Genomic DNA, 57,671 nt, shown 5'->3' with positions numbered 1-57,671 from the left:
GAAGAACGCCAGGGCTTTGCCCTGATCCGCTACCCACCGTCAACCATTTCATCAATTCACCCGCCGACGTAGCCCCGCAGTTTTTCACGACACTCTGCTGGGCCACTGAGCAAAGCAGTTCAATAGGTTCAGGTGCACCTGCGGCGGCAAAGACATCAATGACAGGAGGGACGTGCAGTTGCGCGCCCCTCCTGAACTGATTTTGCCCGGTAAAGCATGGCCCGGTCTGATACGCCCAGCACTTCAGCACTCTACGCCTCACAGCCCATGCCCCAGGAACTTCACCATCTGTGGGAACCACACCGCGCCGTGGTGCGGTGGAGCAAGAGCTGTCTGCCTGTCCTTATTCCACCGGTCAAACAGAGGGGCCCTCAGCGCGTTTTGTTGGAATGGTTGGGGTAGCCCGAACCACCTCAAAATGCCGGTACCCTCCTTGAAGCGTGCCTATTGACAAAAGAAGCCCCTGAATCTGAACTTCTAGGACAGGAGCGTCCGGCCAAGCTGGACACCACCGCTCAAACCCATGGCCTGATCGATCCTTAAGGCTGTCCAATCACTGTCAACGAGGTTAGGCATCCAGGGACATCCTCTACGATGGCCTGTATCCCTACCGCCTCTCTCGCCAACCCGCCATAGGGAAACATGTCCGGCACAGACAGTGGATTCGCTAACGCCAAACTGCTGCGCCAGGTCACGGTTGATGGGGCTGAACTGCAGCCTGGCTGTTCTCTCAGGCGAAGAGAGCATTACCCATCTCCTTCCTTACATAGGGATCAAAAAGGTGATTTTACAGTTCAATTGCTTGACTTCTTCTGGACCGCCATTTTAGATATCCATTCCGAATCTGAATGAACCTCGGTCATTTAATATAGTGTTCAGAAGATTACTTTATAAAATTCAGTGCCGATTCATGGAAGGCAAGCTTTTTAAAGCACCTGACGGCATAGGGTAAGCGGCACCTTCGGTAGGCTCTGCAGTCGAGAGCCCACCGCTTCCTTTTGCCCTGTCGAGGGGCCGCCCACTTCGGAACCGTTGCCTTGCCTGTTTCAACCGCCAGGAGCCTGCCTGTGTCCCTTTCCTTCAATGCGCTGTCGTCCCTGCGCCACGTGCCCGGCTTCCCCCAATTCTCCGCCTCCGCTCTGTTGCTGGGAACAGGAGCTTCCTTTGCCGTGCCTTACATGCCGCTGTTCGCCAGAAATGAAGCCCACATGTCCCCGCTGCTGCTGGGGATTTTCATGACCCTGATGTCCCTTAGTGGCGTTCTGATCAGTACTCAGCTTGCCCGCTGGTCAGACGGCCGTATAGGGAGCAAACCGATCGTGCTGACGGCACTTCTCGGCGCCGCCATCGGCTATGTCCTTCTCTGCACGACCCACAGCTTTGTTCCCCTGGTCCTGATCGCCTGCGTCTTCCTGGGGACAGGTGCAGCGGCCTTCCCCCAGCTATTCGCCTTTGCCAGAACCCACTTCAGTCTGGCCGGCGAGGAGGCCGCCGACCGCAGCATGATCACGCTGCGGTCCATGTTCTCAGTCGCTTGGATGCTCGGGCCAGCCGCCGCCGCGATCATCCTGGGAGCCGCCGGGTTCAGAGGGCTCTTTCTGGCGACCGCAGCATGCTACCTGCTCGTCAGTCTGCCGCTCGCACTGGCCCGCTCACGTCCGGTCAGCCAGGCGCCCGCAGTTTCCGAGACCGCTGAAGATGGTTCTGGTCCCCGGCGCCCTTTGGCTCTGGTGGCCTTGTGTTTTGTCCTTTACGGGATGTCCAATACCATGGGCTTTATCGCTCTGCCGCTGCATGTGACTGGAGCCCTGCACGAACCGAGCAGCACCGTCGGCTGGTTGATCGGCCTGTGCGCTTTTCTGGAAATTCCATTCATTCTCGGCTTTGCGCTCTTTTCAGGTCGGTTTTCGAACGAACGGCTGATTCACTTGAGTCTGGGCCTATTCATGGTCTACTTCGTCGTCATGGCGGTTGCCCCCTCCGTGTGGCTGCTGGCAGCTGCACAGCTGATCCGTGCCGCGGTGATTGCGGTGACCACAACGCTGGGGATGGCCTACTTTCAGGAGTTGATGCCGAACCGTACAGGCACTGCGCTGACGTTGTACGCGAACACGAACAGTGTCGGCGCTGTGCTCTCCGGCATCGTTTCTGGCGCGTTTGCGCAGGCGTTCGGGTATCAGGCGGTCTTTCTGCTGTGTGCGGCGCTGACCGGGGCCGCATTTCTCCTGCTGTCTGTTATCACCCGCCCTCAATCTCCGGGGCCGTCATCCGGGCTCATGGCACCGGTACAGGCCTCCAAGTGAATGTTCTGGCGGTGGCTTCGCTCCTCCACCAGATGTGGAACAGAGGCTGCTGGCAGTGAAGGCTCTATATGGTGTGTAAAGCGTGCCCGTGCAGGCTTTGGCAAAGATGACGAGAGTTCTAGCACGGAAGCGCAAGCAAGTGGCTGGAGGCCATGGGTGATTTCTGGCCAGACGATCCAGAGCAGGTTGGGAAAGACCACCAGTATTGGGAGCGGGAACGACATGGCAGGAGATCAAAGCAAAGCCAGCCAGGACGCGGTTCTTTGGATGGACATCCCATCACGAGCAAAAAGCAGGTTTCCAACATCCCTTTGTAAATAACATGAGGCCAGCCAAGGGAAGACGGTGTCGGTACGGCTCTCTATCTTCCACCCCCTGCTTGTATTCACTCGTCCGAACCGGTTTGTTCACGCTCCGTAGGGCAGGGCCTTGTACTTCCATGGACGTTCAGGTCAGGAGAGCTTCGATTTTTGGCCGCTGCTGCTCAAAGGTGCCGTAGAAGAATTGCTCGCCCACGACAGTGATCGGCGCGACGCGGACGCCGTACCGCTCTTTCGCTTCATCAGCTACGGCCGGGTCCGTCAGGTCGCGCTCTTCAAAGGAAACCCCATATCGGGCGAACCACAGCCGCAGGGCGTGGCAGTCCGGGCAGGTGGGCGTGGCGTACAGGATGACGTTTGGCATGGTGATCCTCACAGTAAAAAGGGACGGACGCAGGTCCACCCCCCAAGACATGTTCAGTGGGCAGAGTCAGACGTATTTGAAGACTTCCATCAGCTCATCGACGATTTCGGCCTCGTCGCCACGGGTGGCAGCTGTCGCGACGTGCGCTTCGAGGTGCCCGCGCAGCACCACTTCCCCGGCACCAGCTAACGCACCTTGAACGGCTTTGAGCTGACGCAGCACATCCACACAGTAAGCGTCGGGGTTTTCGAGCATGGTCACGATGCTGTCCAGATGTCCGCGCGCGATCTTAAGGCGGCGGGCAGCCCGTTTGCGGCTGTCCTCGGGCATGCACAGATGGTGATCTGTGTGGCTGTGTATCCCCTGCTCAGGCAGCACGGTCAACTGATCGGCGGCCGTCGTCTTCGCCATTACGGGTTCGCCACCCTGGCGCCGAAACCCTCTTCAACAACGGCTTCGATCAGCTGCTGCGCTGCCGCATTACCGTGCACAATGGCCCTGCCGCTCTTCAGGTCCACTTGTGCGTCAGTGACTCCGGGAACGCCTTTGAGGGCTCTAGTGACCCCGGTCTGACAGTGGCCGCAGGTCATACCAGTGATGTTCAGTTCGATCTGATTCATGGTCTCCCTCCTAGCCCAGGCTATATCCTCCCCCCCAGGGTGTCAAGATCCTCGAAAGAAAACATCTGCTTTGACGCTCTCCCCCACTCCCCCTTGTCAACCCCCCATCCCTGGATATAAACTTCGAATATCAGGGATCCCCCTGGGGGGGATGGGAGGAAGGAAGATGACCACAACCATTGAACTTGGCGTACAGGGCATGACCTGCGCCAGTTGCGTCGGCAGGGTCGAACGTGGCCTGATGAAAGTCGAGGGCGTCCAGAGCGCCAATGTGAACCTCGCCACCGAACGGGCCACCGTCACTTATGACCCGGCGGTCACCACCCCTCAGACCCTGCTGGACAAAGTGAAAGACGTCGGCTACGAGCCTGTCGTCAGCCATATCGAACTGGGCGTGCAGGGGATGACCTGCGCCAGCTGTGTGGGCCGCGTGGAGCGGGGCCTTCAGAAAGTGGACGGCGTGCTGAATGCTACAGTCAACCTGGCCACCGAACGCGCCAGCATCGAGTACCTGCCCTCCAGCGTCAGCCCCGGGCAACTCAAGGCCGTCATTCGGGAAATCGGGTACGACGTCCTTGAAGAACAGGCTGGCATGGGCCGCGAGGACCAGGAGCGTGAAGCGCGCGAGCGGGAAGTCAATCATCTCCGGAGCCAGGTGCTATTCAGCACGGTCTTCGCTGTTCCGCTGCTGCTGCTGGCCATGGTGCCGATGGTGGTCCCCGGCGCAGAGGACTGGCTGATGAACGTGGGCGGCGATGGCGTGATGGCTGCCCTGAACTGGGTCATGCTCGCCCTGGCACTGCCCATCCAGTTTGGCCCTGGCCGCCGTTTCTATCGCCTGGGCTGGACGAGCCTGAAGCACAGGTCTCCGGACATGAACGCTCTGGTGATGATCGGCACCTCGGCCGCCTTTGTGTACTCGGTCATCGCCACCGTCGCTCCTGGCATCTTTCCGGAGGGCACGGCACACGTGTACTACGAGGCGTCCGGCGTCGTCATCACGCTGATTCTGCTCGGTAAATTCTTTGAGGCCGTCGCCAAAGGCCGGTCCAGCGAGGCGATGAAGAAGCTCCTCTCACTGCAGGCCAAGACCGCCCGCGTGGTCCGGGGCGGCCAGGAACTCGAACTCTCCACCGACGAAGTGCTGGTGGGTGACTTGATTTCGGTTCGCCCTGGCGAGAAGATCCCAGTCGACGGCCAGGTGGTCTCCGGCGCGAGCTTCATCGACGAGAGCATGATCACCGGCGAGCCTATTCCAGTCAGCAAACAGCCCGGCGCTGACGTCGTGGGCGGCACCATCAACCAGAACGGGGCGCTGACCTTTCGCGCCACCCGCATCGGCGCCGACACCGCGCTGGCCCAGATCATCAAGCTCGTCGAAACTGCCCAGGGCAGCAAGCCCCCCATCCAGGGTCTCGCCGACCGAGTGGTCGCCGTCTTCGTTCCTGTCGTGTTGGGGATCGCCGCGCTGACCTTCCTGCTCTGGCTGATCTTCGGCGGGCAGGCGGCCCTCTCCTTTGCATTGATCACGACGGTGGCCGTGCTGATCATCGCCTGCCCCTGTGCCATGGGTCTGGCAACCCCCACCAGCATCATGGTTGGGACCGGCAAGGCCGCAGAGCTGGGAGTGCTTTTCAAGGGCGGCGGCGCACTGGAAAGCCTCCAGGCCGTACAGGTGGTTGCCCTGGACAAGACGGGTACCCTGACCAAAGGCAAGCCGGAACTGACAGATCTTGTGACCGCCCACGGCTTCAACCGCGCAGATGTCCTGAGCCTGGTTGCCGCCGCCGAGGAGCAGAGTGAGCACCCGATTGCCCGGGCTATCGTGGATGCGGCGAAGAACGAAAACATCAACATTGCCAAGCCAGAAGCCTTCGAAGCCGTGCCCGGCTACGGGCTGGAAGCCCGCGTGAACGGTCACGTGGTGCAGGTGGGCGCCGACCGGTTCATGACCCGGCTGGGACTAGACGTTAGCATCTTCGCGGCGCAGGCCGAACGGCTGGGCGACGAGGGCAAGAGTCCACTGTACGCCGCTGTTGATGGGCAGCTGGCGGCTGTGATCGCCGTGGCGGACCCCATCAAGGAAGGCTCCGGGGCCGCTGTAAGCGCCCTGCACCGTATGGGACTGAAGGTCGCGATGATCACCGGGGACAACCGGCGGACCGCAAACGCCATCGCCCGGCAGCTGGAGATCGACGAAGTGCTGGCCGAGGTGCTGCCCAGTGGTAAGAGCGACGCTGTGAAGGAACTTCAGACCAAGGGGAACAGGGTGGCTTTCGTCGGGGACGGCATCAATGACGCTCCAGCACTTGCTCAGGCGGATGTGGGCCTCGCCATCGGCACCGGCACAGACGTGGCCGTCGAGACCGCCGACGTGATCCTGATGGGTGGCGACCTGCGTGGCGTGCCAAACGCCTTTGCGCTCAGCCGCGCGACCTTGCGGAACATCAAGCTGAACCTGTTCTGGGCCTTCGCTTACAACATCGTCCTGATTCCCGTCGCGGCTGGCGTGCTGTACCCTACGTTCGGCACCCTGCTCAGCCCAGTGCTGGCCGCCGCCGCGATGGGCTTCTCCAGCGTCTTCGTGCTCAGCAACGCCCTGCGGCTGCGCGGCTTCCAGCCTCCTGTTCAGTCTGACCCGGTCACCGTACGCCCGCCCATTGCCGTGCCCGCCCACGTTTGAAGTGTCGGAGCGGCGCGGTTACCACTGCGCCGCTCTTCAACGTTCGCCCCCAGCCACGCAGCGAAGACCCTGCGCATACTCCAGTCGGCTGACAATTCTGGCGCCGTTGCCTTGGGGACACCTGTAAACCATACAGGTGTCCCCATGTGTTCAGCTCGACAACGAGGGAGCAGTATGGCTGGGCACGTTTAATGGAATGGGACAAGGGTTCTGTTCCGGTCTCTTGAATGCGGTCTGCGAAGTCATACAAACCCTATAAGCGCCTTTTTCTCCTTCATCGCCGTCCGTACTCAATCGCCAGAGGATGCTGTGTTGAAGAAGGCATCTTTGCTCCCATAGTCGTGTCTGTGTAGGCCGCAGAACTCCGGAGCAACTTCTACAGTTGAGCCGTTCTCGTGAGTTTAAGGTCAGGGGATGACCGATCACGGGAGCATGGTGGAAGGACGGGCAACAGCTGAACTCCTGCTGAGCTCATCGGAGTACCGTCTGCTGGCCGATCTGCTGCTGGGGCATCTCCAGGCGAACGATCTGCAGGATGAACAATTAGAAAACCTGGTCAACCACCTGTATGTGCTGGCCGTTCGGGTGGTTCCTTCCGGTCGAGACCCATAACCACGAAAGGATGCCCGATCCGCAAGCCATAACTCGCTCGCACGGCGGGTGTCAAAGCAGGTTGAGACAATGCTTAAGAAGCCTTTACAAGGTTTTGTATTGATTCGCCCGACGTTCTCTACCCTGGGGTATGAATAAGACGTGGGCACCCTGCGGTCTCAGAGCCGTATCTGCGGCTGACGTCGAGCAGTTGTGCTTCCGTCTGAAACGGGTGGTTCAGCACGCCTTCGACCTGGATGCCTGGAGAGGGGAGTGTCAGGTGCTGGGTGAGGGCCGGGAAAACCGCATCCACTCGGAATGTCGGAAACCTGGAGAAAAACCGGGAAGCTTTGATGCTTTTCAGCGTCTAATAGATCTTTGGGCTTGTATTCAGCAGGTATGGTCCGTCCTGATCAGTAGCTGCGTTTTCCGATACCAGGCCAATGTGCCTGACACGATCAAGGAACGTGGTCATCGTCCAGGACACGGGCAGGGGCGCTCAGAAAATTTGCTAAAACGCGGCACACGGTGGATCGAAGGCTCAGGGCGCATGTGCGCGGCGAGACTTCCTGCGCCTGATCTTCCGGTCAGACTGTCCCGGGAGTTGGCGTGATGCGGGTGCTGCTGATCGAGGACCATCCGGCGGACGTGCTGCTGTTGCAGGCCTCGCTAGAATTGATAGGGCTGGAGTGGACGCTGGACGATGCGCCGACGTTCGCTGAGGCGGCGCGGCGCTGGCCTGGTGGGAACTTCGGAATGCTGGTGCTGGATCTGAATCTGCCAGATGGCCACGGTCTGGAGTTGCTCGCCCGGGCACTGGAGCTGGCGTCGGGGACTCCCGTGGTGGTGTTGAGTGGTCTCGCAAACCGCGAAGTGGCGGCACAGGCGGTTGGCTTGGGGGCCAGGGCCTATGTGATCAAAGGGCTGGACGCGGCAGAAGAGTTGCAGCAGATCGTCGCGCAGTTTGCCTGAAAGGGTTCGCGGCGTATTGCGGGCGTCGCAGCTAGCGTTCCTTGCTTCCGTGCGCATCTTGTTCGCCAACCCAGCCCCCTTGTCGGACCCTCCACGTGCACTCCAGTTCAGGCTGGAAGCCCGATGAAGCGCATGACTGTCCCCGGGCTTGAGCCAACACTGCCAATAGTGGCCCCGTCAATGGACTCAGACAGGGAAGCTACTAGGACGAGGGGTGTTGGCGTGTTCAGTTCGCTGGACCCATGCCACCAGCTCACGAACAATAGCGGCCCACTGGGTCTCGTCCGGTTCGTGCGCCATGTCTGTGTACTCTAGAAGATGGGAGTCGGCGGCCTGGGCGTACTGTCGGCCGATCTCCGGCGCACAGATGTGGTCGTGGGTCCCGATGACCACCAGGGCCGGCCGCCGCAGGCCAGCGACATGGGTGATCGGCGAGCCCTCGCGCCATTGTTCGGGGGTCAGAACCGCGTCGTAGCAGCGTTTCAGAATGCGCAGGGTGGACGCATCATAGACAGCGCGCAGATCGGTGGGGGCACTGACGGCGATTACGTGCGTGACGCGGGTGGGTCGGGCCCCGGGCATGGAGACGCTCAGGAGCGCGCTCAGTCCACCCATGCTGAAGCCCAACAGGACCAGCGGGCCCTTCACTTCAGGCTGTGCACTCAGCCAGTCGGACGCCGCGCCCAGATCCTCAGGCCCGCTGAGGCCGTAGTCGTCGCAGCCAGCCGAGCCCAGCCAGCCCCGCTGGGACAGACTCAGGGCATGCCATCCGGCCGCATGCAACTGCCGGGCCGGGTGGACCATCGCGCTGGCGTCCTGGCCCCAGCCATGTAGGAGCAGTGCGGCGGGCGCATCACCCCTTTGCCGCCAGAAGTACCCGCCCAGCCCACCAGCAGGCCCAGGGACGCTGACCAGCGCCGCGTCTGGAAGCGGTGGCAAGGTCAGGCCAGGAATGGTCATGCCTGCTATTGTCCACTGCTGTCGGGAGAGACAACCTTTATCGTTGTGCCATGCTGAACTCCACCCCTTGACCCTGACACATATGTCAGGGTCTATCCTGCCTGGGTGGAAACGATGCGCATCGGACAACTTGCCAGCGCCACGGGAGTCAGTGTTCGCGCCATCCGCCACTACGACGGTCTCGGTCTTCTAAACGCCACCCGGGAGGAAAACCGCTACCGGGTCTTTCAGGCGGAGGACGTCGAACGGGTCAAGCTCATTCAGCTCTTCCTCAGTGCCGGGTTCAGGCTGGACGAAATTCGTGAACGCGCGCCCTGCTTCCGTCAAGGAAACACCACACTGGGCGCACCAGTAGAGGAAGTACGCGCCCTGTACGCCCGCAAGCTCGCGGATGTGGCAGCTCAGATCGCGGCGCTCCAGCGGCTGCACGAAAAACTGGCGGCAGAGGCGCACCACCTGGAGGCACAAGCCGTTGGTGGACAGATCAGTCCTCCCAGCTGAAGCTCAGAGTCACTCACCGCACCCGGTCCAGCCGGCTGTGCGTCGCTGACCCACACCCCGGACCCCTGCTCCAGCCCCAATTCAGAAGGAACCCACCATGCAGATTCAGCAGATTCGCAATGCCACCTTGAAGCTCTCGTACGCCGGCAAAACCTTCCTGATCGATCCCATGCTCGCTGTTCAGGGGGCCTATCCTGGCCTGGAGGGCACCCTGAATAGCGAGCGCCGCAACCCAACGGTGGCGCTGCCCATACCGCTGGACGCCCTTCTCGCAGTGGACGCTGTGATCGTCACTCACACCCACCTGGACCATTGGGATGAGGTCGCCAGGCAGCAGCTGCCAAAGACGCTTCCGATTTTTGTACAGCACGACGCGGACGCTCAGCTGGTGAAGTCTTCCGGCTTCATGGATGTCCGCGTGATGACCGCAAACACCGGGTTCGAAGGCGTCACACTCACCAAAACCACCGGGCAGCATGGCTCGGACGCGGCCATGGCCGCCATCGGCGAGATTCTCGGTGAGGTGAGCGGGGTGGTATTCCGGCACCCGGACGAGAAGACGCTGTACCTTGCAGGCGACACCGTCTACAACGCCCACGTGGAGCAGGCGCTCAGCGCGCACCGCCCCGACATCGTTGTCCTTAATTGCGGCGACGCGCAGGTGCTCGGGCTGGGAGCGATCATCATGAATAAAGAGGACGTACTGGCCGTCCACCGCGCTACGCCGACCGCAACCCTGGTCGCCTCGCATATGGAAGCGGTCAATCACTCGGTGCTGTCAAGGAGCGAACTGCGCGCGTTCGCAGTTGAGCAGGGCTTCGCGGCGCAGCTGCTTGTCCCAGAGGACGGCCAGGTGCTCGCGCTGTAAGGCATAGGCACGACTGAACAAGACGAGCGCATGAGCCGGGCGTGCAAACGCGTGCTTTAGGCAAGGATGACGACGGAGCGACTGCGCTGTGCCACGAGAACTTCGTGATCACCCCGGAGAAAAAGATCTTCGACGCGTTCGCGAGCTCTCTCTTCAGAATCAGAGGAGAGTTCGTAGCTGGCAAACAGATGGGGTCCGTCATCTCTGCAGGCAACAAGGGGGCGAATAGAGCGTAGCCCCCACGAGCAACCATGTTCAGTTCTCGCTGACCGCATCCCTTCGTCTGGTCGCTCGGAGGCTGACCGAAAAGCGTGCCCTTCAGCAGTAATGATATTCACGCGCAGGAGATCGGTCAGGAAAAGTGATCATGGCCAGATATCGATCGAAGAAGGGCAGCCTGCCTCGTCTTAAGGCTGCCCTCCTCGCTTGGATGCCACCGCCCGGAATCTAAACCACACGATCAGCAGCGTACAGATGCTGTATGTATACTATCTGTATGAAAAAAACAACCAAAGCTCGGCTGAATCTCACTATCGATCCGGATATCTATCGAGAGACACGACGGATCTTTGGCGCTATGGACATGAATATGAGTGCCTTCGTCGAAATCCAGCTGGCGAAATTCCTGCAAACCATTGAGCCGCTCGTCCCCTTACTGGAGCAAGTCGAACGCGGGGAGAGAGACGCAGCCGATGCCAAAGCGGCCATGCGCATCTGGTTTGCCCATAGCCTCGGGCAACCCTTGTCAGATCTTTATCGGGTGGCAGAGGATGGCCGGCCTTTGGGAGGCGCAGATCGTCCTTGATCAAGGCTGTGGGGGACACCACACTGGTATCGCGCCCATGTATGGTTCCCCGCGAGGTCACTCTTAGGTTCGGAGTGAAGAGAATGGACGACTTCATCCACGAAAGGTTTCGTAACTGATTTCAACTTGCGCCGCTGGAGACGTTGCCGGCCGGCCTGCTGGGTGAAAAGCGGTGAGACTGCTGAACGGCGTGCCCAATCCTGCCGAACAGAAGGCATAACGGTCAGTCACAGATGATCAGCGGTTGTCGCTTTCCTTGCCCAAACTGTCTTCCCATTCTTCTACCTGAGATCGACTCTTTCATCTCACCTAGACGCAGCCTCAAGCTGAAGCATGTCCCACACCTTCGTCACACCTGACTCTCTGTTACGTGACCTTGACCAACTCCGCGGGGACCACTCCCTGCCCGGGGTCGTCTGGGCGGCTGCCCCACTTGACGGCCCACTGGTCGCCGGCGCGAGTGGGGTCCGCCGCCTCAACCACCCCGAGCTTCTCACTGTCTTTGACCGCGTCCATCTAGGGTCCTGTACCAAACCAATGGTGGCCACAATGCTGGCCTCCCTGGTTCCCGAAACCCTCGACTGGACCACCCGGCTGACCCAGGTCTTCCCCGCTCAGGAGCTCCATGCGGACCATCACGAGGTCACCCTGGCCCACCTCCTCGCTCACTGCGCTGGCCTCCCCGCCTTTGGGGACGACGTGGATTTCAAACCTGCTCCGGCCCGGCGGGGTTCCGCTGTCCGGCAGCGTGAAACCTTCGCCCGCTGGGTGCTTCAGCAGCCTCCTGCCCGGCCCATCGGTGAATATGGTTACTCCAATGCAGGGTATGGCGTCGCGGCGGTTCTGGCCGAACGACTCACCGGCACCCCCTGGGAGGAGCTCATGCACACGCGCGTGTTCGAGCCGCTCGGGCTGGACAGCGCGGGCTTCGGGTGGCCTGGTCGCAAGCACGACCAGCAGCCGTGGGGCCACCTCTGGCGACGTCGCCACGTCCCGCACAACCCACAGGGACGCTATCAGCTTCATGCAGCCATCGGCCCCGCGGGGGACGCCCACATGAACATACTTGACTTCGCTACTTTCGCCCGCGCACATCTCCGGGGCCTGTGCGGTCAAGGTCACTTTTTAAGTCCAGAAGCCTTGACTGCGCTGCACACGCCCTTCCGGCCAGACATCAAGGCCGGCCTGGGTTGGGGCGTCACGACCTACCGGGGCATGCGCGCCAGTACACACTCCGGCAGCGCGGATACATTCCTGGCATTCATCGTGGTCCTGCCTGACGAGGGCCATGCCTTTGTCGCCGTGACGAACGCGGCGGGTGGGCAGGCTGAGGAAGGCCTGTCGAGCATCCTGAGGCACCTGGTCAGCGCGTTCACCACCGCCCATGTTGGGTGACCAGACGTTCATCGTTGAAAGCGCGCACGCCGCCATTTTCCTGGCCGATCCCAGGCAACGACGCTTTCTAGAACCCTTTCTCGGAAGGGAATGCACCGTGCAGTGCGCCGCAGAGGAACTGCGCGTGACTGCCAACAGCGTTCTTTACCGGGTGCGCCGCATGGTCGCACTCGGTCTTGTCGAGGTAATCCGGGAAGAAGCGCGCGCAGGGCGGGCCATCCGGATCTACCGCTCGGTGGCGGATCGCTTTTTCGTGCCGTATCACCGCACCGACGCCACAAACCTCCTCGAAGTTCTGTTGCGTGAACAGCGGGCGTTCGAGGAAGTGTTGCAGCGAGCGCTGTTGCAGGTCATGCGGGGGGTGCATGAAGAGCACGGCTGGGGAATGCTGCTGTACCGCAAGGAGAATGGCATAGCTCTCTATGACGCCATTCGCCCAGAGGAACCCTGGCATGCCTTGAGCGCAGAAGACCCAGCCGTGCTGAATTACGCACTGACCCTTGGCCCCTTGACCAGACGTCAGGCGAAAGCCCTGCAACTCGACCTGATTGACGTGCTGGCACGCCACAGCCGTGCGACGGGCGGCGAGGGAGGGGGCAGAGAAGAGGGTCAGTATCTGGTGAGGCTGGCACTTGCTCCCGTGCCCACCGGAAAGGAGACCTAGTAGGACGCCGGAAACCGAGAAGGAGCCAGGAGGCTCTAGCGGGTAATGAGAGGTCATCAACGCAACGGGCCGCACTGATGTATTCACTCCGGCCCGCCTGGAAAGAAAAGCAATCTTGGGTGTTCCGCAACTGGCGCCGCCGGACTGAGCGCTGACCAGACGACGATGCGCACAACGAAGGGAAATTTGTGGTTTGACTCCTGGCGAGTCCTGGCCTGGATATTCTGAGTTCAGACATCTTGAACCCAGTGCATAGATTTGACAGATCGCGAATACCAGGCTATTTTAGAGAAATCAAGGCGGTCTTCGGGCCGCCTTTTCTGTTGCGCACGCGGGAATAGCCACCCGCGGCAGTCTGGGGGATCGTGTCGCCAGAGCGAGATGATCAGGGACCTGCAAGGACAGCAAAGGCCACTGGAGCTTCAACCTGAAGCGCTGAATCTCGCTGGGTTTCACTGAGGCGGTGCTCAGCCTACGGCTTTCTTGATCAGAGCGGCGACCCTGGTCTCGACTTCAGGGGTCCATTCCGTCAGGGCGAAAGCGGTTGGCCACAGGACACCGTCATCGAGCTTCGCCTCATCGCTGAAGCCCAGCGTCGCGTACCTCGTCTTGAACTTGCGTGCCCCCTGGAAGAAGCAGACGACCTTGCCTTCCCGGGCGTAGGCGGGCATGCCGTACCACAGTTTTGGCGACAGGACGGGTGCATGAGTACTAATCAGGGCATGCAACCGCTCACCCAGCGCCCGGTCCGCTTCTGGCATTTCCGCGAGTTTTGCCAGAACTTCGCTCTCCGCCTCTCCCCTGGCGGCACGCGTACTGCGCCGCGTCTCCCGCTTCGCCTCCTTGGCCCGCTCTTTCATCGCCGCCCGTTCCTCCTCCGTGAACCGGGCGGATGCTTTCGCTTGACTGGCTGCAGCTGTGCGTTTGGCGGGCTGCGCGGGTTGGTCTACGGTTTTTACCGTCATTGAATCCACTCCTGTGGGGAGGTGACGGTAAAAACCGCCACGAACGTGTGTTGCCGCCCAGCTCACGAAGGTGTCCCCGAAAGGCTCAGTGCCGCTCCTGAATCCGGATCATGTTGCCGGCTGGATCACGGAAGGCGCAGTCGCGCACACCATAGGCCTGCTCCGTCGGTTCCTGGACGACCTCGGCGTCGCTGGCCTGCAACCGCTCGAACGTAGCGTCCAGATCGTCGGTGGCCAGGTTGATGCTGGCATACGTGCCCTTGGCCATCATTTCGGCAATGGTGCGGCGCTCAGCTTCAGTCAGTCCCGGATCAATGGCGGGCGGGTGCAGGACGATGGACAGGTTCGGTTGAGCTGGTGGGCCAACCGTAATCCAGTGCATGCCAGCGTACTCAACGCTGCCCCGCACCTCGAAGCCGAGGGTGTCGCGGTAGAACGCCAGCGAGGCATTCGGGTCGGTGTGTGGCAGGAACGTCTGATGAATGGTCAGGTTCATGTCGTCATCCTAGATTTACCCGGTGTTCGGCGCTTCTCGATTCCTGATCGGACGGGTGACCTGCTTTGCCACACACGGTGGGATCCCTGTCGTCGAGCCTGACGCGTGTTGACGGTAGACACTGGGCGGCATCCCAACCAGCTCTGTGAAACGGGTGCTGAAGGTGCCCAGCGACGAGCAGCCGACCTCGAAGCAAACCTGGGTGACGCTCAGATCACCCTGCCGCAGCAGGGTCATGGCGCGCTCAATGCGACGCGTCATCAGGTAGCTGTACGGTGACTCGCCGTACGCCAGTCGGAACTGTCGGCTCAGGTGCCCTGCCGACAGGTTCACGTCGCGGGCCAGCACCTCGACGTTGAGCGGCTGTGCGTACTCGCGGTCAATCCGGTCACGCACACGGCGCAGCCGCGCGAGGTCGCGCAGGTGCTGCGGCGGTGCGATGGACTCATCCATGCGCTTAAGGATAAACCTATCTCAGATTGCCCTTCAGAAAATCTCCCGCATAGAGACCAGAAGCGCCATCCTCCAGGCCAGAGGGAACAAGGTTCTGAGCCGGGCCAATGCCCTCCACTCTCGGCTGCCCTTCTCCCTCACGCTCGTACGCTGTGGTGACTGCACCCAGCCGATCAGGTCGAGCCGCGTCAGATTCTGGTTGCGTGGCACGAAGATGACCCTTAAACCTGAGGGGTAGCAGGTTCAGATCGTGTTCTGAGCGGGACTCCAACTGAGCCCACCCCGGCCATGGACTCGGCGAGGCAGGCAACATCCTTCAGGCAGGAGGCCAGGGCATCTCGCTGTCGGCGAAGGCTTCCTGGAGAGCGCCCGTGAGTCCGCGCTGCAGCCGCTGATCCACCAGACCCACGATCAGGGGATTCGGAAAGCACTGGGGACGTGCCGTGAGCAGCCGCTCCACCAACTCCCGGTCGCTGAGCTCCGGGTGCATCCGTGTTAGTGCATAGAGGGCCAGGGCGGCGCTGCGGCTCACGCCCGCCAGGCAGGAAACATGCAGGTGGGCAGGCTGATGTGTTGTCAGGAAAGCGTCGATCTGTTGCAGGTGTTCATCGCTGGGCACAACGTGACGGTCCGAGTCGAACCACACGTCATGCACCTGCAGATTGAGCCTGGGCCCGTCATGCTCGGCCAGACGCCGCGAACCGTCGCTCAGATGGGTGCCGGGATCGAGGGCAACGATGACCGCTGTCCCGTCCTTCAGGCTCGGCAGATCACCCTGACCGCTGACTGTCACTCTCATGGTTTTCCTCTTCGTAATCCCACTTTGGATTACGCTATTTACATAACCAATTTCCGCCGCTACAATTGAAGGTGAAGTTTAGCACTATCCAAATCCCCTCACCCGCAGCGAGGTTTTTCTGTGATTGTCGAAACGAAGATCGTCGGCCGCCGTACCCCCTTCGAACGCCGTCCCACATCCTTACCAGACGGCCCCCAGACCCTGCGCAGCCTGCTCACTACACTCGTCCATCAGGAGGTGGCCGCCTATCACGAGCGACAGGAAAGCGTGGGCATGCTTCGCGTGCTGACGGAACGGGACCTGAGCGACGGCGCGGCGATGGGCCGAATCAGCGTTGCCCCGCAGGAACGCAGCGGCACGGTGACCGTAAAGGACGCCACGCAGACTGCCCTGCAGGCTTACGGTGACGGGCTGTATTACGTGTTCGTGGATGACGAACAGATCGAAGGCTTGGATCAGGTCGTGACCCTGAAGCCCGACAGCACCCTGCTTTTCCTGCGCCTGACGGCTTTGGCTGGGGGCTGAGTGGACCTTCAGGACCACCTGAGATCCTTCCAGCAGCCCTGGAGGGCTCCGCTGGAAGAGCGGCTGGGTGCCGCGTCCCCCTCCCTCGCTGAGCTGATCCGCTCACTGCTCAAGGACACCTACGACTACCAGGAACGTGAGAAGCGCGAGGCGGCGCTGGCCGACCACCTCCATGGGAGCACCGAGGCGGCGCGTCACGAACTGACCGCTCTGCTCTTTCCTCAGTTTCCCGAGACCGCTCGGCACACGGTTGACGCCCTCCTGACCCGTCACCCGTACACCGAGGGTTATGCACGCCGCGCCTTTCGTGCGCCGGGCGAACGTGTCCAGGCGGTGCGGGCGGCCTCGTGGCTGATGGCTGCGTGGGAGGCCAGCCGTGATTACCCGCAGGATCTGGAATGGTTTGCGGTACACGCCGGGCTGCTGGGTGGGTGGGAGGCCAACAGCCTCGGTCTTCTGCTGGGCCAGGCGATCAGTGACGGCCACGCGGCGGTGTTCCAGATCCTGCGCGACACGGCCTCCACTCAGCATCCTGTCGCGCGGATGGGACGCCATGTGCCACTGGCCCTGCTGTCGAGCACCCACCCCGAGGCGTGGACGCTGGCGGAGGGCCTGCTGCTGGCCGCACAGCGTCAGGAAGGGCTGCGGCAGGTGATCCTGGAGACCGTGGATGAGGCGGGGACCGAGCCGTTCACCCGGGTTCTGCGCCTGATCTTGCAAGAGGACCTGCTGCGCTTCGCCGCCGTCCTGCGGGCCGCGTGCGTGTGGTTCGGTCTGAATTACGATGTGGGTGAGCTTAAAGTGGTGCGCGGCTTGCTGACGCGGGCGCTGACCTTTCTGGAAGACACTACGGCCGCCCGCGCCGCCGTCGGTGACGGCCCCGGGGTGGACGTTTACCTGGCGCTGTTTGTCCTGGCGATGCGCGACGCTACCGGAGCGGCCGAACTGGCCCAGCCACTACTGGGCGATGCCGACACCGAGCGACGCATGGCCGCTGCCCAGTTTCTGATGGCCGCCGGACGGCTGGACCAGAGCGCGCGCACGGTGCTGCTCGGTGACCCCGACACGCGCCTGGCGACGCTGGCCGGGCAACTGGTCAGCCGCTGGGCCCAGCCGGATCAAAGACCTGATTTTTCCTTCGAGGCGTACCTCGCCTACGCACAGCGGCTCCCCGGCGAGGCCAGCCAGCACCCCCTCCTGTTCCCGTGGCTCGGTCACCTGCCCGCGCGTGTAGATGCCATGGACAACCTCTACGCAGTGCTGGGCGACGGCCATATCTCGCGGCTGGCCCCCCACGTCAGTGCGATGAGCAGCAACGGCAAGACCTACGTCCTCAAGACGATCGAGCTGCGCCACAAGGAAGGAGTCCAGCCCATCGACGCGGCCACCCGCACGCTGCTACTGGATCTGCTGCAGGACCGCAACAGCAGCGTGTCGCAGGCCGCCGTGGAGGCCATGTCGCACCTGACGCCCAGTCCAGAGGAGGTCGGCGTGGTGCAGACACTGCTGAAGCGCAAGAGCGCGGACCTGCGCCGGGGGCTGATCCGCCTCCTGGCCCGCGACGCCGCGCTGGCCGAGGCCAGCGCCCTGGCCCTGCTCAAGACCAACAACACCGATCAGCGCCAGGCCGGACTGCAACTGCTGCAGGAGGTGGGGGCCGCGCCGCCCACGGACTTCACGCCCAAAAATGTCAGTGAGCAGACCCTGTACACCCGCCTGACCGAGCCGGAGCGGCAGCTCTCGCTGGAAAACGGCCTGGGTCTGTTCGATCCGGCGGACCGGACCCCGTCCACGCCGCTGGAGGTCCGGGGGCGCGACTACCCGCAGGATGTCCAGCGCGGCGCGGCGTTGCTCCGGGACCTCGACGCCGTGATCGTCGCCCACCGGGAGACGCCGCTGCTGGGGGTGGGCTACGACGGCGAAGAGACCATCCTGCTGGGCAACGTCTCGTCCTGGATGCTGCGTCCCAGCATCAACGGCACCATGCCCCTGGCTGAGGTATGGGACGGCTGGTGGAAGGGCCGCACGGATCCCCAGGACGGCGATTTGACCCGCATGGGCTGGGCCCTGGGTCATTTTGTGGCCCGCAAGGACACCACCCTGGCAGAGCTGTCGGACGATCTGGGCGCTGACCCGGAGGACGAGGAGGACGGGGCCACACCTGGCGCCAGCGCAGCCTGGCAACGGTTGATCCGTCAAACCATCCACCGCACCCTGGGACCACCGACTGCTTTATGGCTGGAATACGCCGATCTGCTGCGCGCGGTTCATCCGTACCTGATGGAGAAGTTCCGTGGCGACCTGGACACTGAAATGGCGCTGGACGCCTGGGAGACGGCCCTTTCCTACCTTCCGCAGGACGCACAGGCCGTGCAGGACTCCCGCTATTCCTGGAGGACGCAGGACCCGCGCGAACTGTTCTCGTTCCTGACGCACGGCCTGCCCGTCTCCCAGTTGCCGGACGGACCATTGGAGCGGTACTGGCGCATTACTCTCTACCAGAACGCGGCCTTCCCAGCTCTGGCCCGCTGGCGGCCCTCCACCGGGCTCCTGCTGCGCGCCTATGACCGCGGCTGGGCCAGCCGGGCCGATCTGCTCGACCAGTTGATCGGCCCGCGCTCCGAACCGGTGGGCTACTTCTCGGGCAGCGATTTCGATGACCTGAGGGACTACACCCACCGCAAGCTGCGCAGCGACCTGCCCATCACCCCCGGGTGGCTGGCGGCGGTGGACGAGGTCCGTGCCCGCGTGCTGGAGGTGGAGGTCACGCGCGGCGATCTGGAAACGCTGGCCACGCGGCCTGCCCTGGCTCTGCGGAGCGCGGTGGGTGCGGCGCTGCCACTGCGCCTCCTGGCCGGGCTGGGCAAAAATCCGCTGAAGCGCGGTTATCAGGGGCGCAACGAGAGCCGTGACGTGACCTTCAGTCATCTGATCCGGGTGTCGTTCCCATCACCCCACGACACGCCTGCCACGTTTGCCACGCTGGTGGAGGAATACAAGCTGAGCGATGCCCGACTGCTGGACCTGGCGATGTTCGCGCCCCAGTGGGCCAATCTGGTGGCCGCTACCCTGGGCTGGCGGGGCCTGCGCAGTGGCGTGTACTGGCTGCATGCCCACACCAAGGAAAGCAACTGGAGTGTGCCGCAGGACATCCGCGACTCCTGGGAAGCTGAGATCGCCGAGCGCACCCCCCTGAGCGCGAATGACCTGACCGAGGGGGCGGTCGACGTGGCATGGTTCAGGCAAATGCACATAGCGCTGGGCAGGGAGCGTTTCGCTGCCCTGCTGGACGCGGCCAAATACGCCAGCAGCAGCGGCGGCCACAAACGCGCCGAATTGTTCGCGCGGGCCATTCTGGGTGAACTGGCGGAGGACGATCTGCGGGCCCGGATTGTCGAAAAACGCAACCAGGACGCGGTTCGGGCGCTGGGGCTGTTGCCTCTGAGCCGGGCCAGGGCGAGGCGGGCCAAAGAACTCGAGGGCCGTTACCGCGTGCTGAGCGAGTTCCGCCGCGGGGCCAGACAGTTCGGGGCGCAGCGGCAGGCCAGTGAACGCCTGGCCGCCGACATCGGTATGCAGAACCTGGCCCGCAGCGCCGGCTACAGCGATCCTCAGCGCCTGACGTGGGCGATGGAGGCCCGCATGGCCCCCGACTGGCAGGCCACCGTGACCACAGAGGGCGTGACCCTGAGCATCGAACTGACGCCCCAGGGAGAAGCCAGTCTGGGTCTGCGGCGCGGTGAGCGGCCCCTCAAGACGCTCCCGCCCGCCCTCAAGAAGCACCCGGAAGTGATTGCCCTGCGCGCCGCTGTGACTGAGCTGAAGGCCACCCGTGGCCGCATGCGCGCGGCGCTGGAAGAGGCAATGGTGCGGGGCGACTACTTCACGCCGCAGGAGCTTGTGGACCTGGGCCGCCATCCGGTGATCGCCCCGATGCTGGGCAGCCTGCTGTGGGTGCTGGACGAAGTGCACGTGGGCTGGTGGCAGGACGGCCAGCTCCAGACCCCAGCAGGCCCGCAGGCTATCGGTGAGCAATCCCTGCGTCTGGCGCACCCGCATGACCTGTACCTGAGCGGCCACTGGCCCGCCTTCCAGGAACGGATCATGGTGGAAAACGTAACCCAGCCGTTCAAGCAGGCGTTCCGCGAGTACTATCCGCTGACCGCCGCCGAGGGAAACGGCGCACTCCGCAGCCAGCGCTACGCAGGACATCACGTTCAGCCGGGCAAGGCCGCCGCCCTGTTCAAGGCGCGCGGCTGGGTCATGGTGCCCGAGGAAGGCGTCCGCAAGACGTTCCACCACGAGGGCCTGAATGTCTGGGTGGACACCAGCGTGGGGTACGGCACCCCCAACGAGGTGGAGGGTGCGGCCCTGAACGCGGTCTATTTCGTGCGTCAGGACGAGACCGATGAGCTGGGCCGGGCGCAGCTCGTTGCGCTCAGTGAGGTGCCACCCCGTGTGCTGAGCGAGACCCTGCGTGATCTGGACCTGGTGGTGGGTGTGGCCCACGTGGGCGGCGTCGATCCAGAAGCAAGTCTGAGCACCGTGGAGATGCGAACGGACCTGCTGCGTGAAACCCTGCGGCTGCTTAAGCTGGGCAATGTACGGCTGGAGAACAGTCACGCCCTGATCGCCGGACAGTACGCCAACTACACCGTCCATTTGGGCAGCGGCACGGTCCACCGCATGCCCGGCGGCTTCCTGTGCGTGATTCCGGTGCACAACCAGCACGCGGGCCGGCTGTTCCTGCCGTTTGCCGATCCTGACCCGAAGACGGCGGAAGTCATCAGCAAGGTGCTGCTGCTGGCCGAGGACAAAAAGATTCAGGATCCGACGATTCTGGAACAGCTGCGCTGATACGGGCGCCGTGTTGAACGAGGTCAGTCTGGGGAGCTTTACCACCGCGCCCGTTCACCGTGGAAGTCCCAGTCTGCCCCCCTGGCCTACGCCCTCATCGGAACGACGAGGGCGTGCCCCGGATGCCGGGCGGTGTTGGCCCAGCCTTATCAAGGAGGGGCTGACCAGCCCCGGTAGGAACGACTGCTGGCCTGTGCGGAACATGAAGGCGTTCGCGTACCGCCGTCTGCTGGGCCCGATGGTTGGCACTCTGCAGAATTCAGGGCTGGCACTCTGAGAGACTGCGTTGCGTGCTCTGCTTCCTTAGTGGAATGAGTGTCGCCCGATCAGGGGCCTCACGTCTCGTCATGTGCTTTCCTTGCTAGCCTGCCACGTGTGACCTCCTGTGATTTCAGTCCGGCTACGGGCAGTGCCTGTACCCAGGCATTGACCCGGCTCCATTCGCTGCAGCTGACGTCACTGGGCACTCTCGCGAGACATGGCGGATACGGATGAACTGGACGGAGACGCTTGGCCGCTTACGGCCAGAAACGGTGGAGGCCGCGGCGGCCCGCTGGGGTGCGCGACAACCCACCCTGGTGAACGCCGGATTCAATCACGTCTACCGCACGGAGGACCGCGGAGGGCCCCTCTATCTACGCTTCACGCACGGTGACCTCCGCAACACCGAATTCCTGACCCCGCCTTTGACCTGGCTGCGTTACCTGCACGCACACGGTGCACCGGTCAACGAACCACTCGTGTCGCTGGACGGCCACTGGATTGAGGCCATGTGGCAGGCAGATGATCTCTTCCTCGCCACCGCTGTCCGGGGCATCACAGGCCCACGCGTGAGTGAATGTCCGCCCACGCCCGTCCTGTACCGGGCTTTTGGGCGATCCATCGGAGAACTGCATGCGGTTTCCCGCCATTTTATGCCTGCGCCAGGCACACCACACATGCTTGGTCCCGCTTTACCCGGCATCTTTCCGAGCTGGCGGGCATTCTGGCATGGGGCGCAGGAACATGGGCAGAAAGAAGCTGTGATTGACAGGACATTTCAAGCACTGACGCCCTGGGTAGATGCGGTGGGCGGCCCGGAAGGCGGCTGGCCGGATGAGCCGTTGTCTGCCCGCCCTGGCCTGGGCCTGACGCACGGTGATTTGCGGCCCGGCAATGCCATCTGGGATGGTGAGCGCGTGGTGGTGATTGACTTCGATGAGCCGGTGTACGGCCCGTTTGCAACAGACCTGGCCCGCGCGGTCCTGGAAGTCCCCCGTGGGCAACGCCCTGCTATATGGACTGAAGTGCTGTCGGGCTACCGCGAGGCCATGCCACTGGATTCCACCTGGGACCAGGAACTGCCGCGCCTGTTGAAAGCGCGAGCGGCCTTGATGGCTGCATGGAATATCTCCGGCGGTGCCGATCCTGCGGATCCACGCCCCATGAGCGGCACCCTCGCTCCGGTCAGCCTGTGGCAGCTACGCGAGAATCTTGTAAGCGGTGAGTACGACGGCTAACTCAGGGACGCTGGCCCTGGGCAAGCTGACTCCTGAACCTGAGGTGATGCACCAGTGGCAGATCACGAGTGACCTATACGCCACGTTCCAGCTTCAGGTCTTCAACATTGCGGGAACTCAGGACAAAACGTTGCAAGAGTCGGATGGCATCGTCAATCAGGCCGTGAGTCCCTCTGGATCTGACCTCTCCCGAGCCACGGTTCTTCGAGCTTAGTTGGCCTCTCTGGTGCGATAATCGGGCCATGTGGACAGCTGCTCTCTGGGGCCTGGCAGGGGGGTCCTCCCTGGTGCTCGGCGCGCTTGTGGGGCTCTATGCGCCATTAAGAAAACAATGGGTTGCCCTGATCATGGCCCTTGGGGCCGGCGTGCTGGTCAGCAGTGTGGCCTTTGAACTGATGGATCAGGCTTTTGGGAAGGGTGGGTTCGATGCGGCCTCCATCGGCCTGCTGCTCGGCGCGCTCGCTTTCTTCCTGGGCGACCTCGCGATCAACCGTGCAGGAGGAAAACACCGTAAACGCAGCACGGGGCAACAGGAGAACGGCCAGGCGTCCGCCATCGTTCTGGGCAGCCTGATGGACGGCATCCCGGAATCGGTCGCCATCGGGGTGGGCCTTCTGGCTGGCGGAAAGCTGAGCTGGGTTTTCCTGGCCGCCGTATTCCTGAGCAACATTCCAGAAAGTCTGAGTGCCAGTGTCGGCCTGAAGCGGGCCGGACACCGAACCTCCCGGATCCTCCTGATGTGGACGGCCATTGCGCTCCTCAGTGCGCTGGCCTCTGGCCTGGGCTACCTGGCCCTGCGCGGCGCAGACGTCAATCTGACCGCTGGCATTCAGGCTTTTGCCGCTGGGGCCATTCTGACGATGTTGTCCTCCACCATGCTGCCTGAGGCTTTTGAGGAAGGTGGGGCCATAATCGGCCTAGCCACCACTTGCGGTTTCCTGGCCGCCTTCACGCTCAGCCACCTGTGATAGTCAGGCCGCCGCCTGGAGGCGGCACGGGCCTCGGCTAAAACTTCGGTCCAGAGGGCACAGGATTGAACACAGCCGGAGTTCAGGAGTCGCAGCGCTCTCTAGGATCTGTTCACTCAGCACCTGAACGAGAACAGCCCTTGGCCTCCGCGGGTTCAGATTTTTCCGGGAAAGCCAACATCCCGCATGGTGCGGCTGATCTGCCAGTACCGCAGCACCTTCTCCAACTGCTCCACGAAGCGGTCGAAATCGACAGATTTGACCAGATACGAACTGGCATGCAGAGTGTACGCCCGCTCCACATCCTGCCGGGCGCTGGACGTCGTCAGAATCACCACCGGAATCTGGGCCAGGCGTCCGTCCTGCTTCATTTCCTCAAGCAGCTGGAACCCATTCATTCCGGGCATGTTGAGATCGAGCAGCATCACATCGGGTATAAGGTGGTGATTGCGCAGGAGATCCAGCGCTGCGCTGGCACTTTCGACACAGGTCAAGACACACGTCGGACAGACCTGCTCGAACGCTTCCTTTGCCAGCATGCGGTCTTCCGGGTGATCATCCACCAGGAGGTAGCTTCGGGGCACCCTCATGCGACTGATTCTGGAACGGCGATCTTCAGCGGAATTTGAAGGGCAATAATTCATGCCCTGCCAATCCTTTAGGTGCTCTGATGAGTTTGCGCTTCCATCAGGGGGCTGTTCGCGCGCCTGGAGGCCGAAGCGGGCATCCGGGCGCGAAACTCAGGCGACCCCGAAGTCTCCTCTTTGCCCCGATTTGGGCTGACAGCGTGCTGTGTTTGACGATCCAGGCGTGCTGTCGCCATTTCACCCGGGTAGGCCTGAGCGATCGGACTAGCCCTGCCTGAGACAGGCACGCTCGAATAATGGCCGTGAGTACGTCCTGCGCGCATCTGAATGCATAAGCCATACAATCCGCAGATCAGCACAGGAATTGAAGGCGGTCTGCTTGATGGGATGATGCGCGCCAGCCCACCAGCGTCAAACGGTCATGACAAAGCCGCCAGCGCACTTTCGACGGTGGACGGCGCGGATCGCAGCAGCACTTGGTTTCCAGATGGGTCACGCGTGACCTGCCCTGCGGGTGTTTCTCGGACCTCGCTGCCCGCCTTCGTCAGCCGCGAGAGCACAGCATTCAGCTCCGCTGGGCTCGACAGTTCGATGGTGTAGTGTCGCAGGCCCAACGCGCCGTCCGGGGCGGGTGGACCACCGCGGCTTTGCCAGGCGTTGTTGCCGACGTGATGGTGGTACCCGCCTGCCCCTGCGAACACGACGCCCATGCCGTCCGCACCGATGACGAACCCCAGGACCCCCTCGTAGAAGGCGTGGGTCATGGCGGCGTTGTTCATCTTGAGGTGCACGTGCCCCATCCGGGTCCCGATCGGCGCGCCCGACCAGCCGGCGTCGCTCGCCGCGAGGGTGCCCAGTAAGCCCTGAATGTCAATCGCATCGCTGTCGAACGAGGTGTACCGCCCGTCCGTGAAGGGCCACTGCGCCTGCGGCCAGTCCTGGTAGATCTCGATGCCGTTGCCTTCAGGGTCGCTGAAATAGAACGCCTCGTGCGTGCGGTGGTCAGACTGGCCGAGTTGAAGGCCCAGGGCAGCCACATGCCTGAGCCAACGGGCCAGATCAGGCCGGGTGGGGAACACGATGGCGAGATGGTACAGCCCCGTGGCGTTCGCCGGTGGGGTGGGCGCCTGTGGGTCGTGGTACAGCGTGACGAGCGGGTGACCGTCGGGCGTGCCGAGCACGGCACGTTTTCCCTCTCGGGCGAGGAGGGCCAGACCAATGACCTGCTGGTAAAAGTCCACGAGGCGCCCTAGGTTACGGACGGTCAGGGCCACTTCGCCGAGCATGAGTGCCGGGTCGATGTGTGTGGCGGGGAGGTGGTGCGGGGTGGAGCTGTTCATGGGTCACACGTCCTTGTTGTTGCTGGTGCTCAACAGGCTGGAATAGGGGCGTAGCGCGTGCGGCCCGAGGCGACAGTGCCAATTAGGGCGGCTGGATCATCGTTCACCCAGCGTAGGTGCTGGGCAAGCTGTGCCAGGGGCATGGCGAGTCTCATCAGACCGCACATCAGGAAGGCTGCGGCAAGAGCAATCTGAAGCACCCAGAGAAGGATCTGCAGGGCGCAACTGGGGCGAGCAGTGGCAGTAGGCGTGATCCCAGTGGTCACCTTAAGGAAGGTGCAGAAGTTCATACGCCTGTGTTCAGGCGGTGCGGAGGCGGACGGCAATGCCCCAGGCGTCAGTGAACAGCGGGCCGTCGGGCGTTGCGGTGACGTCGAACCCTCCGGACTGCAGGCTGTCGACCGTACGGTCGAGAGTAGTTTGATTGGGCAGGATCAGATCCCAGCTGAGGAGGCGGGCGTCGTCCTCGCTGGAGGGGGCGCTGCCGGCCGCCCAGGTGTTCACGCCGAGGTGATGGTGGTAACCGCCAGCCCCCAGGAACAGGGCTGTGGGCATGGACCATGTGACTTTGGGAAAACCAAGGCCAGCATGGTAGAAGCGCGCTGCCTCGTCCAGATCGCCGACATAGAAGTGCAGGTGACCGATGCTGGTGCCATCGGGAACCCCGGTCCAGGGTAGGTCGCCAGCCGCATCCTTAAGGGCCTTCAGGTCGAGTGGATCACTGCCCCCGATGATTTCGCCCTCCTCGGTGACCCGCCACTCGTCGCGGGGGCGGTCGCGGTAGACCTCGACACTGAGGCCATCAGGATCCCGGAGGTAGGTGGCTTCGCTGAAATGGTGATCGGACTGGCCGACGTGCGCGCCGAGGGAGAGGGCATTCTGAACAAAGCGGCCAAGGTCGGCGCGGGTGGGAAGCAGGACGGCGATATGGTACAGGCCGAGGCGTCCACGATGCGGGGCGTATCTGGCGCCCTTCTTCTCGCGGAGTTCGAGGAGGATATGACCATCGGGCGTCCCGAGACGCGCGATGCGCTGGCCACCCTGGTGATCCTGGTGGTCGACCCTGAGACCGATGACCTGGGTGTAGAAGTTCAGGGAAGCGTCGAGGTCATTGACCTGGAGTGCGACTGGACCCAGACGGATATCGGCGGGGAGGGTGTGATTCTCTGGTGTGACGCCAATGCGGTCGGCGGGTAGATGTAGATAGGGGATGGTGGGGGACATAATCATGACGACTCCTTATTACGGATATAAGTGTTACAACACTTATATCGTGCTGCCATAACCTCAGGCGTGGCTAGACTCTGCTGAAAAGAGTGGCCTTGCACGGGGCGAGGCTTGTTTACTGGAATAGCCGAGTTGCAGATTCATGGACTCTATTTCTGCTCCTATCTTGCTATTCTTCATAGTAAATGTTTCAACACCTATTTGCAAGACGCTAGCGGAAAGGGAGCTATCGATCAATGCGACTCAGTGTGGATCCGCTCCATTGAGACTATGCTTTTTGGGTTGAGCTGCGTCTCTTAGTGAGCTGTATCTCCAGGGAAGCAGCGTCACAGTGGCGTACGTGATCGTAGCGCGAAAAGAGCGTGCGAGACTATAGCTATCGATGATCAGGGAATGAGCGGTCCAGAATAGTTTACGAGGGCTATCCCACAGAATGTGACATTATCTCGAGACCTTGCCCCTTCGCGAGAAACGCATATGTCAGTCATCACAGCCATTGACATTTCGATGTGCCAACACCTAAAGTAGTACCATCAGTTGTTGCACGCGTGCCGCCACTGCTTCCAGCCGAAACGCAACTCCCCGACTCCAACGCCCCTTTCTCACACTTCACCCACACCCGGAGCCCGTTATGACGAACCCCAAGATCGCGATCATCATCAGCAGCACCCGCGCCACCCGCTTCGCGGATAAACCCACCCAGTGGTTCTATAACATCGCCAAAACACGCACTGATCTGGACTTTGAAGTGGTGGACCTCCGCGACTTTCCCCTGCCCTTTTTCGATGAAGTGGCCTCCAACGCCTGGGCGCCCACCCAGAATGAAGTTGGGGTGCGCTGGCAGCAGAAACTCGCCGAGTTCGATGGCTACGTGTTCATTACCGCCGAATACAACCACGCCCCCACCGGCGTGTTGAAGAATGCACTCGACTATGCTTACCCCGAGTGGAACAAGAAACCCGCCGCGTTCGTGGGCTACGGTTCGGTGGGTGCGGCGCGCGCCATTGAGCAGCTGCGTCAGATCGCTGTGGAACTCCAGATGGCCCCGATTCGCAGCGGGGTGCACATCATGGGGGCGGACTTCTTCGGTGCCTGGCAGCAGGGTGCGGCCCTGGAAGACATGGCCCATATCCAGCCCAGCGTGCAAGCCCTGATCGAAGAGCTCGCATGGTGGACCAAGGCACTGAAAACCGCCCGTGAGGCGACGCCCGTTGGCGCTTAAATGAACGGGGCGGACGCTGTGTCCGCTCATCATTCATAGTGTTACAACACCTAAAATAGAGGGAATGACTTCCCTCCTTGATGAACTCCAGCAGCGCCGCCCCTTCCGAAGTCGTGAGGAAGAAGCGGCGCTCAACCTTTTTCGTACGGTCAGCCTGATTGAAGAGGTCACCAGCGACTTCCTTCGTCAGCATGACCTTACTTCCAGCCAGTACAACGTCCTGCGGATCCTGCGCGGCGCGGGTGAGGCTGGACTTGGCCGCAACGAGATCGGTGAGCGCATGATCAAACGCGCCCCCGACATCACCCGTCTGCTCGACCGGATGGAAGCCGCTGGCCTGGTGCACCGCCAACGCAGCACGACGGACCGCCGCTGCGTTCCGACCGTTCTGACGGACAAGGGCCGCGCGCTCGTCGACGCGCTCGATGAGCCCAACGCCGCGATGCAACACGCGCAATTCGGCCATCTCAGCGAGGGCCAGCTGCTGACCCTGATCGAAACGCTTACCCAGATCCGTGAAGGCATGGCCTGCATCTGAATGCCGCTGATCAGCCAGTCAGTCATGGTTGGGAACGGGGATTAGAGCCAGGACAGGGCGTGACGCCGAGAAGCTGCCAGATCTTCTAGGCGACAAATCAGGCGATCACGGGATTCACGCCGCCAGCGCTGGTTGGAAAGCGGAATGATCTCAATGGTGAGTTGTCGAACGCCGTGGTTCAGGATCAGTCGATAGCTAACCTGCTGCACGGTCTGAGCACTTCAGTTCGATCCGGAATTGTGGACTGTATTTGCTGCGTGCCCTTGCCAGAAGGGTTTCAAGTTCACTGGGCATGACGCTTTCATCCAGGCCCAGCTCGATCTGACCAACACGCATGCTCGGGCTGTGTTTAACCTGGGCTCGACTCACCGCTCGTGAGGTTTACACTGATCTATGGACTGGCTTCCGGAGTTTCCAGTACCGGGCGCGCATGCTCCGCTGCATGGCCGCGAGCACGCCCTCAGCCAACTGCTCAAGCTGCTTTCCTGGTGGTGTCCGACTACTGACCTTGCGCGGTCCCAGAGGCATCGGTAAGACCACCCTGGCTCTTCACCTGGCTCACGCGCTCCGGCCACCAGGCAAGTTGACTCCGTTTGACCATGTGCAGGTCATTGACCTCAGCGCTCTCCGCAAGAACGCGGGTTACGTGTCCAGGGGCTCCCGTCTCGTAGCGGACGCCGTCATGATCACCTTGTGGTACCACCTATAGCTGCACATGACCATCCTGGCCTTCTCGGGGTGACAGGACAACGCTTTCCTGGCGGCAGAGATGGGCGGCCAGAGGCAGTGGAATGAATTCATCGGCACGAGCTGATCAGGGTGTCACCTGGATAAGATCTTGTAGTTACCATCGCCTGAAGGGCCGCTAGGTTGGCCGTCAACAGCTGACCACGAACCCCAACCGAGTTCCACATCAATCCAGCGAGGTTCGTGACCTTAGTTACAGGCAAAAAGTTCGCAAGAGGCTCCTGCTGCGAACTCCTATTTCCTTGACAACGATCAGGCTGCTGCGCCCCGGGCTGCGTGTTCCTGTTTCCAGAGGACGAATGCCAGAAAGGCCAGCAGGCCGACACTACCAGTCGCAACCGTCAGCACCACCCAGGGCAGCGGGTTAATGCCCAGTGCCCTGGCTTTTGGAACCAGCAGGTAGATCGCGACACTCGCTGCCAGCAACAGATCAAACCAGATTTGATTGCCCCATAGATTGCGAATGTGTTCCGGCCAGAAGCCTGTTGCGCCTTCATTCAAGCCCGCATAGAACGAAAAGATGAAGAACAAAACGCAGAATAGGGTGGGCCACGCCCATTTGCCTTTTGCAGACGTACCGCTGGACAGCGAGTAAACCACAGCAAAGAGCAGGGTGGCGCCGCCGGCAACCAGGGGCGCGGTGTTGATCCAGGTCATAGAAAACTCCTTTAGAGGTGTGCAGCGTCCAGGAGCAGCCCTTTCAGTGCCTCGTATCCTTCGTCGGTGCCTTTTTCGTCGCCTGTGGAGAAGCGAATCACCAACAGCCCGGTCAAACTGCTCAGCAGCACACGGGCAACTGGCTCTGGAGCGTCTTTCAGGTGCATGGCGGCTAAGTCCAGCCAGCCTTGCAGTGCTTGCTTGGCAAACTGGGCGTAGTGCTGGTCGCCGTCAATCGCCCGCAGTTCCACTTCAAAGAGGCTTCGCAGGAACGGTCTCATGCTCGGGCTGGCGAGTTGTGCCCACAGGGCATCCAAGCGCTGACCTGGAGACAAATCAGGGTTGGGGGCGGCGAACAGGTGCGCCTGTTGTTGGAAGATATCTGCCAGGACTTCGGTAACGAGATTCTCTTTGCTGCCGAAGTGGTACAGCAGCAATCTGGGGCTAACCCCAACGGCAGCGGCAAGGGGACGCAGGCTCAGGTCGCTCAGGCCATGTTCCAAGACGTAGGCAGCAGCTTTGCCGAGCAATACAGCTTTGGCTTGGGGATTAGGTGGGCGTCCCATCGGGCATGAGCATAGTGCGATCATCGGCCAGAATATCCTCCACATATGTTACATGAAACGAGTGTAGAGGGAAAATGGCAAGCTGTCAAACACCGTTTAGGACGGTGGTGTCACCTTCACCTGTCTTGTGGTAGGTACAGGAAAGGCGTGGACTATGTCTGGAACGCTTTGTACGTGTTGCTTTTCTGGCTGACTCAGAAAGGCTGCCGTAATGGTGAAGGTTCTCGATTCAGGCATACACAGTCGAAAACTTCAGCGTTCCTGTCATCTGCCTGAATCGCTGTTGACTTTCCTGCTGTCGTGTCGATCGATGCGATCCATCATCGTGCCAACCTCATCCACAGGGCATTCGCAAAGCGTCCTGTGTCTGACCTGCATGTTGTATTGGCAGAGCAATTCGTGAACCTCCCGATCTCTTGAAGAAATCTGGTGACGGCGCTGAACCGCTTGCCAGATGACCACCGACAGCAGTGATCGCACCGTCCCTTTTGCATGGCTACCCCTTCGCAAATCAATCCCAGTTCGCGATTTACCCGTACTGAAGCCGCATTTCGGCCCATGCTGGCAGGTAGGAATATTTGAGGATGGACGCTTATGGCCTAGCCTGCGACGCCTTGAAAGGGAGCTGTAAAGCCTGATGATTAGGATGACAGGCAATGACATCCGACCTCAGCGCGCAGGAACAGGAGCTCCACAGACTGGCAGCGCTGGCTCGCTACGCAGTTGTCGGGACACTTCCGGAGGCGACCTTCGACCGGCTCACATTACTTGCCGCCCAGTTCTTTGGGGCTCCCATCGCCCTGATCTCCCTGATTGATGAAGACACGCAGTATTTCAAGAGTTGTCTGGGTGTTGATCTGCGCTCCATCGACCGCTCGCTGTCCTTTTGCGCGTATACCCTGCAGGCCAGTGAACCGCTGATCGTGCCGGACATGACCCTGGACCCACGCTTCGCCCACCATCCGATGGTAACGGACGCACCACACGTCCGCTTTTATGCCGGCGCACCGCTCGAAACGCCGGACGGCTACCGGCTGGGCACGCTGTGCATCATCGATGACCAACCGCGCTCGCCTTTCACTGTTCAGGACCGCGAGGCGCTGCAGTCTCTGGCTGTTCTGGCGATGGACGAACTCGAGTTGCGTCTGCGGACCCTGGAACTGGAGCGGGAAGCGCAAGCCAACCGGCAACTCGTCCAGACCCTTAAGGAGCATCAAACGTACAGCCAGGGGCTGCTGAGCATGTCCCAGCTTCTTAGCCTGGACCTCCCGCCGATGGAGGTCACCCTGCGTGCGCTTGAGCTGATCTCCGAGGTGGTTCGGGTCGACTGGGGCAGCCTGGTGGCGGTGAGGGGACACAAAGCGCAAGTCGTGACGAGCTGGTTCAGAAATGCCGAAGGCGAGGCGTTTGGCACCCTGGTTCCCAACATCTCTGAGCGCGGGAATGAACACATCTGGCAGGTCGTCGATCACGACGAGCCAGCGTACGTCAATGATTACCGCACCTTCTCGCAGGCGTCTCCACAGTTGATTGCCGCTGGGCTCCGTTCAGCTGCCTGGCTGCCGCTGGGCCACTATGACGAGACACGGTACGTGGTCATCTTCACCCGCTTAAACCAGGCCGAGGGCTGGCGGACCGCAGACCGTGACCTGCTGACCGCCGCAGGACGGGCGATCAATGCGGCCCTGGCCGAACGCAATCGCCACCGCCTGCTAGAGCAGGCCGCCTTCACCGACGCGTTGACCGGCCTGGGGAACCGACGCGCACTTGAGCTGACCTTCACCGGAGTTGTCGATCCACACCATCTCAAAGTGGCCCTCCTGGATCTGGACGGCTTCAAGGCCGTCAATGACCTTGAAGGCCATGACCGGGGCGATGTCCTGCTCAAACTGTTCAGCAGCGCGCTGGTGGCGGACCTGCCACCTCAGGTCAGCGTGTACCGGCTGGGCGGGGATGAATTCGTGGTGCTGAACGTCGACGCCCAGTCAGTGACGGGAGACGAGTGGAGAGATGACATGCTCGCGGCCATTGACGCTGCGGTGGGCGTGGTCCGGATGGCGAACTTCAGCGCGGTTGGCGCTTCGGTGGGTGTAGCACTGGGTACAGAACGTATCGAGCTGAACGGTCTCCTGGCGCTCGCGGATGAGCGTATGTATCTCGACAAGCGTGGCCGCCGGGCACGGCCTCGCCAACACAGCAATGCTTGACTGATTGCTGGATACGGGAAAGGACAATGAGTCTGTAGATTAGAAGCCAACATCGTCCAGCACAAGTCCCCTCGAATGACGATCCAGAGCAACTCTTCCCAGTCAGGAGACACCATCAACAGCAGAGTTTCGCCTCCGCCTTCCGGCCAGGTCAGGTTCAGACCACGCGAGGATGGGGATAGGGAGAACCGCGTCGTGGTACCCAGACTCCCCAGAAGAAGGCAGTGAGTTCAAGCGAGGTGGTAGGCAGCCACCAACTGGCGTCAACTGCAATGGATCAGTACAGGGCTCCAAGAATGACGAGCGTGCCCAGGCTGCGGTACGCATTGAGATACGCCGTATTGCGAACCTGCAACTGTCGTTCGTCAAGTTCTGCCCCCGCCCCGTCACTGGTGACCAGGGCACCGGGCCGCAACTGTGCACCGAAGGCCAGCAGCGTGACGATGCCCAGCGGAATGACCAGCGCCCACCGCCAGAGGGAGTCGATGAAAACCCAGGCGGCCATGAGGGCAGGGGCGCCGAGGCAGGTGGTCAAGACAGGAACGCGACGTGTCGTGCGTGGTCTGGGGCCTGTCATCCGGGAAATGTGGGGCTTGATCATGGCCTCGCATCCTTGGGGGTACACGGTGATCGACAGCGGCTCGAAGGGAGTGCGGGAAAAGATGGCTTCGATGGGTAAACCGAAGAATTCACTGGATCGGAAGGCGATGTCGAGACTGGGGTGGTACGTGCTGCGTTCGAGATAACCGGCAAGCCGACGAACCAGGAGACTTACAGCTTGCTCGTTCAACCACGTCATTGATTCCTTATGCTCTCCCCTACCATGACTTCTTTTGCTGCCCAGAACGATCCCGCCACCGTCCTGCAACGGGGTCCGCTCAAGGCCGACGGCTTGCCTGCCACCTGCCGTGCCCACACAGGCGTCCTGGTGCAGGACGCCCAGACCGGGGAGACGCTGATGGCCTTTGGCGATCAGGAGGCCTTCGTGCCCGCCAGCACCACCAAGGCCGTCACGACGGCAGCGGCCCTGTATACCCTGGGCGAAACCTTCACTTTCAAGACCCATGTGCTGGCCTCGCCAGTCCGTGGCGGGCGTGTGGCACGCCTGACGCTGCGCGGCAGTGGGGACCCCACCCTGCGCGAGAGGGGGGCAGGCAACTCCCTGGAGGCGCTGGCCCAGGCGGTGGCGGCTTCAGGAGTCGAAACCGTAGATGCCTTGCAGATCGACGACTTCGCCTTCGCTCAGGCACGCTGGGGTCACGGCTGGATGTGGGATGACACCGAGTATCCGGTGGGGGCGCTGCGGCTCGACGGGGACGCAGCCACGTCCTTGCGGCTGGTGGTGAACGGGGATGAAGCCAGGGCGGGTCTCCAGCCCAATCCAGCCATGCTGACCGATCCCACCACCCTGGCCCTGAGTGTGGGCCAACGCTTCGCCGCCCTGCTGCGTGCCAGCAACATGACGGTTTCCGGGACGGTCGTGCGGGCCAGAGCCGGAACTGGGGACTGGCAGGTGGCCGAGGTTCAGTCCGCGCCGCTGACCGAACTGGTGCGTCAGACCAACAAGCCGAGCAACAATATCTATGCCGAGCAGCTTCGCGCCGCGCTGGGCATGGAGCCGGGAGGCGGGACGAGCGATGAGACCCGCGCCTCTGCCGCCCTTGAATCCTTTATGAGAACGACGGGAGTGGCAGGCGAGGGTTACCGTCTGTGCGACGGCAGCGGCCTGAGCCGCTACAACCTGCTGACGCCCCGGCACCTGAATGCCGTGCTGCGCTACGCCTACCTCAATCCCCTGGGGACGGTGCTGCCACCCGCCGAGGCGTTCGAGTTGAGACAGAACGCCTTTATCGAAAGCCTGCCAGTGGCGGGAACAGGGGATGCCAACCCTGAAGCCGGGGCGAACGGCGGCACGCTCCGCAACCGTCTGAAAGGCACCGGTCTCGACGTCCGTGCGAAAACGGGCAGCATGACGGGCGTGTCCAGCCTCAGCGGGTTCCTTGTGGCCAACAGTGGACGGCTGCTGATTTTCACATTCCTGATGGACAACTACCCGACGGGCGTCAACGACCTGAACCGCTGGCAGGACGAACTGCTCCTGAGCCTGGCAGGCAGATATTAATGACCTGAGAGGCAGTGACAACAAGGCTCTCCGGGCTCCTGTGGAGAGCACCTAGGGCGGAACGGCCTGCCAGTCGGCATCCTAGGCATTATCCATGCGGTGGTGGACTGGGATTCCCACAGTGCGGTAGGTGAAGCTCATCAATGGCAGGCTGGTGCTGCCGGCAGTCAGGATGTAGGTGCCGTGTTCTCCAACCTGCTGGGCATGGGGGATGCTGTATCCGTCACCAACTTCGGCTTTAGTGCCCTTGCGAAGTCCAGCCAGACCGGAATGAACGATCTGACCTTTGAAGACCCGTTACCCAACTCAGGTGTTCTCAAGGCTGAGCCGGGTGATGGAGTCTGCTCCGAGTGGCCATGGGGCATAAATTCTCCTGACGGTGCCCCCGCAGGCCTCCGAATACGCGCTGTTCGCCGTCGTTGACATCAGGACAGCCATCACGGTAGAGCCCGATTCGGCGCGGTAATGCACGCGACCCACCCCGCCAGCAAGGCAGAAAGCGTGGGTGTGTGATGGAGAAGCGGTCACAAACCAGGAAACCGGCGAGGCACGCTTCTTGACAGGGGCGCGGTGGCGGCGAGTTGCGCGGTGCCAGGGGGCTTGTGACCAACAACCCTCCGGCGCACGCTTACGAGCAGTACAGGGCCCTCAGAAGAAAATCAGGAAGCAGGATTGCATCGCAACACGAAAGATCACCTGGGTTTCCTGTGACTGAGAAAACTCAATCATGCTGCGAGACTGCCATATTCGAGCTTTCCGATCGGCCAACAAAACAAATGCAATCGCATAAGCTATTCCTTCTCTGACGCGCCGCCGCATCCTGTACGGTGGGTCATGAACATCCATCAACAGGCCGCCTGGGCCTGGACTGTATCCCTCTGGCTGTCGCACAGTCACTCCCAGGAAAAGGGGCCGAAGACGAAACTGGCCCGGGTCCTCGCCCAGGCACTTGGGTCCTCAGCCTTAATCACGGTGTTTCAGTCCCAGAGCCAGCCCAGTCGCCGGGCTGCGGCGGGCACTGTCCAGGCCCATCTGGGCTGGACCTATGCTGTGGCGCTGCAACTGAGTAACCCAGGATATGACCACAGGGTGTGGAGCGAACGCCGCCTCCGTCCGGTGGAAGGTCATGCTTGAGCACTTCACGTCGCCGCTCCATTCCGCGCTGATCCGCCTGATTCCCCTGGTGATGGCCGACAGAAAGGCTGGCCCGCCGGAAGACGAGCCTCCCCCTGACTTCTCCGGCAACCCGGTGGATGGTGATGCCCTGATCGCGGCCTGGGATGCACTGGATATCAGCGTGATGATCACCGACACGCATCAGCGTCTGCTTTACGTCAATGCGGCCTTCACGCGCCGGACCGGCTACACGTTCACGGAGGTCCGTGGCCGTAACCCCCGCCTGTTGCAGGGACCCCAGACGGACCCGGAGGCCCGGCGGGCCATCCGGGAAGGGATAGCCCGCCAGACTCACCTGCATCAGCTCATTCTCAATTACACCAAAGACGGGCAGCCGCTGTGGTTCGACATGCATATCAGCCCCGTGTTCCAGGATGGTGCCCTGCGGTACTGGATTGGCGTGCAGGAAGATGCCAGCGCCCGGATAGCGGTCCAGCGAGAGACCGAGTGGGCCTCCGCCCACGATTCCCTGACGGGGCTGCGCAACCGGCATGGCCTGGAGGCCCAGCTCCAGGCGCATATGGAGGGCGCCATGCGGCGGGGCGAGAGCTTTGCCGTGGTGGTGCTCGACCTTGACGGATTCAAGAATGTCAACGACGCCCACGGGCATGCCGAGGGTGACCGGGTGTTGCGCTCGGTGGCCGATGCCCTGCGGGTCCACACACGCGCCGGCGACCAGCTCTACCGGCTGGGTGGGGACGAATTCATGGTCGTGCTTGCCTGCGCCGGAGAAAATGAGGCCCAGAGCTTCGCACTCAGGCTTCAGGAGACCCTGGCCGCCGTCGAGGGCGGGAACCTGCCGGTGCGGGCCAGCGTGGGAATGACCCTGTTCCCGGACGACGGCCAGGATATGGAAGCCCTGGTCCGCCTGGCTGATCAGCGGATGTACCGCAACAAGGCCGCGCTGAAGCGGCGAGGGAATCCTGAATAAACTTCAGGCCTCCTCTGAACCCCTCTCATGGCACTGGGAGGATGAGACGCACATCAGCCCCGACCGTTTTGCTGGAGCGCCCAGGATGGGGTGAAGAGGGCAGACAGAGGAAACAGAGGCACATCCTGGCGATTGGCGCCGGTCAACCGTACGTTCGCGGTCATCAGTCGCCGCCTATAGAGCCTCGCTGACCAACGGGTGCGCGCGGAACCTGAACCGCGCGGTATCGCCGGACTGCCCACCATGATCGTGGCGCCTTGACAGGGACGTCAGCGCTGCCTTGCAACCTGATTCGGCCGGGTCAGGGTCTTCTGTGCATACAGGCGCCGATCCGCGAGCCGTAGCAACGCCTCGACGTCCCTGGCTTCGTCGGGAAAACGCGCTTTCCCCACCGCTCCATCAATCCGTTCGTCACCGACACTGATCAGGTCATCCAGCAGGCTGATCCCCTGGTGCTGCCCGCGCCTGTTCCCATCCGGAAACAGGAGACCGAACTCGTCTCCTCCGATCCGGTAGGCCGTCCCCTCACCCTGCGAAACCCGCGCCAGGCAAGCCGCCACCCGCTGTAACAGTGCGTCTCCGGCAGGATGGCCGTACTGGTCATTCACCTGCTTGAAGTTATTGAGATCCAGCAGCAGGAGTTCAAACGGCTGTCCCTCATGGACAAGTTGTTTCAGCTGCACGTCAAAGGCCCGGCGATTGCTCAACCCGGTCAGTCCATCATGGTAGGCCAGACGCTCCAGTTCACGTTGCGCAGCGTGGGCATCCGAATAATCCTCCTGAACACCCACGAAGTATTCCAACGTGCCGTCCACGAACATCGGCTGCACCCGCAGTCTGTACCACAACGGCCTTCCATCCTTGCGGTAATTCAGCACGACCCGTTCGAACGGCTCGCCGCGGTCCAGACAGCCACGCATGAACGCGATGTCCGCCGGGTCTGTCTCTGCACCCTGCAAAAAAGCGCAGGTCCGTCCACTAACCTCCTGCAGGGTGTAGCCCGTGACTCGGCTGAAAGCCTCATTGACATACACAATGCGCCGCTGGGCATCGGTCACCAGCAGACCGACATTCGCAGTGTCCAGAACCTGCCACACCAGGGCAGTCTTCAGGGGCCGGCTCGCCGCTGCGCCTGGTTCGGCAAGCTGAGTCATGAGCTGGCCCAGAAACTGGCGGCCTGGGGAAGGAGATCTGCCGCTTCGGGTGCCGGGCGGCCCAAAAAATAGCCCTGAGCATAGTCGGCACCTAAGGCAATCATCAGAGCCAGTTCGTCCTGTGTCTCGATGCCTTCTGCGACGACCCGGATCCCCAGGTCATGGGCATAGCCGATCAGTGCGGTGACCAGTGGAACCCGGCGGTCATCCTCATGCAGACCACTAATCAGCGCCCGGTCCAGCTTGACGATGTCTGGCCGGAGTTCCATCAGATAGCTCAGGCTGGTGTGTCCGGCCCCCAGGTCATCTAGGGCCACCTGAGCACCCTCCTGCTGATAACGGTCCAGGATGGAGCGCAGCAGCTTGAGGTCCGGAAAGGTCTCACTTTCCGTGACCTCAAAAACCAGACGCGAGAAATCAGCCCCCACATCCCGGCAGGCCGCGAAGGTGGTCTGGAGGCAGATATCCGGGTTATAGACCACGCCTGGCGCAAAATTAATGAACAGCTGCTGGCGCGTGTCGAGCTGTGGATAGACCTGCCGGATGGCTGTTCTGCGGGCCTGCGCATCAAAGGCGCGGGCCTGCCCATGCGCAGCGGCAGCTTGCAGGAGGGGCCAGGCACCGATGAGTTGTCCATTCTGCTGGGCGCGGACCAGGGCCTCATAACCGTACACCTCGCCTGTCCCCAGATGGACGACCGGTTGCAGATGAAACTTCAGGTGGTCGCTGATGGTTTCGAACCAGGGCGTGCTCAGGCGCTGCACCCACTGATCCAGCGGCGCCAGCTGCCAGGTGTCCAACCGTCCGTCCATCCAGGGCGCCGCCAACAGATCTGGGCGCTCTGTACGTGAAAATGCGGCCAGAACCTGATCCAGCTGATCGAACGATGGCCGACCAATGCGTGTGGCATCCACCTGCACCTCGCCAGGGACGTCATGGGCTGAGAGAAGTACAGCGAGTTTGCGTTGCAGATGGGTGGAGGTGGCGCGAATGGACAGGGCTGTGATGCTGCTCACGTCCAGCGGCGTCACGGCCTGACAGTCGCAGAGCGCCGGCCCGGCGCTTCCCGGTTGTGGAGAACTGGCAGGGTTGTGGAGAGACATTGCCCTACACTAACCACCTGTCCTTTACAGAACTCTGAAGCTGGGGGCGCTGTGCAGCATGATGTTTACTTCATTTGCTGCTCATGCTCTTTTGTGGAGTGGGAAATCTGGCAGCAATGAAGTTGACGGTGCGACGGATCCACCTGGGAATGGGGCATGTTGCAGCACCCGAATTCGCAGCGCGCAGCCCTGCTGTCAAACCTGCGCTCAGGCGCTACCAGCGCTCTGCAAGTATTTAAGGCGTGAAGAGCCGTCACCGGCCCTCGGAGATCACTTCGATGGTGCCATCGAGCACCTTGATGGCGGTCTGGTCGTCAATCCCATAGGTGGGCACAGGAACCTCGGCCGCCATTCTTGCCACGTTGACCGTGGAACTCTCCGGGTGCTGCTCGTGATCAAGGTGTGGCAGCAAGGCAAAGTCCACCAGCCCCAGGCCCTGATCGATAACGAAGGGCCGCTTCGGGTCATCGTACGTCTCGCCGAACACCGGGGCCGTGACCATGCTACCCGCACTGATGCCCACGTAGACGGTCTCACGGAGTGACGGCAGGAGATCGGCCAGCCCAGATTCCCGCATCCAGCGACACAGATAATGGATGTCACCGCCATACACCAGCAGGGCGTCGGCCTCCTGCACTGCAGCCGTCCAGTACGCCTTGTCGATGCTGGGGAGAGCGGTTAGTTCCAGGACGCCCAGCGACTTCCAACCCAGTTCGCACATGGGACTGCTGGTGAGTCCGCTGATGAACCTGTGGGCCATGCCCGGCCCACCGGGGAAGGGGTAGATCGCCGTGGGAATACACAGGGCGCTGGCTTCAGAGATCGGCTTGCCCAGGAGGTCCACCAGGGCCGTGAGGAGGCTGGGATTCTTAATCCCGGCGGAAGTGAGCAGAAATTTCATCGGTCCTCTCCCTGGAGTGAGACGGAAAGCCGTAGGATGCGACGCTGCCCTACTCCACCACCAGATGCTCAAAGACGCCGTCCAGAATCTCCTGAACAAACGCGCCCGTCACGCCCGCCTTTTCCCCAAATTGTCCCGTGACCCGGATGCTGGGAGCCTGCGCCACCCGGAACACCACTTCCGTCTCCTCGCCGTACCTGTGCTGCACGCCCCGCTCCACCTCTGGGCGCAGCGCCGCGATCACTCGCTCCGGGTCCGGTCCCGGCTCTTTCACGGGCTTGCCCTGCTCGTAACGAATCTTCTCCGGAAAGACCAGTCGAATCTCGATCTGGCGCGTGTATCCCGTGGGTTCTGAATCGCAGTGCTGAGTGTGGATCATGCTTTAGGTCACCTCAGAGATATCTTGACACGAGACAAAGAAATGGTGCAAGCTGTCACCATCTTCTTGATCCCGGTCAAGAATCGAGGTGAAACCCCATGCCCCCAGACCTGACCCGCACCCGCACCGCCATCCTGAACGCCGTCCTCCAACTGGGGGTCAACGCCACCCTGGGCGCTGTCGCCGCGCAAGTGGGCGTGACCAAGCAGGCGGTGAGTTTTCAGGCGGGCATCTTGCGAGGTCTGGGCTACCTGGAACCGAGTACGGAGCGGTACGCTCCGCTGATCCCCACGGACCGCGCCAAGGTGGCCCTGGGCCACGGGCTGCCCATCTACGGCTCGATTGCTGCGGGACCCCCAGCACTGGCGGACCAGGCCCCGGATGATTACACCCCCAGCCTGGAGACCCTGCTGGACATGCGCAACGGCGATTTCCTGCTGCGGGTGCGCGGGGAGAGCATGACTGGCGTTGGCGTCCTCGACGGCGACTACGTGATCGTACGGCCCACCACTGAGGTTCACGACGGCGAGGTGGCCGTTGTGCTGGTGCCCGGCGAAGGCACGGCCACCCTGAAGCGGCTGTACCACTTCCACGATCAGATCGTGCTGATGTCGGAGAACCCGGACATTCCGCGGATGACGTTCCCGGCCGAGCAGGTGCAGGTCCAGGGCAAGATGGTGGGCCGGGTAGGTGTAGGCGTGCCCCGGGTCAGCGCCCGCTGGGTCTAGAAGGATGCCGCTGGCCTGCGTGACACTCTCACCCTGGCCACTGGTTCTGCTGGGCCGTCAGCACCCTGGTGTGCCCGTCGCGGTGTTGAACGAATCGAAACGGGTGCTGTACGCCAGCCTGGAAGCGAGAGACGCCGGCGTACAAACAGGGATGCGTGACCTTGCGGCGCTGAGCCGTTGTCCGGAGCTCCACGCTGAGGGGATCAGTGCGCCAGCAGCAATTGCCGCCTGGGCTGAACTGCTTGAAACGCTGTACGCGCGCTACTCGGACCGGGTAGAGGGACGAGTGCCAGGAACCGTCTTCCTCAAGTTGAGTATCGCCGCTGCGCGGGAGTTGGCTGCCGCGCTGCATGCTCCTGTCGGCTTGGCCGACAGTCTGGAAGTCGCTCACTTGGCCGCTCTGCGTGCCCGGCCAGGTGAGGTTCGAGACGTGGGCAGCGCCGAAAAAGCGTTCCTGGCGTTGACCCCCGCTGCCCATCTGGAAGTGATCGGGCTGACCCCGGCGCACATCGAGCAGTTGGCTTTCCTCGGCGTGCGAGGTCTCGCGGATCTGATGAAGTGGAGCGCGGCGCAGCGGGAAGCTTTTCTCGGCGTGGACGTGGGCCGGCGGGTCAACCGCTTCTTGAAAGGGGAACGCACGAAAGCGGTGCAGCGGTACGTGCCAGGCCGCGTGATCGAGGCGCGCATGGACTTGGATGTGCCACTGCACGAACCCAGCGAGGCGGACGTGATCTTCTCGGTACTTCTGCCCCCGATCCTGGCCGATCTGCGGGGTCGATCCGCCGCGTACTTGACGGTTCATACCCAGACGCTGGGCGGTCAGCTTTCAGCTACCCGCAAACTCAAGGGAAACCCAGATTCAGCAGGTCTGCTGCGGATCGCTGGCCTGGCCCTGGGCGATACAGGCGCGTTGCCCCTCGGTATCGAGGCGCTGACCGTCCAACTGTCCGGGATCCAGCAGCCAGGGCGGATGGTGGGCCTCTGGGCGTCCCTGGCCGAGCTTGAGGTCACGAGAGACGTGCTGGACCGCTTTCCCGAGGCACTCGTCAAGGTGCAGTGGCTGGACCCCTACGCTTACGCCACCGACGCCCGCTATCAGTGGGTGGACTGGCTGACGGGAAGAGTACGGCCCAGTGCCATGACGCCTCGGCAGGGCTGGAAAGCTGCGCTGACCCGGACCCAGGCTCGCCAGAAGGCGGTGGAGCGCACGCTGGCCTTCTTTGAGGGCGTCGGTCCATGAAAGCGGTGCAGCAGGCCGTCGAGGTGAGTCTGACGCCTGCGGGCGGCCTGGAACGGCTGATCTGGCAGGGGCGGGCTTACGCCATTCAAGGGGTGCTGGACCAGTGGCGTTACGGCGGACGCTGGTGGCGAGGTGAGGCTCCACGGGACTGCTTTCTGGTGCAGGCTGGCGGACTGCTGGCCGAGCTGCATCATGAGGACGGCGGCGTCTGGTGGCTGGCCCGGATTCAGGACTGAGGATGAACCGCCCTCTGCCCGCGCTCCTGACCTGCCAGAGCTCTTTCTCGGAAGGCCGCAGCACCGTCAGCCCCCGCAGACTGGTCCGACTGGCGAAGGAGCGCGGGTACAGCGCAGTGGGCCTGACCGACTGGTGCAGCGTGGCGGGAGCAGTGGAGTTGTGCGAAGCCGCTGTAGAAGCGCAAGTCAGCGCAGTCACCGGTGTGACCCTTCCCGTGCTGTTCCCTGCCCCGCCCAGGTCAAAGGACCCGCACGAGGTCTTTCCTCTGGTACTGCTAGCGAAAGACCGCGCGGGTTATGCCCTGCTGTGCGAACTGGTGACCCAGATTCACCTGAGCACCCCAGACGGGCTGCCGCTGGAGCGCCTACAGGAGGCCGCCAGCCGGGGGGATCACCTGGTCTGTCTGATGAGCGGGCGGCAGGGTTTCCCCACGGTCCTTGGAGAGCGCAAAGAGATGGCGCGGGCAGTAGCGTATTTGCGAACGCTGCGTCAGTCGTTCCCCTTTGAGCTGTACGTGCAACTGTTCCACGGTGCAGCGCCCAACGAGCGCCGCCGTCTGGAGTACCTGCGTGGGCTGGCGCGCGATCTGGAACTTCCTGTGGTGGCCGCGCCCGAGATCAACATGGGAGCGCAAACTGAGTACCCGCTGCTGGACGCTCTGACCTGTGCCCGATTGGGCATCGATGTGGAGATTCCCCACGCCGAGCGCCCACGCAACGACGCTCGTCACGTCAGCACACCGGAAGAGTGGGGGGCACTGCTGCCTTTCCCAGACGCTTTGCTCAATGCCCAGAAGCTGGCTGACGTCTGCGCTCTGGATTTGCGCCCAGAGCGACTTTACGCTCCGGAAACAAAACTGCGGCTGTTCCAGACGCCGCAGGAGGCACTGGAGGAGCGCGCCTTTGCAGCTCTACCCCTACGCTACTTGCCGGACACCAGACCAACCGCCCGTACCCGCTTGCAGCAGGAACTCGCCACCGTGCAAACGCTGGAGATGGCCGGATTCTTCCTGACGGCCGCGGAGGTCATGGATTATTGCCGGGAACATGGGATTCTCGCGGCTGGGCGTGGCAGCGCGGCGGGTTCAGTCCTCTGTTACCTGCTCGGAATCACCCTCTCTGACCCGATCAAACACAACCTGCTGTTCGAGCGCTTTCTCCATACCGGGCGTGCGTCCATGCCGGACGTGGACATCGATCTTGCTTCCAGTCGTAGAGATCAGGTCTTGAGCTGGGTGGAGGCCCGCTGGGGCGGCGAGGGCACTGGGGAGGCGATGGTGGCCAATAAGATCACCTACCGCCTGCCCAGCGCCGTGCAGGATCTGGGCCGCGCCCTGGGTCTGCCCCCTGAACTGCGAGATCGCCTGAGCCGCGCCCTGGGCCGTGACTTCCGCCATCTCCGGCCCCACCGCGCCCGCGAAGCGGAGGTGGTGTTCGCCGAGGTGCTAGGCGAGGCTCCCGTCAAAGACGCCTTGCTCTCCCTACTGGAAAAGATCGAGCCGGGATTCGTCCGGCATCTGGCCCCGCACTCCGGCGGCGTGGTCCTGAGCGCCAGTCCGTTGACCCACTACTCGCCCCTGACCCGTTCCAGCGGCGGCATCCGAATGCTGACCTTCGACAAGGACGACGTTGAACGCTTAGGGTTGATCAAGCTGGATCTGCTTGGCCTGAGAATGCTGGCAGCCCTGGAACGGGCGCGCGAGGAGGTCATGCGCCTGACCGGGGAATGGGTGGAATACGGCGATCTGCCCGACGATCCCGCCGTGTGGGAGCGGATTGCTTCCGGAGATACCCTCGCCATGTTCCAGATCGAATCTCCCGCCCAAGTGCAGATGACGGCCCGCTTGCAGCCCAAGAACATGACCCAGCTCGCCCACCAGATCGCGCTGGTGCGTCCTGGCCCGATCCAGAGCAGCACGGTGCACCCCTACGTCAGGAGGGCCAGGGGTGAGGAGCTCGTGCCAGACCTGCCCGAACCATTACGCACCATCTTGGCCCCCACACACGGCACGCTGATGTTCCAGGAGCAGATTTTACGGATCGCCGTCCACTACGCCGGATACTCTTGGCCTGACGCGGATCGATTCCGCAGCCGTCTGAGCAAGACCGAAGACGAGGGCGAGCTGGACGAATTGAAGAACAGCTTCACTGCTGGAGCGGCTCTGACCACCGGGGCGTTTCCCTGGGAGGCCGAGGAGATCTTCGCTATCTGCGCGGCCTTCAAGGGCTACGGCTTCGCCGAGAGCCATGCCCACGCCTTCGCACAACACGCTTATTCCAGCGCTTGGATGCGTCAGCACCACCCAGCGGCGTACCTCGCGGGGTTCTGACCGAAGCGCCTGGCCTGTGGCCTCCAGCAACAGTCAGTCATGAGGCCCGCCGCTGGGGCGTAACCCTGCGCGGCGTGTGCATCAATCGCTCAGGTGTGTCGTACCGGGCCAAGACCGAACAGACGGTCCGGCTCCCCCTGACCGTGGTGGAGGGCGTGAGTGAGGGCCTGGCGCGACAGATCGTGCAGGAACGTCTGACGGGCGGGAAGTACAAGGGCGTCGAGGACTTCTATGACCGGGTGGAGGTGAAACGCGACACTCTGGACACCCTGGCGAAAGCGGGCGCGTTCGATGGCGTGGACGCGCAGAAGAACAGGCGCGAGGTGTACTACGTCCTGCACACGGTCGCCAACGCCCGCAAGCCTGGAACACGTGGTTTGCTCCTTCCCCAGACTGAACCGCCCCAGTTGTCCGCCCTTTCGCCAGACGAACTGCTGGTCCTGGATCTGGAAAGCAGGGGAATTTCGGAGACCGGGAGACATCCCCTGGACGCCCACCGTGCCCGGCTGCGCGATCTGGGTTGCGTGCCACTGAGCGGGCTGCGTCACGGGCAGGAAGCGTGGACAGCGGGCCTGGTGGTCACGAGACAGCGGCCTCCAACAGCCAAGGGATTTGCGTTCTTCGTGCTGGAGGACGCCTTTACGCGTGTGCAGGCGATCATCCCTCCCGATCTGTGGGAAGCCCACCGCGTTCTGCTCCGCGACGCCCGCGCGCTCATCGTGCATGGGGAGGCAACGGTGCAAGGGCAGGCAGTGACCATGAAAGTCCGGCGGCTCAGTGAGCTGCCGCTGGGAAGCTGGGCCAGCGCAGCGGACTGACCCTGGCGGAGGCGATGTGGGCAGCCCCACGAAACAGCCCCGAATGACGAGGGGCGCCGCCTCACCAGCTCAGGTCAGCAGCTTGCTAGGGTTGCAGCACCATGAAAAATCTGATTGTCCTGAGTGCCGTGTTGCTGACTGGAACCGTGCTGGCCGCCTCGCCTTCAGATACGCTGGTGATCCAGTCCAGCGCAGAAGTGATCACCCTGGACCCCGCAGCGATGTACGACGTCATCTCCGCGCCCGTGATCGTCAACGTGTACGAGCCGCTGCTGACCTACCCGGGTAGCAGCCTCAAGCAGCTGGTCCCGGCGCTGGCCACCAAGTGGACCGCCAGCAACGGCGGCAAGACCTACACCTTCGATCTGCGTACGGGCGTGAAATTCCACAATGGCGACACCATGACCTGTGCGGACGCCGAATACACCTTCCGCCGCAACCTGGTCACCAACGAAGCGTCCTCTGGCAACTGGTTCCTGAGCGAGTCGCTACTGGGCACCCAGGCCAACGCCAACGACGACAAGTCCATCACTTGGGCCCGGATCACGTCCGCCGCCAAATGCAACGCCCAGGGCCAGCTGGTGCTGAGCCTGCCCAAGGTCGATCCGGCCTTCCTGTCCAAACTGGCCTACGTCGGCCAGGCCATCGTTGACCGGAAATACGCCGCCAGCATCGGTGAGTGGGACGGCACGGAGGCCACCTGGAAGAGCTGGGTGGGCAAGGATCTGTCCGGTAGCGCCCTCAACGAGAAGCCCAACGGGACTGGCCCCTACAAGCTGGTGCGCCGCGACGCGGGCAACCTGCTCTTCACCGTCCACGACAGCTACTGGGGCGACAAGCCCAGCATCAAGAACGTGCTGCGCCAGAAGGTGCCCGAGCTGGCGGCCCGACAACAGGCCTTCTTGCGCGGCGACGCCGACATGATTGACGGTGGCGGGCGGGCTGTGGACGAGGCGCAGCTCAAGGGGAAACCTGGCGTCTCCTGGGTCGATGACCTGCCCAACACCAACACGGTCGCCATCTTCATGAACCAGAACATCAAGAATTCGGCGCTGCTGGGCAGCGGCAAGCTCGACGGCAAGGGCATTCCCGCCAACTTCTTCAGCGACGTGAACGTGCGCCGCGCCTTTTCATATCTCTTCAACTACGCTCAGTACACCAAGGATGTGTTCAAGGGCCAGGGCACCAACCTCACCATGATGTTGCCCCCCACCTTCCCCGGCTATGATCCCAAGATCAGCGTTTACAAGTACGATCCCAAGCAGGCGGAAGCGGCCTTCAAGCGCGCGTTCGGCGGTGAGGTCTGGAAAAACGGCTTTACCTTCACGGCCAATTACCGTGCCGGCAGTACGTCCTCGCAGACTGCCCTGGAACTCCTGAAACAGAGCGTCGAAGCGCTGAATCCCAAGTTCCGCCTGAACCTGCAACCCAAACAGGCCAGCGAACTGTCCACCGACGCGGGCAAGGGAATGGAACCCATGACGGTCCTGAGCTGGTCCCCGGACTACGCCGACCCGGACAACTTCATGTACACCTTCTACAGCAGTGAGGGCTGGTTCTCACTGCGCTCGAACTTCAAGGACGCCAGCATCGACAGGTGGCTTAACCAGGCGCGGGCCACCACCGACACCGCGCAGCGTGACAAGCTCTACAGCCAGGTGGGGCGCCGCGCGCACGAGCTAGCTCCAGTGATCAATCTGCCGCAGGAAACCAAATACCTGGTATACAGCAGCCGTCTGAGCGGCGCGCCGCTGACCAAAGCCGGGTACAACCCCTTGACTTTCCTGCCCTGGGCCGAACTGAGCAAAAAATAGACCGAACGCAAATCGGCACCGAATGGCAGTGGGCTCCGCACTGCTCCATACGACACGGCACCGCGCCAAAGGTACATAGCACCGTGGCCCGTATGCTTGACTGGTAACCATGATCAATCTGAACGGCAAGGTGGTACTCGTGACGGGGGCTTCTCGCGGAATCGGTGCCGCATGCGTCCGCAGCCTGCTGGACGCAGGTGCATCGGTGGCGGCCCACCTGGGGCGCAGTGGCCACGGGGCACAGACGTTGATAGAGGCGTTCGGTGCAGAGCGAATTCACGTCCTGAGTGGCGACCTGGCCCGTGAGGGCGAGGCCATCCGGCTGTTCGAGGCTGCCGCCGCCTGGCAAGGCCGCATCGACGTGGTGGTCAACAACGCCGGGGTCGCGCCGTCGGTCACGGTGGACGATCCCCTGGAGGCATGGGCCAACGTCTGGCACGAGACCCTGCAGGTCAACCTGCTGAGCGTGGCGGACACCTGCCGGGAGGCCATCGGGCACTTCCGGGGCCACGGAGGCGGCATCATCATCAATATCGCCAGCCGGGCCGCCTTCCGGGGAGATCAACCGGACGCCATGCACTACGCCGCCTCGAAAGGCGGCGTGATCGCCCTGACCCGCTCGATTGCCCGGGGCTTTGCCCATGAGGGCGTCCTGGCCTACGCCGTTGCCCCCGGCTGGGTCCGCACCGAGATGGCGGAAGCCTACCTCGACGAACACGCTGCCGAGCTGGACCGTGAATTCCCACTGGGAGACGCGGCCCCGCCGGAGGATGTGGCCGCCACTGTGGTGTTCCTGGCCTCAGGCCTGGTGAGGCACATGACCGGGGCAACGCTGGATATCAATGGGGCGTCTTACGTCCGCTAGCGTGGGGCATGGCGCGAACGGAGACTGGGGCCTCAGCTGCGTTAACGTCGCTGGAATTGAGAGCAGGGTGGTGCCGACGGAACCACCGGATGCACCAACGAAGACACCGTTCGCATTGACATGGCGGGCGGCGAGGTAGAGGTGTGAATCGATCACGAGACAACGGACCACTGTCACATCCCAGGTCAGCAGCGGCTCAACCTGCACGTTGAGGAGCGCCCCTGCCCAGCCGCGGCACGCCACACCCCGTGTTCGGCTCCTCACCGCCTGAAACCCGCGCAGACCCAGCGAAGAGCAGTGAGAACACCACAGGGCATGGCCGATGATGCTCAAGGGAGCGGTGGCGGTCCCGTTCCCGGACCGCCACCGCTCAACCACTTACCCGAGTGAAGGTGTCAGAACGGCCCACCCCTGATCAACGGGTGCCGAGGCCATCAAAGGTGTCCTGGGGAAAGCCGTCCCACTCCGCGGCGGGATCGAAGGCGTCCAGGCCATTGCGGTCTCCGGTGGTCACGCTGGCCTTACGGCGGAGGGTGCTATCCAGGGTGGCGGTCGGCGAGGTGCCCCACTGCGTGCCCGGATCGAAGCCAACCTGCCCGAAGCTATCGATCACCTCACCGTTTTTCTTGAGCAGCAGGGCGTCGTCGCCGTTGAAGTTGGTCACGGCGCTGGTCATCTGGCCGCGCTCTTTCAGGGCCGCCGATGCCTGGCTATTGACGAGCACCAGGGTCCCGCCCGCCGCCAGCGAACCGCTGAGGACCGCCTTGTTCCCGGCGGTCGCGCTGCCGTTGGAGTACAGCTCGACGCTGTAGGCGCTCAGGTCCACCGCCTGCGCAGTGGGGTTGTAGATCTCGAGGGCCTTGTTGTTGCTGCTGCCCTCTACGTATTCGCTGAAGTACAGGTCGGCGGTCCCTGGAGCGGGTGGAGCCTGCACCGTCACCGTCAGGATGCTGGTATCGCTGGCCTGTCCCGCCATCGTCTTCACCTCGTAGGTGTAGATACCGGGCGCGGTGCCCTGCGGGGCGGAGACGGCGACGGCGAAAGGCTCGCCGCTGGTCGCAGTGGTCGGCGCGGTCGCCAGAGCAGGAGCACCCTCACGGGGGGTCACGCTGACCGTCAGGGCGTCTGGAACATTCACACCGTTGGCGACGAAGCTCTGACGAACGGGGTTGCCCCCCACGGTGGCCGTCAACGCTGCAGTGTCAGGCGAGAGGTTGAGCCGGACGATGGGTGCCGAGGCAGGCAGCGGGGTCTGGGCACGCAGGTTCAGGCCCACCAGCACCGGATCGTGATCGCTGGAGCGGTAAGGGTCAGCCGCGTAGAAGTTCGCCAGTTGCGCCGCGCTCTTGAACTCGGTGTTGTAGTCGAGCACGGTTGGCTCATCGGCGTTGATGTGCCACTTCGTCTCGCCGACCACCTGACGCTCGAGGCTTGTGCTCGCCAGCGCGTGGTCGAGACTGCCCCACTGGCCATCAAACTGGTAGGAGTAGCTGGAGGAGTCGAAAAGATTGATGTACCCGGCCCTTTCCAGCGCCTGCAGGGGATCTTCCATCCGGTAGGCGTTGAAGTCCCCCAGAAGCAGGCGGTCTTCCTCCTGCACGCCAGTGGGATTGGTCCCCAGCCAGCGGGCGATCAGCTGCGCGGCATTCGTGCGGGTCAGGTTGCAGTTGCCCTGGCCGTCGTTGAGGTCCGGATCGCCCGCACAGGCGCTGCCCTTGCTCTTGAGGTGGGCCACCACCGCCGTCACGCGCCCCCCATTTGCCTTGCTCTGGAAGGTGTGGGCCAGGGTGGGCCGGTTGCGGTTGTCCTGATAGCTGGGGTCAAAGCCGTTGTCGAGCACGGCGAGATGCCCGACCGGGGTCACGCTGGCGGGCTTGTAGATCATGGCGACCGTGATCGCGTCGGTGCCTACGTTTTCGCCGGGATTGATCGCGGCGTAGGTGCCGGGCGCGGTCGCGGTGTTCAGGGCGCTGACCAGATTGGCGATGCTGCTGCGGCTGCCCTTCTCGAAGTCGTTCTGAATTTCGAGCAGACCTAGCACGTCGGCATCCAATTTCGTGATCGCCGCCACGATCTTGTCGCGTTGACGCAGGAATTCGTCGCAGTTGTTGGCACCGCGCGCGTCGCTGCTGCTTCCGCCTGGGGTGCAGCCGGTATTGGGTCCGTCCAGGGTGGTGAAATAGTTCAGCACATTCATGCTGCCCACGCGCAGGCGTCCACCCACGCCGGTCGGGGTCTTGGGCCGCGCAGGGCCCGCCACCGTGGCCGAGGCGGCTTGCAGGCGGTAGACATCTTCGCTGCCGCTGCCAGTCCAGCCGTCGTTGCCGAAGGTCAGCACACCGGTCACGACCACACGGTCGCCGCCCCGCAAGGTGTTGCCGGCGCTGAGAGGCTGGCCCGCGCGCGCGAAGATCACGGGATCAGGATTCTGCCAGCGGCTGGAATCGTCGATCCGCAGCACCCGTTCGGCCACCGCTGCCTGATAGGCCGCCAGGCCCTGGGCACTGGGGCGGTTGATCTGTGTGTAGGTGAAGATGCGGTCGTCGGCAATGTCGAAGCTGGCCCCACGCCCCAGCGTGAAATTGTTGGTCACCACGCCCTTCGTGCCGATACGCATACCCTCGTAACGCTCGCGTTCGGATACGGGCAGCGGTAGCTTGACCTGCACGGCAGGGGGCAGGGCAACTCCCGATTCCAGCTTCGTCAGGCCATCGGCGCTGATCTGCGTCGCCTTGAACTGCTCGGCCACCGCGCCACTGACCCGCACCAGATCGCCTGGCGTCACGGTGGGGCAGGCGCTCCCACAGAACACAAAGATGCCGTCGCTGGCCAGCCCATTGCGGTTGATGTCCCGCTTGTGCTCCTGCATGAAGAAGCCGTCCACCTCCGCCGAGCGGGTCGCCGACACATACGAGGTCCGCAGACCTGTCACGACGCCCTCCACGGTCACGCGCTGGCCGAGCAGAGGTGATGGGGCGTCGCCGCTGGGTGTTTCACCCTGCACCGCACCAATACGGGTCAGGGGGCCAGTATCGGCAGCACGCAGGCTCTGGGTTCCAAGGGAAGTGGTCGTTGCCGGAGCCGCGCTCTGGGGAGCCTGGCCGCAGGCTGCCAGGGCCAGAAGGCCAGCGAGCAGAAGGCGTTTGGGGGCTGTCGAAAGCGTCATAGGCATAAGAAGGATCTCCTGAAGGCAAGGGGAGCAGGGAGGGGCGGTCCAGTCACACAAAAACTGACCGCCGGAGTGGGGTAGCTGACTTGACCTGGAGTGCCCATCATAGGGGCCGAAATGTCAGGGCTTCAACCGGTGTAATGATCTGGTAAGAGTGGATGTGCCAGTGAGCTGGAACCTGAGCCCTGTCCAGGGCCTGAAGAACAGGTCGCAACCGCCTTCCAACAAGCCCGCACTGACCTCTTCATAGCTGGTGTCTGCACCCAGACCAGCAGCAGCGAAGCGCAATTTTTCACCTGGAAGAAACCACGGCTTCACGCCTGACCGCAGCGACATGCGGTCAGTGCCTGGGCGTAACCTGCTGTAGGACGCTGACTACCGACCTTCTGCCAGCAGCCTCCCGCTGTGCTGATCTATTTCCGACAGGGAACTCCGGCTAAGCTGGCTATTAACAGCGTGACCGCGATGGACATTCGAACACGCCTTCGCACGTCAGCCTGCCAGAAGTTCGGCGATGTCCGGGCACACCGCCGAACCCTTCTGAGCCGCATACGCTCCCGCGCCGCCTGCCGGTGGGGAGCAACAATCGCGGATTTCAGAACCGTGTTTGGCTGGGAGGTCGCACTGTGCGTGATCACCGCCGTGCTGTGCCTCTCGGTGGCTACCCGGCCCCGGCAGCTCAGGCCAGGCGTCTGACCCCTGTGTGCCGGAGCGCTGGCCACAGGTCCCCGTCGGTTCCAGGCCGTCCCTGGAGTTTTTCAAGACCGATGCCTTCCTGATCGTGAGTTTCGTCCGGGGCTGGGCACCGACACAATGGCTGCCCCCTCCCCAGCGCACCGGGGAGGGAATGCGGGACATGGACGCCGTGCCGCATTCGCTGGGCTGGGTGAATGCCCTTCACCTTCCGGATCATGCAGGGTGGCAGCACCGTGGTGTCTATCTCGGGCGGGCGGGAACCGGTGGGGCGTAATCAGCCGGCTGGACCAGGGCTCAGCCAGGGGCTCTGGGGAGGATGAAGCCGAAGGTGGCGCCCGCTCCCGGCTGGCCCTCGGCGGTCATCGTTCCGCCATGCCGGACCACGATGCGCCGCGCGTTGGCCAGGCTGACCCCTGCCCCCTCAAAGTCCTCTTGCCGGTGGAGGCGCTGGAACATGGTGAACAGCTTGCCGCTGTACTGCGGATTGAAGCCCACCCCGTTGTCCCGCACCAACACGGCCCAACTCTGCCCCCGGTCCTCGGCCCACACTTCGATCACCGCGGGTTCCCGATCCCGGGTGTATTTCACTGCGTTGTCTATCAGGGCCGTGATGACCTGGCGCAGCAGTTCCACATCACCCGTCACCATGGGCAGCGCACGGATCTGCCAGTCGATCTGGCGCTGTGGCTGGTTGGCCTCTACCTTCTGGATCACGGCCTGGACGACCCGATCCAACCTCACCTGCTCAGCCTTGAGCGGCTGACGTGAGGCGCGCGAGACCTCCAGCATGCCGTCAATCAGGGTATTAAGCGTCAAAGCCGCTTTGGAGACAATCCCGAAGTACCGCTCCGTCCTGGCGTCGAGCGCCTCCGGGAGCGAGCGGCGGAGCAGATCCCCGAAGCTGATGATGTGTCGCACTGGGGTGCGCAGGTCATGCGAGACGCTGTACGTGAAGGCTTCAAGTTCCTCGTTTGACGCCTGCAACAGGTCGCGCTGGGCTGTGAGCTGCTGGGCATGCCCGACGCGTTCCAGGGCCAGCCCGAGGCTGTAGACCGTCGTCCTCAGGACCGCCTGATCTGCCACACTCCAAGGGCGCACGCTGAACAGGGCCGTGCTGAAGATCCCCTTGACCTCGCCGTTGACCAACACGGGTAAGGTGGCCACCGTCGAGAGGTGTTCCACGAGTTCCGGGGCAATGTCCCGAGTGGGATCGTAGTGGTCCTGAAACAGGGGCTCTTTCGTCTGGTGAGGCAGATCCAGACTGGGGGTCTGTCCCACCGGGAAGCCTGCCTCCATGGCTGCTTGTAGTTCGGGCTTCCGCATGTCGCCGACGAGGGCTGTGGCGTGCCACCGCTCACCGACAATCTGTGAAAAGACGGCGTAGCCGGGGGGCAACAGGGAGAGGACCAGGTCCAGGGAGCGCTGAATCAGGACCTCAGGTTCCGTACTCAGCCCCAGCTCCTGGGTAAGGGCCGCAAAGCCCTCCAGCGCCCGCGTGCGCGCCCGCAACTCGGCATTCTGGGCCGCAAGTTGCCGGGCGGTTTCGGTCCGCTCGAGGGCCAGCCCCAGACTGCGCACCACTGAACGGAACACTGCCCGGTGGTGCGCAGACCAACGTGGAGTGTCCTTGCTCCCCAGCGCGAACATCGCCTGAACGGTACCGCCCACCACCAGCGGGTACACCGCGACACTTCGGTAGGCCTCGGTGTGCGGGAGCTGTTCTCGCTCCGGATTCCAGCCATCGACGAAAACAGGTTCCCCCAGTTGCAGGGGCCGTGCGAAGACAGGGGTGTCGAGCGGTATCCCAGCCTGAATCGTGCTCAGCAACGCCGGGGCGGCCTTCAGATCGCTGGTGTAGACCTTGGCCCGCCATAGACCATCTTCGAGGGCGTAATACACGCTGGTACAGCCCGGGAACAGGACGCTCAGGACGTCCACCGCCCGCCCGGCCAGCGCCAGCACGTCGGTCTCGCCATCGGCCGCCTCGGTAAATTGGACGAAAGCCTCAAGTTCGACCGTTCGGTCTTGCACCTGTCGCTCCAGATCGTCAGAGAGCCGGGTCCGGTCCAGTGCCAGGGCGCACTGCCCAGCCAGTGTCCGCAAGAAGTGCTCCTCATCAGGAGTAAAGCTGTGCGGTTCTCTGAAATCCAGCACGATCACGCCCAGCGGACGGCCGTCTTCCACCATGGGCAGCACTGCGCTGGCCACCGCCGCCACGCCGCCCGTCCGGGCCTCGAGCTCCGGGTAGGCGGCCACCAGATCGCCGCTCTGCGGGAAGAACAGCGGGGTGTTCAGACGCAACGCATCTGGACTGGGTCGTCGCCCGCTCAGATCCCCGGCCTGCCAGACGCTGGCGTCGTCGTGACCGCGACGGGCCGCCACCTGAAGCTGTGCCTGCTCAACCAGCAGCACCACGCCGGAAATGGCGCCCAGAGCGTCCAGAGCGTCACCCAGGATGATGTCGAAGACGGCGTCTGGTTGACGGACGGCGGCCAGGGCCTGCGTCACTTTCTGGAGATGGGTGAGCAGGTGTGTTGCCTGCCCCACGGCCGAATGCGGCGAGTTCGGTGGGGGGAAGTCTGTCATGGCTACGGCAGTGTAAGCGCTCTGCCAGAGCTCGCTGTGAGGTGGCCGCACTTCAGGCCGTGCAGAAACGAATGTGCGAGCGGCGCTTTGATCAAGGTGTTCAACGCGTGCGAGTATCGGCGTCCAGCGCGCGGAGGGTCAGGACCCTCAACAACCAGGTGGCTGGGCTGATCAGCGGGGCCCTCAATTGGGCTCGGCCAAAGATTTTCTGCCCCATCTCGCTGTGCCGGAAGGTGCCCAGGGTCTGCCGGACCTGTCCCTTGAGCATTGAGCGTCTGCCGTCTGCCGGCAACGCCAGGCTGTCCAGCACTGCGCGGATGGCTTGTGGATCAATGGCGGCGTCCAAACGGCTGGGTCCGGAGAGCAATTCTTCTTTGACCGCCTCGCGGTGCTTGATCAGCTCGGCGTGCCAGTCGGCCTCGTAGCCCTGGGACCGGGCCAGAGGAACGGTGTAGAGGGCCGGGTCCAAGTCACGCAAGGTGTCGACGAACAGCCGCTTGCCCGCCAGTGTGTCAGGGGGGAGGCGGTAAAGGAAGTCCAGCACCGCGGCATCCAGGTAAGGCAGGTGGATCCGGGCAAAGCGGCCTCCATAGCGTTCACGCCAGGGCAGCAGGCGGTAGGGCAGCAGCTGATCGGCGACCAGGACAAGTTCCTGCTGGTAGGGGTCGGCGAAGCGGGCGGCCGAAGCCCGGATGGTTTCGACCTCAGCGGTCCAGGCCGCTTCCAGAGCCGGGGACAGCCCCGGGTTCAGCCGGTCGGCCAGACTGCCCAGGGTGCTGAAGGGCTCAATGTGCCGCTTGACGAGCTGCTCGGAGATGTCCGTGAGGGGATAGGCATGCATCTCGAATATCTGGTCGCCGGTAAACAGGTCGGTGACGGACTCACCCTCCAGAGTGTCCCAGGCATCCACTTCATCACAGAAGTTGGTGACGCCGTGACCCCAAGCGGCATTGCGGCGCAGCGTTGCCAGCAGGTCACCCTGGTAGGCCTGAAGGTGTTCGTGCCGTGTCCCGTACTGCGCCGCCAGAGCGTCCGCCACTCGGGTATCACTGCGGGCTGCCTGCTTCCCCTGGGTATACGAGAAGGTGTGCAGATCCTGGCCTGTGGCCGCCAGCAAGCTCAGCACCCCCCTGGAGTCGTGGCCGCCGCTGAGCGACAGATGGACCGCCCCCCTCAGGCCCTCAACGCGGCGGCGGACCGAGCGTTTGAGCAGTTCAGCCAGTTCCTCGCGGAGTTCGGCTTCCGGGCGTGTGTCGTGGTCCTGGGCCAACTGACCTGCCCAGTACGGCTGCTGAACCATGCCACCGGGCTCGACCCGGTATGAGCTGGCGCGGGACAGGGTCTGAACCCCCTGATGCAGTGTGAGGCCATTCAGGGTACTGCCGGTCACCAGCACGCTGGCCAGACCCGCAAGGTCGTAGGGCCGTCCCGTGAAATCAGGATGGTCAGGCCGGGTCGAGAGCGTCACCCGCTCTCCAGCATAGGCCGCGTACAGCTTGTGGCTGCCCACCCGGTCTGTGACAGCCACGATCAAGCCCTGGGCCTCATCGAACAGCACCACTGAGAACGCGCCGTCAAAGCGGCGGGCGAAGTCGGGACCGCACTGACGGTAGAGCCTGAGCAGGCCTTGAGCGTCAAGGTCGTAGATCTGACCTTTCATGACTGCGCTCAGTCCAGGTTGATGAACAATGCTGGCTGACGCCGCATCAAGAGTCACCTGCCACGGTCCCACGATGAGCGTTCCTTCGGTGGGCTGGTGTGGACGTGACGTGAGGACGGCGCTGAAATCGGTTTGCAAGGGATCCACCTACGAGGTTGTTTAATTGGTCGGCTGGAGTGAAGCCGGGTGAGCAGGTCCAACACATGAGATGACAGACCCATTGGCCTCGCCCGACCGTCCAGGGAATCAAGAGGATGGGCGTGGGTTTTTACGGTGAGCAGTATAGAAGATGGCCTTCAAAACCCGGCTCTGAGAAACCAGCGAGGGCGCAGGCCTCGGGTGGGTAGCCGGGGATTGAGATTGCCCACTGCGTGACCTCGTCTCAAAGGGGCAGGACACCCTTCCGACGGCTTGTCGCTTTTTTAGCACACCAAGTGCAGTTGGATTGACCGAAGCGGGAACTGGCAAGGCAGCGCTGACCAGTGGGGAAAGGCAGAGTGAAGAGGAGAGAAGGCCCAAATCCCGAAGTTGAAGTCGGGGGCCAAGACGATCAAAGCCACTTTGAGCCGCGAGGGAACCATCGTTTTGGCCTGTCCCCAATTCAACCCAAAGCCAAACTAAGAGAAGAAGACCGACTCGATGAATTTTCGTGCGACGCCAGCCTCTTCCTTCGAGAGAAGATTGGGAAAGCTGGCAATGGCCCTGGATGCCGCCGGGTGAGGCTCGGCCTGGTCTCCCCTGCCCCGCTCTACTTTCGCCCGCCTAAGGCGGGCCAGCCGTAGTTCATTCCGTGATCAACATCAAGAGTGCCTGGACTTCGACACTTGGTTTCTCGACGGCCGGTATCAGTCTCTCCCGCCGAAACCGAGCGGGAGCCCAAAGACAATCAAAAAGGACTGCCGCGTGCGGCAGTCCTTTTTTGGTGCATTTCCTGGATGAAGTCGACACTTATTCAGCAGTGAGGCTCAGTTGGGACCGACACTGAGGCCAGCGGCGCGGAACTTGCTCTGCCACAGGCTGTACTCCTGCTTCTCGGTGTCCAGCGTGACCGCACCGGACCAGGA

Annotated in this window: 46 protein-coding genes; 25 read left to right on the top strand and 21 right to left on the bottom strand. The window is 62.7% G+C overall.

Annotation, left to right across the window (positions count from 1 at the left end):
- Positions 1–1,067: 1,067 nt before the first annotated feature.
- Positions 1,068–2,303 carry a sugar efflux transporter gene (locus HNQ08_RS24205; protein WP_184137751.1) on the top strand — a complete coding sequence of 412 codons (1,236 nt, stop codon included), beginning with the start codon at positions 1,068–1,070 and terminating at the stop codon, positions 2,301–2,303.
- A gap of 447 nt (positions 2,304–2,750) precedes the next feature.
- On the opposite strand, the gene HNQ08_RS24200 is transcribed toward HNQ08_RS24205, so the two are convergent.
- The 3 genes from HNQ08_RS24200 to HNQ08_RS24190 all read right to left on the bottom strand — a co-directional run bounded on the left by HNQ08_RS24200 (position 2,751) and on the right by HNQ08_RS24190 (position 3,607).
- Positions 2,751–2,987, bottom strand: a complete 237-nt coding sequence (locus tag HNQ08_RS24200; RefSeq protein WP_184137749.1) for a glutaredoxin family protein — start codon at positions 2,985–2,987, stop codon at positions 2,751–2,753.
- 66 nt (positions 2,988–3,053) lie between these two features.
- The gene (locus HNQ08_RS24195) at positions 3,054–3,317 is read right to left on the bottom strand and encodes a metal-sensitive transcriptional regulator (protein WP_184137774.1); all 264 of its coding nucleotides are present in this window, start codon (positions 3,315–3,317) and stop codon (positions 3,054–3,056) included.
- 80 nt (positions 3,318–3,397) lie between these two features.
- Positions 3,398–3,607 (bottom strand): CopZ family metallochaperone, encoded by a 210-nt coding sequence (locus tag HNQ08_RS24190; protein WP_184137747.1) that lies wholly within the window; start codon positions 3,605–3,607, stop codon positions 3,398–3,400.
- A 166-nt stretch (positions 3,608–3,773) separates the two neighbouring features.
- Between HNQ08_RS24190 and HNQ08_RS24185 the strand changes: the two genes are divergently transcribed.
- The 3 genes from HNQ08_RS24185 (at position 3,774) to HNQ08_RS24175 (ending at position 7,853) form a co-directional block, all read left to right on the top strand.
- On the top strand, positions 3,774–6,290 hold the full coding sequence (locus HNQ08_RS24185) for a heavy metal translocating P-type ATPase (protein ID WP_184137745.1): 2,517 nt from the start codon (positions 3,774–3,776) through the stop codon (positions 6,288–6,290).
- A gap of 414 nt (positions 6,291–6,704) precedes the next feature.
- Positions 6,705–6,902, top strand: coding sequence for a hypothetical protein (locus HNQ08_RS24180; RefSeq protein ID WP_184137743.1), 198 nt, complete (start codon positions 6,705–6,707; stop codon positions 6,900–6,902).
- A gap of 591 nt (positions 6,903–7,493) precedes the next feature.
- Positions 7,494–7,853 (top strand): response regulator, encoded by a 360-nt coding sequence (locus HNQ08_RS24175; protein ID WP_184137772.1) that lies wholly within the window; start codon positions 7,494–7,496, stop codon positions 7,851–7,853.
- A 186-nt stretch (positions 7,854–8,039) separates the two neighbouring features.
- Here HNQ08_RS24175 and HNQ08_RS24170 read toward each other — a convergent pair whose 3' ends face one another.
- Entirely contained in the window at positions 8,040–8,813 is a 774-nt protein-coding gene (locus tag HNQ08_RS24170; protein WP_184137741.1) for an alpha/beta hydrolase family protein, read from the bottom strand.
- Positions 8,814–8,927: 114 nt separating this feature from the next.
- On the opposite strand from HNQ08_RS24170, the gene HNQ08_RS24165 reads away from it, so the two are divergent.
- From HNQ08_RS24165 to HNQ08_RS24145, 5 genes are all read left to right on the top strand, one after another.
- The gene (locus HNQ08_RS24165; RefSeq protein ID WP_221284461.1) at positions 8,928–9,314 is read left to right on the top strand and encodes a MerR family transcriptional regulator; all 387 of its coding nucleotides are present in this window, start codon (positions 8,928–8,930) and stop codon (positions 9,312–9,314) included.
- Between the two features lie 97 nt (positions 9,315–9,411).
- The gene (locus tag HNQ08_RS24160) at positions 9,412–10,182 is read left to right on the top strand and encodes an MBL fold metallo-hydrolase (protein WP_184137737.1); all 771 of its coding nucleotides are present in this window, start codon (positions 9,412–9,414) and stop codon (positions 10,180–10,182) included.
- Between the two features lie 496 nt (positions 10,183–10,678).
- Positions 10,679–10,987 (top strand): type II toxin-antitoxin system CcdA family antitoxin, encoded by a 309-nt coding sequence (locus HNQ08_RS24155; RefSeq protein ID WP_184137734.1) that lies wholly within the window; start codon positions 10,679–10,681, stop codon positions 10,985–10,987.
- Between the two features lie 333 nt (positions 10,988–11,320).
- Positions 11,321–12,382: a serine hydrolase domain-containing protein gene (locus HNQ08_RS24150; protein WP_184137732.1), complete on the top strand. Its 1,062-nt coding sequence runs from the start codon at positions 11,321–11,323 to the stop codon at positions 12,380–12,382.
- A complete protein-coding gene (locus HNQ08_RS24145) occupies positions 12,372–13,046 on the top strand; it encodes a helix-turn-helix domain-containing protein (RefSeq protein ID WP_184137730.1) in 675 nt (224 codons plus the stop codon). The genes HNQ08_RS24150 and HNQ08_RS24145 overlap by 11 nt, the downstream gene beginning before the upstream one ends.
- Before the next feature lie 467 nt (positions 13,047–13,513).
- Here the strand turns inward: HNQ08_RS24145 and HNQ08_RS24140 are convergent, their stop codons facing one another.
- From HNQ08_RS24140 to HNQ08_RS24125, 4 genes are all read right to left on the bottom strand, one after another.
- Positions 13,514–14,011 (bottom strand): iron chaperone, encoded by a 498-nt coding sequence (locus HNQ08_RS24140; protein ID WP_184137728.1) that lies wholly within the window; start codon positions 14,009–14,011, stop codon positions 13,514–13,516.
- 85 nt (positions 14,012–14,096) lie between these two features.
- Positions 14,097–14,507 carry a VOC family protein gene (locus HNQ08_RS24135; RefSeq protein ID WP_184137726.1) on the bottom strand — a complete coding sequence of 137 codons (411 nt, stop codon included), beginning with the start codon at positions 14,505–14,507 and terminating at the stop codon, positions 14,097–14,099.
- 15 nt (positions 14,508–14,522) lie between these two features.
- On the bottom strand, positions 14,523–14,960 hold the full coding sequence (locus HNQ08_RS24130; RefSeq protein WP_184137724.1) for a helix-turn-helix transcriptional regulator: 438 nt from the start codon (positions 14,958–14,960) through the stop codon (positions 14,523–14,525).
- Between the two features lie 316 nt (positions 14,961–15,276).
- Positions 15,277–15,759 (bottom strand): hypothetical protein, encoded by a 483-nt coding sequence (locus tag HNQ08_RS24125; protein ID WP_184137722.1) that lies wholly within the window; start codon positions 15,757–15,759, stop codon positions 15,277–15,279.
- 120 nt (positions 15,760–15,879) lie between these two features.
- Here HNQ08_RS24125 and HNQ08_RS27675 point away from each other — a divergent pair, with 120 nt between their 5' ends.
- The 4 genes from HNQ08_RS27675 (at position 15,880) to HNQ08_RS24105 (ending at position 23,608) form a co-directional block, all read left to right on the top strand.
- Entirely contained in the window at positions 15,880–16,284 is a 405-nt protein-coding gene (locus tag HNQ08_RS27675) for a hypothetical protein (RefSeq protein ID WP_229790236.1), read from the top strand.
- A complete protein-coding gene (locus HNQ08_RS28150) occupies positions 16,285–21,141 on the top strand; it encodes a DUF4132 domain-containing protein (RefSeq protein WP_184137721.1) in 4,857 nt (1,618 codons plus the stop codon).
- A 491-nt stretch (positions 21,142–21,632) separates the two neighbouring features.
- Complete coding sequence (locus HNQ08_RS24110) at positions 21,633–22,640, top strand: phosphotransferase enzyme family protein (protein ID WP_184137719.1); 1,008 nt, start codon at positions 21,633–21,635, stop codon at positions 22,638–22,640.
- 347 nt (positions 22,641–22,987) lie between these two features.
- Entirely contained in the window at positions 22,988–23,608 is a 621-nt protein-coding gene (locus tag HNQ08_RS24105) for a ZIP family metal transporter (protein ID WP_229790237.1), read from the top strand.
- Between the two features lie 155 nt (positions 23,609–23,763).
- Here the strand turns inward: HNQ08_RS24105 and HNQ08_RS24100 are convergent, their stop codons facing one another.
- The 3 genes from HNQ08_RS24100 to HNQ08_RS24090 form a co-directional block, all read right to left on the bottom strand.
- The gene (locus HNQ08_RS24100) at positions 23,764–24,198 is read right to left on the bottom strand and encodes a response regulator (RefSeq protein WP_184137714.1); all 435 of its coding nucleotides are present in this window, start codon (positions 24,196–24,198) and stop codon (positions 23,764–23,766) included.
- A 416-nt stretch (positions 24,199–24,614) separates the two neighbouring features.
- On the bottom strand, positions 24,615–25,535 hold the full coding sequence (locus HNQ08_RS24095; RefSeq protein ID WP_184137712.1) for a VOC family protein: 921 nt from the start codon (positions 25,533–25,535) through the stop codon (positions 24,615–24,617).
- Positions 25,536–25,835: 300 nt separating this feature from the next.
- Positions 25,836–26,765, bottom strand: coding sequence for a VOC family protein (locus HNQ08_RS24090; RefSeq protein WP_184137710.1), 930 nt, complete (start codon positions 26,763–26,765; stop codon positions 25,836–25,838).
- A gap of 628 nt (positions 26,766–27,393) precedes the next feature.
- On the opposite strand from HNQ08_RS24090, the gene HNQ08_RS24085 reads away from it, so the two are divergent.
- A complete protein-coding gene (locus HNQ08_RS24085; RefSeq protein ID WP_184137708.1) occupies positions 27,394–27,984 on the top strand; it encodes an NADPH-dependent FMN reductase in 591 nt (196 codons plus the stop codon).
- A 64-nt stretch (positions 27,985–28,048) separates the two neighbouring features.
- A complete protein-coding gene (locus HNQ08_RS24080; RefSeq protein ID WP_184137706.1) occupies positions 28,049–28,522 on the top strand; it encodes a MarR family winged helix-turn-helix transcriptional regulator in 474 nt (157 codons plus the stop codon).
- A 999-nt stretch (positions 28,523–29,521) separates the two neighbouring features.
- Here the strand turns inward: HNQ08_RS24080 and HNQ08_RS24075 are convergent.
- Positions 29,522–29,926, bottom strand: coding sequence for a hypothetical protein (locus HNQ08_RS24075; RefSeq protein ID WP_184137704.1), 405 nt, complete (start codon positions 29,924–29,926; stop codon positions 29,522–29,524).
- 11 nt (positions 29,927–29,937) lie between these two features.
- The gene (locus HNQ08_RS24070) at positions 29,938–30,492 is read right to left on the bottom strand and encodes a TetR/AcrR family transcriptional regulator (RefSeq protein ID WP_184137702.1); all 555 of its coding nucleotides are present in this window, start codon (positions 30,490–30,492) and stop codon (positions 29,938–29,940) included.
- 656 nt (positions 30,493–31,148) lie between these two features.
- Here HNQ08_RS24070 and HNQ08_RS24065 point away from each other — a divergent pair.
- A complete protein-coding gene (locus HNQ08_RS24065) occupies positions 31,149–32,699 on the top strand; it encodes a sensor domain-containing diguanylate cyclase (protein ID WP_184137700.1) in 1,551 nt (516 codons plus the stop codon).
- A 277-nt stretch (positions 32,700–32,976) separates the two neighbouring features.
- Here the strand turns inward: HNQ08_RS24065 and HNQ08_RS27200 are convergent, their stop codons facing one another.
- On the bottom strand, positions 32,977–33,498 hold the full coding sequence (locus tag HNQ08_RS27200) for a hypothetical protein (RefSeq protein WP_221284455.1): 522 nt from the start codon (positions 33,496–33,498) through the stop codon (positions 32,977–32,979).
- A gap of 24 nt (positions 33,499–33,522) precedes the next feature.
- Here HNQ08_RS27200 and dacB point away from each other — a divergent pair, with 24 nt between their 5' ends.
- Together dacB and HNQ08_RS24050 are read left to right on the top strand one after the other, a co-directional pair.
- Positions 33,523–34,821: a D-alanyl-D-alanine carboxypeptidase/D-alanyl-D-alanine endopeptidase gene (gene dacB, locus HNQ08_RS24055; RefSeq protein WP_184137698.1), complete on the top strand. Its 1,299-nt coding sequence runs from the start codon at positions 33,523–33,525 to the stop codon at positions 34,819–34,821.
- 1,126 nt (positions 34,822–35,947) lie between these two features.
- Positions 35,948–36,928 carry a GGDEF domain-containing protein gene (locus HNQ08_RS24050; RefSeq protein ID WP_184137696.1) on the top strand — a complete coding sequence of 327 codons (981 nt, stop codon included), beginning with the start codon at positions 35,948–35,950 and terminating at the stop codon, positions 36,926–36,928.
- A 269-nt stretch (positions 36,929–37,197) separates the two neighbouring features.
- Here the strand turns inward: HNQ08_RS24050 and HNQ08_RS24045 are convergent, their stop codons facing one another.
- The 4 genes from HNQ08_RS24045 to HNQ08_RS24030 all read right to left on the bottom strand — a co-directional run bounded on the left by HNQ08_RS24045 (position 37,198) and on the right by HNQ08_RS24030 (position 40,465).
- Entirely contained in the window at positions 37,198–38,082 is an 885-nt protein-coding gene (locus tag HNQ08_RS24045; protein ID WP_184137694.1) for a sensor domain-containing diguanylate cyclase, read from the bottom strand.
- Complete coding sequence (locus HNQ08_RS24040; RefSeq protein ID WP_229790238.1) at positions 38,079–39,185, bottom strand: EAL domain-containing protein; 1,107 nt, start codon at positions 39,183–39,185, stop codon at positions 38,079–38,081. Before HNQ08_RS24040 ends, HNQ08_RS24045 begins: the two co-directional genes overlap by 4 nt.
- A 253-nt stretch (positions 39,186–39,438) precedes the next feature.
- Positions 39,439–40,086 (bottom strand): Type 1 glutamine amidotransferase-like domain-containing protein, encoded by a 648-nt coding sequence (locus HNQ08_RS24035; RefSeq protein ID WP_184137692.1) that lies wholly within the window; start codon positions 40,084–40,086, stop codon positions 39,439–39,441.
- Between the two features lie 49 nt (positions 40,087–40,135).
- Positions 40,136–40,465, bottom strand: coding sequence for a hypothetical protein (locus HNQ08_RS24030; RefSeq protein ID WP_184137690.1), 330 nt, complete (start codon positions 40,463–40,465; stop codon positions 40,136–40,138).
- A 98-nt stretch (positions 40,466–40,563) separates the two neighbouring features.
- Here HNQ08_RS24030 and HNQ08_RS24025 point away from each other — a divergent pair, with 98 nt between their 5' ends.
- The 7 genes from HNQ08_RS24025 to HNQ08_RS23995 all read left to right on the top strand — a co-directional run bounded on the left by HNQ08_RS24025 (position 40,564) and on the right by HNQ08_RS23995 (position 48,496).
- Positions 40,564–41,193 carry a LexA family protein gene (locus HNQ08_RS24025; RefSeq protein ID WP_184137688.1) on the top strand — a complete coding sequence of 210 codons (630 nt, stop codon included), beginning with the start codon at positions 40,564–40,566 and terminating at the stop codon, positions 41,191–41,193.
- Positions 41,194–41,212: 19 nt separating this feature from the next.
- Positions 41,213–42,433, top strand: a complete 1,221-nt coding sequence (locus HNQ08_RS24020; protein WP_229790240.1) for a Y-family DNA polymerase — start codon at positions 41,213–41,215, stop codon at positions 42,431–42,433.
- A complete protein-coding gene (locus HNQ08_RS24015; protein ID WP_184137684.1) occupies positions 42,430–42,669 on the top strand; it encodes a DUF6504 family protein in 240 nt (79 codons plus the stop codon). The genes HNQ08_RS24020 and HNQ08_RS24015 overlap by 4 nt, the downstream gene beginning before the upstream one ends.
- 2 nt (positions 42,670–42,671) lie before the next feature.
- Complete coding sequence (gene dnaE / locus HNQ08_RS24010; protein ID WP_184137682.1) at positions 42,672–44,999, top strand: DNA polymerase III subunit alpha; 2,328 nt, start codon at positions 42,672–42,674, stop codon at positions 44,997–44,999.
- A 74-nt stretch (positions 45,000–45,073) separates the two neighbouring features.
- On the top strand, positions 45,074–45,817 hold the full coding sequence (locus HNQ08_RS24005; RefSeq protein WP_184137680.1) for a helix-hairpin-helix domain-containing protein: 744 nt from the start codon (positions 45,074–45,076) through the stop codon (positions 45,815–45,817).
- 101 nt (positions 45,818–45,918) lie between these two features.
- Positions 45,919–47,631: an ABC transporter substrate-binding protein gene (locus HNQ08_RS24000; protein ID WP_184137678.1), complete on the top strand. Its 1,713-nt coding sequence runs from the start codon at positions 45,919–45,921 to the stop codon at positions 47,629–47,631.
- A gap of 109 nt (positions 47,632–47,740) precedes the next feature.
- On the top strand, positions 47,741–48,496 hold the full coding sequence (locus HNQ08_RS23995; RefSeq protein ID WP_184137676.1) for an SDR family NAD(P)-dependent oxidoreductase: 756 nt from the start codon (positions 47,741–47,743) through the stop codon (positions 48,494–48,496).
- A gap of 415 nt (positions 48,497–48,911) precedes the next feature.
- On the opposite strand, the gene HNQ08_RS23990 is transcribed toward HNQ08_RS23995, so the two are convergent.
- The 3 genes from HNQ08_RS23990 to HNQ08_RS23980 all read right to left on the bottom strand — a co-directional run bounded on the left by HNQ08_RS23990 (position 48,912) and on the right by HNQ08_RS23980 (position 56,607).
- Entirely contained in the window at positions 48,912–51,662 is a 2,751-nt protein-coding gene (locus HNQ08_RS23990) for an ExeM/NucH family extracellular endonuclease (RefSeq protein WP_221284453.1), read from the bottom strand.
- Between the two features lie 993 nt (positions 51,663–52,655).
- Complete coding sequence (locus HNQ08_RS23985; protein ID WP_184137674.1) at positions 52,656–54,947, bottom strand: GAF domain-containing protein; 2,292 nt, start codon at positions 54,945–54,947, stop codon at positions 52,656–52,658.
- Between the two features lie 100 nt (positions 54,948–55,047).
- Complete coding sequence (locus HNQ08_RS23980; RefSeq protein WP_221284452.1) at positions 55,048–56,607, bottom strand: asparagine synthase-related protein; 1,560 nt, start codon at positions 56,605–56,607, stop codon at positions 55,048–55,050.
- Positions 56,608–57,671: the final 1,064 nt, after the last annotated feature.

Source organism: Deinococcus humi, from assembly GCF_014201875.1.
GTDB classification, from domain to species: Bacteria; Deinococcota; Deinococci; order Deinococcales; family Deinococcaceae; genus Deinococcus; species Deinococcus humi.
This window is presented reverse-complemented; position numbering and strand designations above follow the sequence as displayed.

Bases quoted from the DNA above. Each gene is read 5' to 3' on its own strand.
- HNQ08_RS24065 (WP_184137700.1), top strand. From the start codon at position 31,149: ATGACATCCGACCTCAGCGCGCAGGAACAGGAGCTCCACAGACTGGCA.
- HNQ08_RS24030 (WP_184137690.1), bottom strand. From the start codon at position 40,465: ATGATCCACACTCAGCACTGCGATTCAGAACCCACGGGATACACGCGC.
- HNQ08_RS24170 (WP_184137741.1), bottom strand. From the start codon at position 8,813: ATGACCATTCCTGGCCTGACCTTGCCACCGCTTCCAGACGCGGCGCTG.
- HNQ08_RS24185 (WP_184137745.1), top strand. From the start codon at position 3,774: ATGACCACAACCATTGAACTTGGCGTACAGGGCATGACCTGCGCCAGT.
- HNQ08_RS23985 (WP_184137674.1), bottom strand. From the start codon at position 54,947: ATGACAGACTTCCCCCCACCGAACTCGCCGCATTCGGCCGTGGGGCAG.
- HNQ08_RS24090 (WP_184137710.1), bottom strand. From the start codon at position 26,765: ATGATTATGTCCCCCACCATCCCCTATCTACATCTACCCGCCGACCGC.
- HNQ08_RS27200 (WP_221284455.1), bottom strand. From the start codon at position 33,498: ATGACGTGGTTGAACGAGCAAGCTGTAAGTCTCCTGGTTCGTCGGCTT.
- HNQ08_RS24145 (WP_184137730.1), top strand. From the start codon at position 12,372: ATGTTGGGTGACCAGACGTTCATCGTTGAAAGCGCGCACGCCGCCATT.
- HNQ08_RS24085 (WP_184137708.1), top strand. From the start codon at position 27,394: ATGACGAACCCCAAGATCGCGATCATCATCAGCAGCACCCGCGCCACC.
- HNQ08_RS24135 (WP_184137726.1), bottom strand. From the start codon at position 14,507: ATGAACCTGACCATTCATCAGACGTTCCTGCCACACACCGACCCGAAT.
- HNQ08_RS24075 (WP_184137704.1), bottom strand. From the start codon at position 29,926: ATGACCTGGATCAACACCGCGCCCCTGGTTGCCGGCGGCGCCACCCTG.
- HNQ08_RS24080 (WP_184137706.1), top strand. From the start codon at position 28,049: ATGACTTCCCTCCTTGATGAACTCCAGCAGCGCCGCCCCTTCCGAAGT.
- HNQ08_RS24105 (WP_229790237.1), top strand. From the start codon at position 22,988: ATGGCCCTTGGGGCCGGCGTGCTGGTCAGCAGTGTGGCCTTTGAACTG.
- HNQ08_RS24155 (WP_184137734.1), top strand. From the start codon at position 10,679: ATGAAAAAAACAACCAAAGCTCGGCTGAATCTCACTATCGATCCGGAT.
- HNQ08_RS24100 (WP_184137714.1), bottom strand. From the start codon at position 24,198: ATGAGGGTGCCCCGAAGCTACCTCCTGGTGGATGATCACCCGGAAGAC.
- HNQ08_RS24150 (WP_184137732.1), top strand. From the start codon at position 11,321: ATGTCCCACACCTTCGTCACACCTGACTCTCTGTTACGTGACCTTGAC.
- HNQ08_RS24045 (WP_184137694.1), bottom strand. From the start codon at position 38,082: ATGACTCAGCTTGCCGAACCAGGCGCAGCGGCGAGCCGGCCCCTGAAG.
- HNQ08_RS24180 (WP_184137743.1), top strand. From the start codon at position 6,705: ATGACCGATCACGGGAGCATGGTGGAAGGACGGGCAACAGCTGAACTC.
- HNQ08_RS24125 (WP_184137722.1), bottom strand. From the start codon at position 15,759: ATGAGAGTGACAGTCAGCGGTCAGGGTGATCTGCCGAGCCTGAAGGAC.
- dnaE (WP_184137682.1), top strand. From the start codon at position 42,672: ATGAACCGCCCTCTGCCCGCGCTCCTGACCTGCCAGAGCTCTTTCTCG.
- HNQ08_RS24000 (WP_184137678.1), top strand. From the start codon at position 45,919: ATGAAAAATCTGATTGTCCTGAGTGCCGTGTTGCTGACTGGAACCGTG.
- HNQ08_RS24140 (WP_184137728.1), bottom strand. From the start codon at position 14,011: ATGACGGTAAAAACCGTAGACCAACCCGCGCAGCCCGCCAAACGCACA.
- HNQ08_RS24175 (WP_184137772.1), top strand. From the start codon at position 7,494: ATGCGGGTGCTGCTGATCGAGGACCATCCGGCGGACGTGCTGCTGTTG.
- HNQ08_RS24200 (WP_184137749.1), bottom strand. From the start codon at position 2,987: ATGCCAAACGTCATCCTGTACGCCACGCCCACCTGCCCGGACTGCCAC.
- dacB (WP_184137698.1), top strand. From the start codon at position 33,523: ATGACTTCTTTTGCTGCCCAGAACGATCCCGCCACCGTCCTGCAACGG.
- HNQ08_RS24015 (WP_184137684.1), top strand. From the start codon at position 42,430: ATGAAAGCGGTGCAGCAGGCCGTCGAGGTGAGTCTGACGCCTGCGGGC.
- HNQ08_RS23995 (WP_184137676.1), top strand. From the start codon at position 47,741: ATGATCAATCTGAACGGCAAGGTGGTACTCGTGACGGGGGCTTCTCGC.
- HNQ08_RS24160 (WP_184137737.1), top strand. From the start codon at position 9,412: ATGCAGATTCAGCAGATTCGCAATGCCACCTTGAAGCTCTCGTACGCC.
- HNQ08_RS24195 (WP_184137774.1), bottom strand. From the start codon at position 3,317: ATGCCCGAGGACAGCCGCAAACGGGCTGCCCGCCGCCTTAAGATCGCG.
- HNQ08_RS24165 (WP_221284461.1), top strand. From the start codon at position 8,928: ATGCGCATCGGACAACTTGCCAGCGCCACGGGAGTCAGTGTTCGCGCC.
- HNQ08_RS23980 (WP_221284452.1), bottom strand. From the start codon at position 56,607: ATGAAAGGTCAGATCTACGACCTTGACGCTCAAGGCCTGCTCAGGCTC.
- HNQ08_RS24110 (WP_184137719.1), top strand. From the start codon at position 21,633: ATGAACTGGACGGAGACGCTTGGCCGCTTACGGCCAGAAACGGTGGAG.
- HNQ08_RS24070 (WP_184137702.1), bottom strand. From the start codon at position 30,492: ATGGGACGCCCACCTAATCCCCAAGCCAAAGCTGTATTGCTCGGCAAA.
- HNQ08_RS24025 (WP_184137688.1), top strand. From the start codon at position 40,564: ATGCCCCCAGACCTGACCCGCACCCGCACCGCCATCCTGAACGCCGTC.
- HNQ08_RS24190 (WP_184137747.1), bottom strand. From the start codon at position 3,607: ATGAATCAGATCGAACTGAACATCACTGGTATGACCTGCGGCCACTGT.
- HNQ08_RS24040 (WP_229790238.1), bottom strand. From the start codon at position 39,185: ATGTCTCTCCACAACCCTGCCAGTTCTCCACAACCGGGAAGCGCCGGG.
- HNQ08_RS23990 (WP_221284453.1), bottom strand. From the start codon at position 51,662: ATGACGCTTTCGACAGCCCCCAAACGCCTTCTGCTCGCTGGCCTTCTG.
- HNQ08_RS24035 (WP_184137692.1), bottom strand. From the start codon at position 40,086: ATGAAATTTCTGCTCACTTCCGCCGGGATTAAGAATCCCAGCCTCCTC.
- HNQ08_RS24095 (WP_184137712.1), bottom strand. From the start codon at position 25,535: ATGAACAGCTCCACCCCGCACCACCTCCCCGCCACACACATCGACCCG.
- HNQ08_RS24130 (WP_184137724.1), bottom strand. From the start codon at position 14,960: ATGGATGAGTCCATCGCACCGCCGCAGCACCTGCGCGACCTCGCGCGG.
- HNQ08_RS24050 (WP_184137696.1), top strand. From the start codon at position 35,948: ATGCTTGAGCACTTCACGTCGCCGCTCCATTCCGCGCTGATCCGCCTG.